Source organism: Halolactibacillus sp. JCM 19043, assembly GCF_001310395.1.
Taxonomy (GTDB): Bacteria; Bacillota; Bacilli; order Bacillales; family Amphibacillaceae; genus Halolactibacillus; species Halolactibacillus miurensis.
Genome location: NZ_BAXD01000008.1, coordinates 1 through 56,169 on the forward strand (window position 1 = coordinate 1; position 56,169 = coordinate 56,169).

Genomic DNA, 56,169 nt, shown 5'->3' on the forward strand with positions numbered 1-56,169 from the left:
TAATAAATTGTTGTTGATAATAAGAGACGCGTAGTAGCCTGATATATCAATTTGCATATAAAGCCCTTCACCTACATATTTTTCTTTTGCAGCATGCAGACCACCAAAACCATACGTATGATCTAACCCTGCGAGTTTATAAGTAAGACTTTCTTTTTCTAGCGCTTCATACGCCACACCTTTATTGTAGTAAGCTTCAATATCTTCATAAAACTGAACAACATTGACTGGTAATTCCCACTTGCTGATACGCTCATCATCATAAATAATATTTAAACGTTTCTCGTCACTTTTGGGCTTAGCTTTTAATACTTCAGCTGCTAGATTCGCCTGTGTTTTTCTAACAGATGCAGCCGGCAGATTAAATTCTTTTACAATCTGGAATTTAGCTGAAAAGTAGTGTTCACGTTCTTCAAATAGTTGCTTTGTTATAAGTACATCGTTTTGACAATAACTAATTGTTAGTTCGATTTCCTTTTGCGTTAGAGGTCGGTTAATTGAAGAATCAACTGGTGTTTCAACTATGCCTAAACCTAAATTGGCCTGTGCTTCTTTTAAAGAGAGGCTTTTTAACTCTTGCATAACATCTAACGTAATAGGGTTTTGTAATGATAGATTAAACTTTTTACCACTGATGATTTTTTGAGAGGTTTCATATGGATCTATATCACGTAAAACAGAAGCCACGATCTTATCATCATAGTAGTAATTGTTGTAACCAACTAAGTAACTTACACTGGACAGGAAATGCGTTAACGCATCCCTGTCATTGTGTATTTTAGTTACAGTCCCTTCATCATCTATAAAAACAACTAACCAATCATGTTTAAACACTTTAAAATTATAAAAGGTAAACATGTGTCATCACCCTAAAATGGTGCTTCTTGCAATGCTTCCCAATTTTGAAAAGTACCTTTTTTGTTTGTTTTTAATTCGATCATGCACTGATTACCTACACCGGACTTTAACGTTTCAACAAGTACTTCTTCATCTTCGAAATCTTCAATGCTTAGATCAACGTCTAAAACAGTCGCTGTTTTCATCGCTCGTTTTAAATTAAGTTGCATCATTTTCTCGTTTGAGAAAAAGATATTACCAAAGTACTTTCTATTCTCATAACCTTCATTTAAAATTTCAAATTCGTGAGACAACCATTCCGTACCGTTGTCGTTTGGACCTTGCCACTTCACATCAATAAGAATGGCATCATATAAACCATCGGGTAGATTTTCGAAATCGCCACCTACTGCATCTTTCTTTGGATCAAAACCTTGTTCTAAAATCTCTGCCGCCATATCTTTTAAGTTCATCATTTATTTCTCCTTTTTAGTTAAAGTTTTTAGTTAAAATTTTTAGTTATAGTTTATATTGTTATTCAATTTACTTAGTCACGGGTCTTGGTGGTCTACGCTTTGGTGTATCTTTTTTTGGCTGCTCTTTTTTCATCATTATTAGGTTCATCGCTCTTTTCATCTTTCTCTACTTGTTCAGCCTGTTCACGTTCTCTTTGTTTAACTTTTTGCTCGGCTTCTTGTTGCTTTTCTTGTTGTTCAACAATCGCTTTTGCATCTTTAACAGATGTCTTCTTGCTCTTGTCATAAGCACCAATCACGGTATCTAATAAACTACGAATGGTTTCATCATCAACTTTATCGCGAGTATAATTTTTACGCTTGCTTTCTACCTTTCGAATATAGTTTTTTCCGACCTTACGGCAAAGGATAGTGTAATCTGAATTACCATTGACAATGTTCATCCACTTCATTTTTAAACTTGGTACCTGTCTCGATACATCATTCTCTTCGATAGTGATACTTCGAGAAATGTAGATGATGTTAACTTTCTTTTTCATGCTTAATTCTTTCAGTCGCATAATGAACACACGGACCATCATCTCAATCATGCTATGGCCTTTACCCCAACCGATATCTCCAACCGATTTCACATTGTGTTCTTCAGTTATTTCTTGTTCGAAAAGTGTGATGATGTCATCAATTGTATCGATAACAATCGTTTCAAAAGTGTGTTTGGTTCCTTGGAGCTCATCAATGATATCTGAAATTAAATCACTAGCACTTTTGGTAATATCACCTTTACTGTTTCTTTGGTGACTAATATTGATCGAGGGTGTTTCAATCATTTCTGCGTTGCCGTCTGTGTTAAGATTCAGCGGATTCGGAAACTCTTCGGAAAAATATGTTTTACCATTCATCGTTTCACCAAAAATGACAAAGTTACGTGGCGTTTCTTTCGATACTTTCTTTTTATTTTCTGGTAGTAGACCCATAATTAATTTGCCTCCTTGACTTTAAATTCAATATTTTCATTTCTCATGAACTCTTCCAAAGCATCCAGTTGCGACTCAGTACCAATGACTTCGTATAACTCAAAGTATGTTGGTTCGTCTTCGTCCGCTTCTTCGACAAGTATTTCCGTTTCTTTTTGCTTCTCTGCTTTTAATGCTTCAATACGTTTTTCTTCTTTCTCTTTATCAATCTGCTTTTGAATTTCATCCTGAGCATCATCAAGAATTTGTGTTTTGATTTCTTTTACATCCTTGTGATCAAGTAAGTGTATATAAGCCGCGCTTGTTAAATTCACACCATAACGATTATTTGCAATCTCTACAGTGCTCTCAATAACATCTTTGTCCGCTTCTTCTTTTTCACGCTTCATCACTAAGTGATCGGCAACAGTTTTTAATTCTTCTTCCACAGATTTCAAACTTTTACTTTTAGCAAGATAAGTATCCTCAATGATTAATTCATCAGCGATTTTTTTATCTAGACCGGCATCTACAAAACGGTCAATAATTTCTTGTATGTCTTTCCGTTTCTCTTCTTTTCGATTGTTCTCAAATACGTCATGCTGTTCAACTAAAGGATTGATCACTTCATCAAATTTTTTGTTTAGTTCTTTGCACTGCTTTTCAAATGCTGTCACAGGAGCTGTTAACTGTTTCTTCGTTTTTAACCGGTATTGATCAACGGCCTTTTTCCCTTTACGAAGCTCAGTAATTGTTTTCTTGCATTCTGCAGCATCATCTTCAGTGAATGTTAAACCCTCATATCGTTTTAGGTTTTCTTCAAGTGCTGCTTCTAGCTCTTTATAGTTGAACTCAACTTTCGCCGGTTCGAATTGTATTGTTTTCACTTGCAATTCATTCATGCCTTCATCTCCTTTTACTGTTCTGTTATAAAAATCATGTTCACTTGCACCAGGATGTGACTTTAGATATTCGCACCCTTCCCAAAACTCTTTGATTGCAGTTAACATGTCTTTGATAAAATCATTATCGCGCGGCACCTGTTTGATTTTTAATCTTTCACTATCAAATTCAGCATCAAAATCTTTTGGCCTTTCGTAAAGCGCCAACCAACCTTCATTACAATTAAATTGGTACATGTACAATTGCATTTGTGCTTTGTAAGCTTCAATTGTGGGTGTCTTACCGTGTGTTTTTATCTCAAGTATCAATTGTTCATTTGAGTCATAACCATCTGTATTGCTTCGTAAATCGCCTTGAATGCGGGTATCTTCTTTAAATTCAGTTCCATGCACGAGGTTCACATATTCGCGTATCTGTGGCTCCATGATATTTCCGTATTCGGTATACTCATTGCCTTTAAATTCAGACTTAACTATCCCTGTTTTTTCAAGAGCCAGTTCGTACATTGACTTGAATTTGTTTAGTCCTAGAATTGTAGACACGTCTGAACCACCGATATATTTATGTCGGTTTTCTGTTACGTTTGGTCCTGCTTGTGTTGTGATACTCATACACCAAACTCCTTCCTGAACAAATCTTCCGTGAAGTCTTTCTTTTGCTTGAGTCGATCATAGATGTCTTTTTCTATCGTTCCTTTTGTGATGTAGCGATACACCGTCACCTTTTTTTCTTGGCCATTCCGGTAAGCTCGACCAAGCGCTTGTTCATAGTCTTGATAGCTGTACGTTGGTGTATAGAAAACAACCAAATTAGCATATTGAAGTTCTATCCCTGCGCTACCAGCCATATATTGTACAAGCGTTACGCTGTTATTTAATGCGTTCCAGGTATCCTTTTTTGGTAGATTAGTAGTTTGACCACTCACTTCGAAAATAGTTTTCTTCAATTTTTTCATTATCTTTTTAAGTTGTTCTTTTTCTTCCTGGTAATAGTAGAAGAAGATAATGTTTTCGCTTGTTCCTTCTGCCAACATTTCAGCATACTTCAGCTTGTCCGATTGATTGGCGTGGAACCTTAAACCATGTTGTAATTTGGGTAACGTATCAAACGCTTCTAATTCACCATTAATCTCAAGCACGCGATCTTTTTTTAGTTTTTTATACGCTGCGCTACTCTTGAATTGCACATCTTCAAAAATTAACGGTGGTAAATCTAACGCTTCATCTTTTGATAGTTTGATAGAAAATGACTCAAATCGTTTTTTTAATTCTTTTTCTTTATTCCAACCAATTACTCTTTCCATCTGCCTTCCACCGTACATGACAGGTTTACCAGCTCGATATAAAGGCTCTTTTATTGCGTATTCTTTTTCAAATTGCGTTTTATTCTTTTCATAGCCGAACATGATGAAGTAGTTGATTGTATCTCCCCAACCATTACTCGCAGGTGTAGCTGACAATAAAAGAAAATGCGTACTGTTCAAAGCCAAAAACTTACCCGCTTTTCCGCGTTGCGAAGTCGACATTTTAATATAATGACACTCGTCAAATACAACAAAGTAACCTTTGTATTCTTTCCAACGTTTAGCCAACACCCCATAAGACAACAAATCATAGTTGACTTCTATGCCATGCTTTTGGGACACGAGAGCCATATCGCGATCCCAACCACCCTCTTTAATTTTTTGTGGAGGGGCTACAATAAGTAATGGTTCACCTTTTGTATGTCTCAGATAGTGATAGATGGCCATGATCGTTTTCCCTGTACCTGTGTCAGCCGCAATGATGTAATCTTTATCTATGTTGTTAAGTAATTCTTTCTGGTAGTCATATAAGATTGTTTGTTTCAAAATAGCGCTTCGTCTCTTCAAGGGATCTACTAACAAAAGCTAATCCACCTGCCTCACTAATTGCATTAATATGATACTTTTGCAATTCACTTATTTTTCCGCCTTCAGGACGTTTTACTTCAATCGCTATAAACTTACCTTTTACACATGCAATAATGTCCGGTGTTCCCGCTTTAGAAAACATGGATCCATGCGTTTTTATATGCCAGGCACCAATACTATCTAAGTAGCGCTTGATCTGATTCTCAATTCGTTTCTCTGGACCTTGTGCCATTACGAACGACCACCAAAGATTAATTCGATATCTGACTTCTTGGCCTTTCTAGCATTAAGTTTCTGTGCTTGATCCTCATAATAGTAACCACTTAACTTTTGCGACGTGATTCTATTTCCTTCGACTAATTCAGCCACACCGACAAGATCAAGTTCTTTTTGCGGAACATTCAAATCATTAGATAGTGCTGATTTATCAAATTTTGTAGTTCTAGCTAACTTAACGGTAAGGATATATGAAACATTCTCTTTATAAGCAATGACATTGCCATGTTTTAAGATATGTTTGATAATCTTTTCGGTCTTCGTATCGATAGTCTCTTTCAATCGAGCACGCTGTGTTTTTAAATCTTCTATTTCTTGATATAAACCATTAATTTCGGATTGCTTTAAATGTGTTTGAACGTTAATATCCATTTCTAAATAATCCCCTTCCATTTTGTGATATACTAAGTGTGTGAATTTGTTTTGAGACTCGTGTTGGTAGCGCGAGTCTTATTCATTTCTACAGAAAATTAATGCGTCTTCACCTCCCTTCATAATTAAAACCAATCCTTACGGTTTTGAAGCATTTGATCAGTAATCTCATGGCCGTTAATTTGTCTTAATAGTCGTTTCATTTGGTCAGTGTTAATTTTCTTTTGGTTCAATTTTTGTATTTCTTTTAGATAGTGAGTAATCTTTAAACCACACAAACGCGCGTCGTTGTTTTTACCTTCCATTGCTAAATTTATTGCTTGTAGTGAGTTGCCATGGACCGCAGCAATTAACTCACTTAGTTCATTATGATCTGACTTTAGAAAATGTTTTTCTATGCACATTTTGTTCCGCCTTTCTAGCTAATAATTCATAAGCTCGTTTTGTTCTATCGTTTAGAGGTACCACATAACCATCAATGCTATCCCTTACCGTTCCGTCAGCCATAACATGCTTAATTTTAATCATTTATTTCCCCCTCCTTCTAAGTCCAACGCTCATTTGTAATAGTTTTATATAGTGACCAAATATCGGGGAACGCAATCTTAAATGCCTCGATACGCAAATGACCACGTCTTGGAATATCAAATGCCGATTCCATATCAGTTAACAATCCATCCAGCCTATCTCCTCTAATCTTTCTATTTTGACAAGCTTTAATCTCAGTAAAGCGCTCTTGTAACGCTTCTAAGTTCTTTTTATCCTCTTCACGCATGCTCATTACTCCCTTTACGTTTTATTTTTGTGTATAGTCCTGCATAAGCTGGCCAACCGATATCGTCTTTCTCTGTCAGAAGTGTTTCATAACTGGGTTTCTCGAATTTATTACAGTTAAAAACTTCAATGGTATAATCACGTGGAATATCTACAATGACGTTATCTGTTTTACGTTGTAATTTAAGTGTGCTTGATCCGTCAATAATTAGATGACCAACTTCGTAATGATCTGCTCTGTCAATTAAATCTTGATAACGATTCATAGTTACCAGCTCCTTTTAGTAATTAAGCTGTGCCTTCTAACCATCTTTCGATTCTGTCTATATCAAAAATGATTTTCGACCCAACGCGAACATGAGGAATCTTTTCTTCTTTTACCAACCTATAAATGAATGATTTGGATAATGGACAGCCTGTTTCTTCTAAATACTGAATTAAACCGTTTATATCTGCCCTTTTCATACAGCTAGCTCCCTTCTATATTTTTAGTATTTTACGAATATGCTTCACATGTTCTTGAGCTTTAGGACCAGTACGCTTACCGTTCAAAATATCTGATAAGTATGGTCCGGAAATACCTAGTAATTTTGCTAATTCAGCATGGTTCATCTTTCTCTTATATAACTCGTTGCGTACTCGAATACTTAAATCTTCTGACATTGGTTCTTCACTCCTTTCTTAAATCATCTAGAGATACTTCTAACGCATCCGCGATTTTGCAGAGCTTCTTAAAGGTCGGATTCGCTTCACTATTATTAACGATATTATTTAGCGTAGAATCATAAAGACCTGTCAGTTTAGATAATTGATAGATTGATAAATTTTGTTCTTCCAGTAGTTCTTTAATCCTTAACATTCATATACTCCCCTTTTACAACTCAATACATTGTGTTAAAATATTGTTAAATACTGTATAAGGAGGTGGAAATATGTCTGATTACTATTATTTCAATATCAATGTTGATAGAAATGGTAAGCATGAAGTCCATAGCGAGAATTGTTCTTACTTACCAAATACAGCTAATCGAAAGTACATTGGGTTAGTTAGTGATTGTAAACAAGCAATGATAAAAGCTAAAGCTGACAATCCTTCAAAAGAATTTGATGGCTGTTACTACTGTTGTAATGCTTGTCATACAGGATAACTCCCCCGCCTTTTGGCGGGTTTTTATTTAATAATTGCATCAGTGTAGTAAAGTTTTTTTATTAACTCAATCGTTTCATCAAGTTCTTTTTGCGATACTTGATTCTCCCTGATCTTTTCGATTAAAAAATTAACTATTTCTTTCTCTAATTGATCATTCATTTTATCCCCCCCCTCCTTTCACTTCTATAATTAGCTAATTAATTAGCGAATATTATTGACTTATACTAATATATATATTAGTATATAGACATAGCGAAATAAGACTTTCAAAAGCCTGATTCAATGCAGTTAATTAGCTCCCCAGCGTTTATATGCATGTTGTTAGGTTCTATTAAATTCACCTTTATTCGCTAACCAATTAGCTTACTTACACTTTACTAAAATATTTATTAGTTGTCAACAGTTTAACTAAAATATATTTTAGTTTGGTAGTAAGGACGAAAGGAAACGTTGATATGAGTACACTTGATCGTGTAAAAAAATTATGTAAGTCTAGAGGGATATCGGTTGCTAGGTTAGAGGAAGAATTAAGTATTCCTAAAAATACCATTTATCAATGGAAGAGAATTTCTCCTAGTTTGGATAAAATTCAAGCAATAGCAGATTACTTTAACGTATCTACTGACTATTTACTTGGTCGCACAGACAACAAGCACCTAGACGAACCTAATACTATCGCCGCTCACATGGATGACGATCTAACTGAAGAAGAAATAGCAGATATTAAAGAATATATCGAGTTTATTAAATCAAAGCGTAAGTGAGGTGTTCTGATGACGTATGAAGCATTATTGGGTAAACACCCTCATGTTACTATTCGAGAAGTATCCAACATGCCTAGAGGATTATCTGGCTTATATTATGATGATGTAGTTCTGTTGGATAAAAGTAAATCCAGTATTGAAAAGCACTCTATTTTGGCAGAGGAATTAGGGCACCATTACACAACAACAGGCAACATCATTGATCAAACAAAACTTAATAACAGAAGACAAGAAAGGCGAGCAAGATCATGGGGATATGAAAATATCGTAACACTAGATAAAATTGTGCAGGCCCATAAAAATTTGATACATAACAAATTTGAACTTGCGGAATATTTATCTATAACCGAGGATTTTCTTGAAGAGGCTATTGATAGGTTGATTGAGAAGCATGGGTTATTTGCAAAGCACCATCAATATACCATCTGTTTTGAACCGCTAGGAGTTTTCGAGTGGTTTGAATATAAAAATTTTTAACCGATAAACGAACAAACGTTCGTAAAAGAAGGAGGAATAACATGCCTAGTTACGAAAAAATCAGTAAAGGAAAGTACAAGCTTACTGTAGAACTCGGCTATGTAGGCAAAAAAAGAAAGCGCAAGAAGAGAACCGTTTCAGCTAAGAATGACACGGAAGCAAGAAAGCAATTAGTATTGTTTGAAGCAGAAGTATTATCTAATCAGCTAATTGATGAGTCTAAGATGACTGTCGAGGGATTTTATAATCAATGGTTAGAAAAGTATGCGAGCGACCACTACGGTGCTAGAACGCTACACGATACTAAAAAGATTATTACTAATCGATTGTTGCCTGATTATGGCGAAGCAAGGATAAAAGATATCAAGACAATTCACATGGTACACTTTTTTGACGATTTAAAGAAGAATGGGAAGCGTTTAGATGGCAAGCAAGGTAATTTATCATCAAGCAGTTTAAAGAACATCTACAAGGCTATAAACGCTTTATTTAAAGTTGCTGAAGAATGGGAGTTAATCGATAGTAATCCTTGTGAAAAAGTAAAGATGCCTACCGTAAAACATAAGAAGTCAGAAGTATTTAGTGTAGAAGAATCGAAGAAATTATTTAACTTGCTCAAGGATGAAAATTTAATATGGCAATTAATTGTGCAATTAGCTGCTGTTTCGGGTGCTCGCCAAGGTGAAATAGCTGCATTAGAAGGCAAACATTTAGATTTTAAAAATAACGTTATACTAATAGAGCAATCTCTCGTTAACAACGCATCAATCGGATTGCAATTAAAATCTACTAAAACAGAACGTACAAGAAAAATATCCATTCCGGACGATCTAATGAAGGCCCTGAAAAAATTACGCGCAACCAAATTAGAACAACAGATGGAAATGCAAAATCTTTGGGAGTGGCCAGATCATCTCTTTTTATTTTCCAATGAATTTGGTAAACCTATGAGGCCTGATTCGATTAGTCAGTGGTGGATAAGATTTACGAACAGCCAAAAATACAAGGCGTCTAAACTTAAAACAATACGATTTCACGATTTAAGACACACATCAGCTACTTTATTGATTGATAAGGGCGTTCATGCCAAAATCATTCAAGAGCGTTTAGGACACTCTAAAATAGGCACGACAATGGATATTTACGGGCACGTATTGCAAGATGCTGAAAAAAGTGCCGCTAATCATTTTAACGATTTATTCAAGAAAGCTTAAAAATGGTCCCCCGTTGGTCCCTAATACGAATTTAACCCCTTCTCAATAAAAATAAAAAAACCTCACAACCGTTGAGGCTGTAAGGCTTTCGTTAGCATCCCAGGAGAGATTCGAACTCCCGACCCACGGCTTAGAAGGCCGTTGCTCTATCCAGCTGAGCTACTGGGACATACTGGAGCGGGTGAAGGGAATCGAACCTCATCATCAGCTTGGAAGGCTGAGGTTTTACCACTAAACTACACCCGCGTGGATTAATTAATGTCAATTATTTCTCTAACAGACAAAATATATTATAGTTTTTTTGAGGGATAATGTCAATATCTTTTTGGGATTTTTGTATTTTAACTTGAAAGTACCATTTAAATAACCGAGGTAAAAAAATGATAAAGATTACTTTTAAGCTCATATTTTATGACAAAGGGCACGTTAGCCCTTGTCATTATAAAGTATATTGGGCCGCTAGATTTTTTACTTCTTTGCCGTTTAATTGATAAAAATTAATCTTATACGTGTGATCATCCCAAGACAAAATCGCATACGTTTCTTCTTGTCTCCCGCGCGGGAGACGAATACTTCCTGGATTGATGACGATTTGATCCCCCACCTTTGTCGCATGTGCTAAATGCGAGTGACCATGACAAACAATCGTCGCTTGTTGTTCTGATGCTTGATAGGTGATTGCGTCAAGTGTCATTTTCACATTATGATGGTGACCGTGCGCCACAAAAAAACGTGTCCCTTTAATCTCCACAGTTAAATCCTCAGGGTACTCAGGATCATAATCACAGTTACCCGTTACCTTTAAAAAATCAACCATAGCTGGATGAGCATAATCAAGTTCTGAGTCGCCACAGTGAATCATCGCATCGACTTTGTGTTTATATTGATCTTTTAATTGTTGAACTTCATCTTTAAATCCGTGACTATCACTTGTGATTAATACTGTAGGCATTTGATCATCTCCTTGTTACTGCTGTTCTAACCAATCAGCAAGTTTTTTTAATGCATTTCCTCGGTGACTGATGGCTGCTTTTTCTTTAGGGGTTAGCTCTGCCATGGATTTTGTTTCACCTTCCGGTTTAAAAATCGGATCATATCCAAAACCGTTTTCCCCACGTCTCTCATACAAAATCTTACCCTCACAATATCCATGCTTGACGATTGTCTCTTTCCCTGGCTCACTTACCGCAATCGCACAAACAAACCGAGCGGTACGGTCTTTTTCTTCTACACCTTTTAAATTTTCAAGCACTTTATCGATATTTTTCTCATCATCTTTTTCAAGTCCCGCATACCGCGCAGAATACACACCCGGCTCCTTGTTTAAAGCATCAACTTCAAGACCTGAGTCATCGCTAATCACCGGCATATTTAATAGTGTGGCAATCGCTTCTGATTTCAATGTGGCGTTTTCACTAAATGTCGTGCCTGTTTCTTCAACATCCTCAATCGAGTCTAAGTCTAACAGCGAGATGACTTTTATGCCTTTAGGTTCAAATAATACCTTAAAGTCATCCACTTTTCCTTGGTTTTTTGTCGCAATTAAAATTTTATCCATTGTTTAGCTCCTCAAATAACAGGTTTAAATTTAGCTATATACATTTCTTACGCATATCATACCATTTTTTATTTGTCGATATCAATGATGAAAAGCTTATAGCAATTACAAGGGAGTTAAAATACTTCTATCATATTTCTAGTTTAATAATGCTAGCTTGATCTAAATCCGCACACCTGGGAGTTGACACTCCAATTCTTTAAAAAAGCTCTTTAGTAGAATAGACTCATTGTCAAGGACATTTTACAGGGGTTAGAGAGATTTTATTTAAATTAAGTGTCAAACTTGAGATTTAATACAATTAATATGGTAAAATATATTTAAATACTAATTAATGACTAAGTGCGATCGATATGCTCACATAAAAAACTCAGATGATTCGCACCACTTTCAATTATATTTTGTGTTTGCACTTGATATTTAAGTAGTAGTATGATCAAAATTTATGAATAAACTTAATCATTTTTGCGTTTTATGCAACAAAACATAAAATTTTGTTGCATAATTCGCTGTCGCACCCTATATGGGTGCGTGGATTGAAATATTCATCTGTTTTTTGACGCCAGAGGTAGACTCCAGTAAAATAATTATATTGACATGATATATATTCAAATTAAATAGAGGTGGATAATCATGGTATTAGATAATAAATTAGGGCTATCAAATCAAGTAGCGCTCGCGAAAGCTGAGGAAAAAATAAGTAAACAAAAAGCAAAAGATTTATATGATACAGGGAAAATCAACGAGATGGAGATTGGTACCTTTAAAGGTCTATCAGATATTCATACATATTTATTTTCAGAGATTTATGATTTTGCCGGAAAAATTCGGCACGTGAATATCGCAAAAGGCAACTTTAGATTTGCGCCAGTAATGTATCTCGAGGCATCTATTAACCATATAGACGGCATGCCACAAAACACTTATGAAGACATTATCAAAAAATACGTCGAAATGAACATTGCTCATCCGTTTCGAGAAGGAAATGGCAGAAGCACGAGAATCTGGTTAGATTTAATTTTGAAAAAGGAATTAAATAAAGTGATCAATTGGAATTTGGTGGATAAAGAAAAATATTTATCAGCTATGGAACGCAGTCCTGTTAATGACTTAGAGATTAGATACTTACTGTTGGATGCTTTGACAGATAAAGTAGATGACCGAGAGCTTTACTTGAAAGGCATTGATGTCAGTTATTATTATGAGGGATATTCAGAATATACGACCGAAGATTTATAGTTGACGTACCCTTACCAAAATACGTAATCAAGCAATTAAAAACACCGCTAAATCAACAATCAAGTTGAATTAACGGTGTTTTTAATTTGTGTTGTCTTCCTATACTTCCTTGTTAATCAATTGCGCATAATCGCCAATCGCTTCTTTTTGATACTCAAACAGATCGTTGATTCCCTTTTCTGCTAGAGCTAACATATCAAGTAATTGTTGATGAGTGAAAGTAGATTCTTCTCCAGTACCTTGCACTTCCACAAACTCACCTTTACCTGTCATGACAATATTCATATCAACAGCCGCTTCAGCGTCTTCCACATATTCAAGGTCTAAAATACTTTCACCGTCCGGCATGACGCCAACAGAAATCGCCGCTAAATAATCGGTTAGTGGAATGGTTTCAAGGACGTTGTTGTCAACAAGTTTACCTAAAGCTAGGACCATGGCGACAAATGCACCCGTAATCGATGCTGTACGCGTCCCACCGTCTGCTTGAATCACATCACAATCGATCCAAATCGTGCGTTCACCTAATTTATCTAAGTCGACAACAGCTCTAAGGGCACGACCAATCAAGCGCTGGATTTCCATCGTACGGCCACTTAATTTCCCTTTAGCAGCCTCACGTATGTTTCTTTGTTGGGTTGCGCGTGGCAACATTTGATATTCTGCCGTAATCCAACCCTTCCCTTGATTACGCATAAATGGCGGAACGCGCTCTTCAATCGACGCATTACAAATGACTTTTGTATCTCCCACTGTGATAAGGACAGATCCCTCTGGGTGTTTAACAAAGTCTGTTTCAATCATAATATGTCGTAGTTCGTTGTTTAATCGGTTATTTGGTCTCAAAATTAGTTCCCCCTTTAATTATCTTCCTTATCGTAACACATTTTGGACTTAAAGCGCGCGTTTTATTCCGTTATCTTTTAGATTTGATTTGTCTGTCTTCTCTCTCATCAATCCTGTTTCATTGTATTGACAACTCAAGACACAATCAAAAACCAGATACAGCTAACACATCTTCTCTTGACATCACATCTAATACGTCCATCGATTGATCAACCGTCAGTTGCTCTACACCTTCAACTTTTAATTCAACTTGATTAATATCAACAAACTCTGTCAATGTTAATACCATGGTTTCTATAACATTTTTTGTAAGCGCGCCTTCAGATGTTAGCACGTCTTGAGAGAGTATAATAGAGACTAAGTCATCTGTTTGTGTCACACTTTCCACTTCCACTTTTTTACTCACGACATGTGACACATTCTCATACACACCAGGTCCGTCCAACAAAGACTCAACGACCTGTTCTTTCAAATTCGTTGTGTTTGGTAGATAGTTTGTTGTTGGGATAAAATAACAGGTGTTATCAATATAATATGGATAGTAGAGGGTCACAGGTGTGGTTGTGAGGTAATCAACCCCTTCAGTCTTTAACACATTAATACCATCTCCTCTACTGTAGCCATCTGCGATGACGGTCTGTTGTTTTGGTAACACATCAAGTGGTTCTCCTTCGACCCATAACTTAATCCGGTCAATATTATTAAAACTTGTCGCTGTATAGGTCAGCGCTTCTAACATATCGGTTTCCTTCTCACCATCATAATTTAAAAATTCCGCTGATAAATCGATGATCGCTGTTTCATCATCGGTAATATTAATCCCTCTTACCCTTGTATTTTCTGGTAAAACCGCTGTTAAGCCGGTTGGTAAAAATGGCTCAACTGGACCATTTGTCACTAAGTATTCAATGGCTTGTTTTAAGACGGCACGGTCTTCTTGCATGGGCAATAACATGTGTTTTGGTACCACATACCCATCGTTCGATAAAAAATAAAGGGCGCGATTTTCCGTCGGTTGTTCTTCGACATTTACCTCATAACTATCTTCTGGTAAGCTCACCGTTTCGTCTTCTTTATCACATCCCGATAACATCACTAGGCTTACCATCATCAACATAATTATACATCGTTTCATCACTATATCTCCTCCCGTCTCATACTCTTTATAGCTACTATATGAGAGGGATAGTCTATTTTAGACCGGAGACTTCATTTAAAACACAAAAAACTACTCACCTGAGTGAGTAGCTTTATTCCTTGTTATTCCGTTCTATCATCAATGACCACTTGTTCAATGTGCTCAATTGGTTGGTCCATCCATCGGTTCGCAATCTGCTTAAAGATTTCCTCCGAACCCGTTGTATAAAATTCATGCGTCAACGGTTCATGTGATTCATTATGCAACCCTTGATAACTTAAAATCGCACTCACCTCACGCGCTGTTTCTTCACCGGAAGAAATAATATTCACCTTATCTCCCATCACTTTTTGAATCGGATCGTGTAAGATCGGGTAATGCGTACAGCCTAAAATGAGTGTATCTAGTTGTTCATAAGCCTTCAGTGGTTCAAGGGCGTGTCTGACAATATCCTCACTCGCCTCCACAGAAAAACGCCCACTCTCAACAAGCGGGACAAATTGCGGACAACTGAGACCGTGAACCGTTAAATCCTCTGAAATGCTATAAAGTGCATCCGGATAAGCATCTGACTCTATCGTCCCAACGGTGCCAATGACACCGATGTCTTTTGTTTCTGTCACCTTAATGGCTGCTCTCGCTCCTGGTTGAATAACACCAAGGACGGGAATAGACAATGTTTCTTTTAATAAATCTAATGTAAAAGCCGTCGCCGTATTACAGGCAATAACTAAGAGTTTGATATCTTTTTTTAATAGAAAGTTCACCATCTGTTTGGTAAAGGTGATGACTTCTTCTTTCGGTCGTGGGCCGTATGGACAACGGACCGTATCGCCTAAATAGATCAATTGTTCTTTTGGTAATTGACGCATTAATTCTCGAGCCACAGTTAAACCACCAACACCCGAATCAATCACGCCGATTGGTCGATTCACTTCTACATCCCTCATTTTCCATCAGTTGTTTTGTTCTTTTTTGCCACTCCATTTTTTCAAGGAGTACACGCATCGTTTTATCGAGTTCACTCACATCTGTCGTCGACATATCATGTAAGACTTCTGCTAAATATTGTTGACGCTTTTCAATCACTTCTTGAATAATTTCTTTTCCTTTATCTAAGAGGTGGATTCTCACGACACGACGGTCCTTTGTATCACGCTTACGTTCAACTAACGTATTCTTTTCCATCCGATCAACTAAATCTGTTGTCGTACTAAAAGCCAAATTTATTTTATTTGATAGCTCACCAATCGTTAAATCGCCATCTTCTAACAGCCACTGCAAGGCAATAAACTGCGGGGTAGTAATACAATAGTTTTTTAAAATTTCACGACCTTTATACTTGATGATCCCGTTAATGTAGCGCATATTTTTTTCAATTCGCACAATCGCATCCATTGATTCCGCCTCCACCGATTGATCCCTTCTTTCTAAAAAAGATTCAAATAATCCTAAACTCCATCATAACATTTTTTAACGATTCACGGTTAAGTTATCATCAAATTTTAATATATAGAGACACAGCACGGTTTGAAGCTTTAAAAGTTATAAAATTATCGTTTTATAAGTAAACCTGTTAAGATAGAGTATGTAAGCCCTAACAGAAATATTGAAATCTAGGAGGAATACATATGAAAACATTACAATTTGGAACAAGCGACTTACACGCAAAAGAAATCGGCTTAGGTCTGATGCGCTTAAGTGAAAAATCACCAGAAGAAGCAGAAGCGATTATTCAAAATGCGCTAGATTTAGGTGTGAACTTCTTTGACCATGCTGATATTTATGGTGGTGGTAAGTCTGAAGAAGTCTTTAGAGAGGCCTTTAAACACGTCTCAGCTAATCGGGAAGATATTTTATTACAATCAAAATGCGGAATTAGAAAAGGATTCTTTGATTTTTCTAAAGAGCATATCTTAACGTCAACAGAAGGGATTTTAAAACGACTTGATACGGATTATTTAGATATTTTACTCTTACACCGTCCAGATGCGTTGGTTGAACCTGAAGAAGTGGCGGAAGCCTTTACTCAGTTAAAACAACAAGGTAAAGTTAAATATTTCGGTGTTAGTAACCATCACCCTATGCAAATCGAGTTATTGAAAAAGTATTTACAAGAGGATCTCATTGTTAACCAAGTGCAATTTTCTCTTATGCATACGCCAATGATTGATTTTGGACTGAACGTTAATATGGCGAATGATAATGGTCAAAACAGAGACCAAGCAATCATTGAGTATAGTCGCTTAAATAATATGACCCTTCAGGCATGGTCACCATTCCAATATGGCCTTATTAAAGGCACCTTCTTAAATAATCCTGATTTTCCTGAGATTAATCAAGCGTTGGATGACATGGCCAAAGCAAAAGGTATCTCTAACACCACCCTCGCAACAGCCTGGATTTTGCGTCACCCGGCTAATATCCAACCGATTGTTGGGACAATGAATACCGATCGATTAAAACAAATCACAGCCGCAAGTGAGATTGAGCTCACACGAGAAGAATGGTATCACCTCTACCAAAAAGCAGGCAACATGTTGCCATAACGCTCTTTAAAACAAAAGTGGCACCGAGTGGTGTCACTTTTGTTGTTAATTGATCGTTAATTCGTTTGTTTTCACCAGATAAACGAGGGCTTGTGTCCGGTCTTTCGCCCCAATCTTTAACATCACATTCGAAATATGATTTCTTACCGTCTTTTCCGTTATCGTCAAACTCTGGGCAATATCAGCGGTCGCATAGCCTTCTGATAATAATTGAAACACATCGCGCTCTCGCTTAGTTAAAACCCGTTTATATTGGTCTGTCATGATAAAGCTCCTCTCTTCACTTCGGCTATAACGCTTCACCTTAGTTATAAGATATGTCGAAACGTCATAATGGTGCTCTACTGACGGCAGTCATTAGTCCAGAACTTATCTTTTACTTTTATAAAAAATAAAAGAAAATGATTGCAGAACAATTAAAAAAACATGATAATAGCTACTAAGGGGCACGTTCGATGAAAAAAATAGAGCAGTTACAAACGATGTATGAAACGACCGGACTTCATCCAGGCTATGACCTATTACGCTACATGGCGTTACCTGACTTGCTTGGAAAAGACCAAGACACGGTCCTTTATATTTTAGGGAAAAACATGAGTCGGGCACTTGAGATTACCGCAATTAAAGATCTTATTGATGCTTTTAAGCTCATTGGTTTAGGCGACTTAGTCCATGTAAAAGAAAAGCGAAGTGAAGATTTGTTTACTTTAACCTCCCCACTTATTCAAGCGCGTAAAAAAGCCGCGATCAATCAGACCTATCATTTTGAATCAGGTCTCATTAGCGGTGCGATGGAAACGGTTCACGGGTTCCAATGTGAAGCCGAAGAAACAGTTAAAGCTAAGAAAGCACTCGTGGAATTTACAGTCAAACATTATCGTTAGAAAAATGAATTAAAAAACCGATGGTTGAACAAGTAGCTTGTTCATCTATCGGTTTTTTATATTTTTAGGTAACCTTATTCACTTGTTTCCTCCATACTTTCTATTTTATCTATAACATCCGAGTCATCTGCGTCATGTGTCTCATCTTTTTCTTGATTCAAATGATGGAGAATCGTCTCAGCTGTTGGTTTTGGAATCCCAAGCCGGGTCATCGTATCAAGATCCGCTTGTTTTATTTCCGTGATAGACTTGAAGTGAGACAACAGTAAGCGGCGGCGTTTTTCCCCGACACCAGGTATTTGATCGAGTTCTGAACGAATGGCATTTTTTCCGCGTAAACTGCGGTGAAACGTAATCGCAAATCGGTGAACTTCATCTTGAATACGTTGAATCAAATAAAAACTTTGCGATTTGCGTCCTAGATTAACCACCGTCGGTGGACTTCCATACAACAACTCACTCGTTTTATGTTTATCATCCTTCGCCAGTCCCGCAAGAGGTATATCTAACCCAAGTTCATTCTCAAGCACATCACGTGCCGCCGTCATTTGCCCTTTACTCCCGTCAACAAGGATCAGATCTGGAAGTGGTAAACCATCTTTTAGCACTCTTGTATAACGACGACGAATGACTTCACGCATTGTATCATAGTCATCTGGTCCTTTAACGTCACGAATCTTATATTTTCGATACTCTTTTTTATCCGGTTTACCGTCGATAAAACGACCATCGCACTAACGGGATCGGTCCCTTGGATATTCGAATTATCGAAGGCTTCAATCCGGTGTGGCGTGTCAATTTGAAGAATGTCCCCTAACGTTTCTACCGCTTTGATTGTCCGTTCTTCATTACGTTCAATCAGTTGGAATTTTTCTGATAGCGCAATTTCAGCATTTTTACCTGCCAAATCAATCAATTCTTTCTTTCTCCCGCGATATGGAATCGTCACATCAATCTTTAGTAATTCTTTTAACATCTCATACTCAATCGGTGCCGGCACAAGAATTTGTTTCGGCTTTAAGTGATTTTGATGTAAGTAGAACCGCCCAACAAAGGTCGTGAAGACATCTGTCGGTTCATCAAAGAACGGGAAAATAGAGACGTCCCGTTCGATGAGTTTCCCTTGACGTATAAAGAAGACTTGGACACACATCCAGCCTTTGTCATAGCTAAAGTTAAAAATATCACGGTCTGTTCGATCTTCTAACGTCATTTTTTGTTGTTCCATCACCGAATCGATGTGGGTAAGCTGATCACGCAATTCTTTCGCGCGCTCAAAGTTTAAATCTTCGCTCGCTTGATACATTTTTTCTTGGATGGTTTGTTTGATTTTTTGATGACCACCTTTTAAGAACCGAGAAATTTCTTGAGTAATGTCTTTATAAAAGTCACGACTAGGTGGGGTGTCGCTACAAGCGAGACATTGACCTAAATGATAATACAAACAATACTTTCCTGGTGGATTGTTGCACTTTCTAAGAGGGTACAATCGGTCTAATAATTTTTTCGTTTCTCTTGCGGCTAATACGTTGGGATAGGGCCAAAGTAACGGGCCTTATCCTTTAATACTTTTCTTGTGATAATGAGCCTAGGATGGCGTTCATTCGTAATTTTTAAATACGGATAGGATTTATCATCTTTTAATAAAATATTGTATTTCGGATCATATTTCTTTATTAAATTCATCTCTAAAATTAATGCTTCAATTTCTGACGATGTCACGATATATTCAAAATCAACAATCTCTTGAACGAGACGCTGCGTTTTTTGATCATTGGCGCCGGTGAAATAGCTCCGAACACGATTTTTTAACATTTTTGATTTACCGACATAAATCACGGTGCCATGCTTATCTTTCATCAAATAACAACCAGGCTCAGCCGGTAACACTTTCAACTTTTCTTCAATCTGACTCATTATCTCACCTCTTTTACAGTGCTTTTATTATAGCACGTGTGTTCTCTTTTAAAAACCAAGAAGCACACCCACGATTGTGAGCGTGCCTCTTTTATCGATGAATCTTGATCATGTATTATTCTTCTGCATTCTCATCAGATGATGATTCATTCGTTTCGGTATCGTCTGATGCTTTCGTTCCATCTGGTTCTGAGCCAGTCGATTCCTCTTCTGCTGCTGGTTGTTCCAAGAGTTCAAAGACACGAAATTCTAACTCTTCATTGACGGCCCCTTGGATTTCTGAACCTACACCGACAAATGGTAACAGATCACTAAGTGAGATATCTGCTTTATAAATCGCACCATCAATCATAAAGTAATACACGGTATTGCCTTCGACAACCACTTGGGCAATCTCTTCAACGCGTCCCGTTAATTCAGTTAATTCCTCGTCTGTTTCAATATCTTCTACAATACTGTCTGTATCAGTATCACCTGTCACTTGTCTAATTAAACCATCCACAGTTTCGGCGGTTTTAACTTTTTGGTAATCAACCGCATCCACTAAGGCATATGAACGGACAAGGCCTGAATCGTCTTTTAAAGATGAAATATAATAAGGTTTATTTTCAAGACTAATGAGCAGCGGGAAGGTTGAGGTAAAGCGCATTTGTTGCAAGCTACCTTCAGCTGATTCCATCGCAGAGAATTCATCTGCCGATGTAACGGGATAATATGATGCTTCTTTCGTGCGTAAATTAACCAAGTAAAAACCAATATTTGATGCGTCACGATTGACACTCGTCACGCCGGTATATAAATAAACATCGTCTTGCATCGGAATGTAGTTATAGCCGTTGGTGGTTTGTGTCACCCCTTGTTTTTGAAAGACACTGTTCCAAAAACCATTAACATACAACCCTCGGTAATTCAGTTGTTGAATAATAAGCTCGGCGGCATAAATCCGATCCACCCAATCCGGCATGTCTTGTAATGAATAGGCAGCCGTCTCACCTGTGACCGCATCAAGCACAATGACACCGTTCGGCTCTTGTTGGGTAAAGAGAAACTTATTTTCATATGTTGTTGCAATATAGTGTGGGTGTCCCTCATCGTCTACTTCAAATGATGGGGTTTGAAACATCTTGGTTGGATAGTTAAAGCGTAAGTACCGCTTCACATTACGATTAAATAACTCAGCATCGGAATATTTAATGCCATCTTCTACATCTTCAACTGTGACTTCACCTGAAACCATATCAACCGTTAAGTAATTCGGCAAGCCTTCTTCACGGTTGTTTAGCCACTGCATAAAGCCGGCATATTCCAGTGGGGTTACCCGGTACGGTTCATTCGCAATATTGATTTGCGTATACGTTTCTGCGGGTACAAATTGGGAGACAAGCACTGTTAAAGAGCCAATTCGACGGTCTCCTAAACGTTTAGCTGTATCACGGTCAAGCATCGGAATTTGATCCGTCGATAATGTTGGAAACTCTGTTTCAAAATCTTTTTCCTCTACTTCAATTAAAGCAGCATAGTCTTTCGCACGAAAGACTGGTCCATTAAATAATTGTAATATAAAACTAATCCCAATAAAAATCAGCACAAAACCAAAGGCATAATATTTTTTACTTAACTTTCTAAGGGCTTGTGGAGAAAAAACTGAATCAACTAAAATTTCAATAAACATAGCAACTAAGACTATCACAGCCAGGTAACTTCTAAAACCTGGCGACTGGATATTGAGTGGCGGAAGGACAAGATAATAACTGATCCCGATACCAAGTAAAAACAAGGCATACAGCATTATTTTAGCACGTGATTTTTTCATAAATGTGAGACTCCTTTTTTGAACATGATATGTAAAATGTTACTTATTTAGCATAGCACACGCGCGAATTAAAAACAAAAATAACCGTAAAAAAAAAAGGAGCCGCTCGGCTCCTTTTTTCATCTTATGCGTGGTGGTTGATACGTGCTTCTAATGCTTCTTTTGGTTGGAAACCAACAACTTGATCAACAACTTCGCCGTCTTTAAAGAATAGCAATGTTGGGATACTCATAACGCCGTATTGACCTGCGGTTTGTTGATTTTCATCAACGTTTAATTTTGCGATCGTTACTTTATCTGACATGTCATCAGACAGTTCTTCTAAAACAGGTCCGATCATTTTACAAGGCCCACACCATGGTGCCCAGAAGTCTACTAATACTAAACCTTTAGATGTTTGTTCTTTAAACGATTGATCTGTTACTTTTACAGTTGCCATTATATAATTCCTCCTAAAAAAATGTTCTCAATGATATCTACAATGCCAAGTATACCACCCAGGGGTTTTTTTTTGGCTAGCGTTCTGCTCACACTTACTTGAACTCAAAAATCGTGACGCCACTACCGCCTTCTTGCGCACTTCCAGCGGTCGCTGATTTAATATGACGATGACGTTTGGCAAATTCTTGCACACCTTTTCTTAAAGCACCGGTGCCTTTACCATGAATAATCGTCACCCGTGGATAACCTTGAAGTAAGGCATCATCAATATATTTTTCTAGTTGTTGCAGTGCATCTTCATAACGCTCTCCGCGTAAGTCTAGCTCTGGCTTTGTATCAGAGCCTTTATTTTTAACAGTTGCGACCGGACGCGTGACCGTTTCTTTTTTCGGTTGTAATTTTTCAAGCTGATTTTTCTTTACTTTCATTTTCATCATACCGACTTGTACTTGAAATTCTTTATTCGAAATCTTTTCAACAATCGTCCCGTTTTGATTGAGCGTGACTAAGTGAACATCATCCCCAACTTCTAACGTTTCATCTTTCACTTTCTTGTCCACTTGTTTTTGTTGCTTCTTCGTTAATGATGGTTTAGCTTCATCAAATAATTTACGTGCTTCAATCCATTCGTGTTCCTTTAATTCGTGCTGGGATTTCATCTCACGGATCGTTTGAACAACCGCTTCCGCTTCCGCGCGTGCTTTTTCAACCGCCTTTTCTGCTTTTTGTTCTGCTTTTTCAAGTAACCGGTCACGTTCTTGTTCAAATTCCTGCCACTTGCGTTCTAAGTCACGTTTTAGCTCAGCCGCTTCCTCGACATAAGCTTCTGCCTTTAAGTAATCATCTTCTGCTTGACGTCTTGCGGTATCAAGTGAAGCAATCATGTGATCCACACTCTTCGTATCTGTGCCAATCAACTCTTTTGCTGCGAGTATAAGTGACTCATCCAGTCCAAGACGACGAGAAATATCAAACGCATTACTACGACCTGGTACACCAATCAATAACCGGTAGGTTGGTCGTAATGTTTCAACGTTAAATTCCACCGAGGCGTTAATGACGCCGTCACGGTTATACCCATACGCCTTTAATTCAGGGTAGTGCGTTGTCGCAATGACGCGTGCTTGTTTTTTTACGACTTCATCTAAAATCGCCATCGCTAGCGCTGCCCCTTCTTGTGGGTCTGTGCCTGCCCCTAACTCATCAAATAACACTAACGTCTTGTCGTTAATATGCGCGAGAATATCAACGATATTCGTCATGTGTGATGAAAACGTACTTAAACTTTGTTCAATGGACTGCTCATCACCAATATCAGCAAAGACGTCTTCAAACACCGCGAGTTCACAGCCATCTTGGGCTGGTACTTGCAAGCCTGATTGGGCCATTAAGGTGAGTAAACCGACAAGTTTTAATGTGACCGTCTTACCACCGGTGTTCGGCCCGGTAATGACAATCGCATGATAATCTTCACCTAAGGTGATATCATTGGCGACCACTTCTTCATCCGTTAAGAGTGGATGACGGGCTTGTTTCATCTCGATAAAGCCACGATCATTCATTTTTGGCATCGCCGCATGCATTGCTTGTGATAATTTACCACGCGCAAAGATAAGATCTAAAGCACTTAACACGTCAATATTATGTCTTAAAGCGACGTGTTCTTCTGCGATTTTCAGTGACAATTCTTTTAAGATTTTCTCAATTTCGATTTGTTCTTTTGCTTTTGCTTCTGACAATTGATTATTCACATCAACCACGGCTTGTGGCTCCATAAATAATGTTTGGCCTGAGGCTGATTGGTCATGGACAATCCCACCGATGGCTTGACGATATTCTTGCTTGACAGGAAGCACATAACGGTCATTACGAATCGTCACAATCGCATCAGATAGCATATTCGACTTTGTTCGGGTCAACGCCTCTAAACGTTCTCTGATACGTGATTCACTCGTTCTAATTTTTGAACGAATCTGACGTAAGGCATCTGATGCCGCATCCATCACATGACCATGTTCATCAATACATGACTTAATTTCTCGCTCAAGCGGAGATAACGGCTCAAGTTCTTCCGTTAACGCACGAATAAGCGGCGCCTCAGGTTCTTCCATCTGATCCATGAAGCGTTTAATATTTTTCGTTCCATATAAAGTACTCTGCACTTGTAGACACTCAGCGGCACTCAAAATCCCGCCGATTTCTGCCCGCTTTACACTCGGACGAATATCACTAATCCCGCCAAAGGGTAGCGTTTGATTCAGCCGCAATACTTGGACAGCTTGATCGGTTTCTGCTTGTAAGTTTAAAACCGTCTCCAGGTCTGTCTTTGGCTTCGTTTGCTTGGCAAGTGTTTTACCAAGTGATGTATCTGCTTTGTCTATTAATCGATCAATAATTTTATTAAACTCTAATACACGATATATTCTTTCATTCATCGAATCACCTTATTCTTGTTTTTTCTTCCAGTATGCTTGTAGTTCTTCTAATGACCACGTATTGACGATCGATTCTTTTGTTAACCAGCCACTCTAGCGACACCGACGCCTTCTTTCATAAACTCAAGCGTCTCTTTACTATGAGCATCCGTATTGATCGTGATCTTCACACCTTGTTCTTGACACACGTTAATCCATTCACTATTTAAATCAAATCGTTTTGGATTAGCATTGAGCTCTAAGATGGTATGTGTCTCTTTCGCTTTTTGAATCAGTTGTTCCATATTTACTTTATACCCGTCTCGCTTACCGATCAGGCGTCCCGTTGGGTGAGCAATATGTTTTACGTAAGGATTCTCCATGGCGTTAAACAGACGCGTCATGATCTCTGCTTCTGTTTGGCTAAATGATGAGTGAATCGCCCCAATCACATAATCAAGTTCTTGTAAAAAATCATCATCAAAGTCAAGCGTGCCGTCCGGTAAAATATCCATCTCAACACCGGCTAAAATCGTGAGTTCTGGAAAGCGTTTTCTCAAGCGTTCAATCTCTTCGCGTTGCTCTCTTAACCGGATTTCATTTAAACCGTTCGCTACCCGTAAGAATTTTGAGTGATCAGTGATCGCTATATACTCGTAACCTTTGTCACTCGCAAATCTAGCCATTTCTTCAATCGACTGGGCCCCATCACTCCAAGTCGTGTGCATGTGTAAGTCGCCTTTTATATCTTCAAGTGTGACTAACGGATGAGTTTTTTTATAAGTCTCAATCTCGCCTTTCGCTTCTCGAACCTCAGGCGGAATCTCATGTAAGTCGAAATGTTGGAAGAAAGCTTTTTCTGAATCAAAGGTTACAACCTCACCTGTTTCAACATTTTCCACACCGTATTCACTGATTTTTTCCCCGCGCGCTTTGGCGAGTTGACGCATCATGACGTTATGATCCTTTGAACCCGTGAAGTGATGCAATGTCGTCGCAAAAGCTTTATTCTCAACCATACGAAAATCAACACTCACATCATATTTGTCTTCAATCACAACGGACACCTTCGTGTCACCACTTGCGATCACTTCTTTCACACCCGCTAACTCTAGCAACTGTTCTTTAACAACCTCTGGTTGTTCCGTTGCGATAATAAAATCTAAGTCTTTCACTGTCTCACGCATCCGGCGCATACTGCCAGCGATACTAAACCGTTTGACACCGTCCATTGACCCAAGGGCTGTTTCAATGTTTTGACGTACCCCGCGTACCGCATCAAAGGGTAAGCGTTCTGGTTGGGCGTTTAAGTTCAACAAACCCGCTAAGATTTTTTCTTCTGATTTTTTACCAAAGCCTTTTAAGTCAGCGACCTTGTGGGTTTCACATGCTGCCTGTAAATCAGCTATATTCTCAATCTTAAGCTCTTGATACAATTTGGCAAGCTTTTTACCACCAAGACCTTGAATATCGAGTAACGGAATTAAACCTTCTGGGACTTCTTGTTTTAAAAGGGTAAGTGTTTCTGATTCACCATTAGTTAAGTATTCCGTGATCACGCCTTGCGTACCTTTACCAATCCCTTTAATCGATGACCAGTCATCAATCTCACTTAGGGCTCGAGTATCCGTTTCAAGTGCTTGGGCTGCTTTGCGATAAGCAGAAATCTTAAATGGATTTTCTCCCTTTAACTCTAAGTAAATCGCAATCTCCTCAAGTAAATGAATAATATCTTTTTTATTAATCGCATCTGTATTCTTCATCACAATCTCCTCCTATTCGTAAGGAAAGACCCTTGCACAAAATACAAGGGTCTGTCATGTTCATCCATTAAAACCATAAATCCATGATCTGGTTTGAAAAGATCGGTGTCTGTTCAATCATAAACCGAGCAACATTTGATTCGGCAATGATGGCTTGTATTTGTTCTACTGGTAACAACGATAAAACAAAAACAATAATAAACAACACTAAGTACTGTTCGAAAAAGCCAAATACGGCCCCAAGTCCTTTATTCACGATATTAAGTAGTGGGAGTTCCGCAACGAAGTCAAGCATCGCCGTGATAATTGATAAAATAATTTTCGTCACAAAAAACAAGACAACAAAAGCAATCATATAGTAATAAGCTGCCTCCAAGTTAAACGTTGCTTCAAAGAAAGCCCACGTATCTCCTTCGAGTGGCGGATAAGGAATATACATCTCTAGCATGTCCCCAAACGATTTATAAAAACGCGAAGCAACGATAAACGCTATAAAGAAGCTAACGAAATGAAAGACTTGGACGATCAGACCTCGTTTCATTCCACGTAAAATACCAAAAATCAGTAACAACATTAAGATTAAATCCATCATTTTAGTTTTAGTCCTCTTTCTTATTCAATTTTTGTTCAAGGGCATCATAAGCCTCTTTTAACTTTAAGTAATCATTCATTGTATTCACGGCTGTTAACACAGCTAACCGTGTTGTATCTAAGCTTTTATTCGCTTGATAAATTTCACGCATTTTATCATCAACCACACTTGCGACCATGCGCATATGATGAATGTCTTCATCACCGACAAGTGTATAATTTTTACCATATATATCGACGTTGGCACGTGTTTTTTTCGCCTGGGTCACCTGTATACCCCCTTTAATAAAATCCTAATATTAATCTTAACATGAAGTGTGTGATTTAGGAAACTATTCTATCCCTATTTTCTCTGATATAATGACACCATACCAATGAAAGAGGAGTGCTTATGGGACATATTATCCTTCACGTATCTGATGATACACTAAAAGACATGACCAATGACTATCAACCTTATCAAACGAAGACACCGCAGCATGCGGTATTTCAAGCAAAGAAAAACGGTGTCACGATTACCGCCTATCGCTCAAAAAAAGTGATGTTTCAAGGGCAGAACCCTGAGTTAGAAGCCGATCGCTGGCAGTCAACAAAGACGCAAGCTTCAACGAAAAAGACAGTCAATCAACACGACTACATGCCTGATGAGTCACTGTATGGGCAAAACACGATTGGATCTGATGAGACCGGTACAGGTGATTACTTCGGGCCGATGACTGTATGTAGTTGTTATGTTACAAAAGACCAGATTGCTTTGCTGAAAGAACTCGGCGTGAAAGACTCTAAAAATTTGAACGATGAGACCATTCAGACATTAGCCAAAACGATTTTACAATTAGAGATTCCCTATTCCCTTGTGATTTTACATAATGAAAAATATAATCGCCTGCAGAAAAAAGGCTGGTCACAAGGCAAGATGAAAACGATGTTGCATCATACCGCCATCACGAAATTGCTTAAAAAAATAACGCCTATAAAACCTGACGGGATTATTATTGATCAATTTGCAACACCGAATGTCTACATCAAGCATTTACAATCTGAACGAAAAACATTACCTGTCGGTACGTACTTTGTCACAAAAGCAGAATCCCACGCGATCAGTGTGGCGTGCGCGTCGATTTTAGCACGCTACAGCTTTGTGAAAGAGATGGATAAACTAAGTAAAAAAGCCGGCTTCACGTTACCTAAAGGCGCTTCTAGTAAGGTTGACCAAGCCGCCAGTTATCTCGTTAAAAAACAAGGCTATGATAGCCTTAATCATTTTGCGAAAACTCACTTTAAAAACACAGAAAAAATAGCGGCTTACTTAAGAAAATAAGCCGCTATTTTTCTTAATAACTTTTATTTTTACGCGCGTAAAACAGCACCGTGTGTTGATTTGACTGCGGCTAATACTTTTTCGTAACTTGCTTCTACTTCGTCATCCGTTAATGTACGAGACGGGTCTAAGTAGCGTAAGTTAAACGCGAGTGACTTCTTACCAACTGGTAAATGCTCACCTTGATACACATCAAACACATGTAAGCTGTAAAGGTGTTCACCAGCCGCTTGTTTAATCGTCGCTAACACATCACCACTTGGCACCATCTCATCCATGACTAAGGCAATGTCACGTGACATTGACGGAAAACGTGGAATGTGATTAAAGTTCGGTTCAAGGTCCACATGGTCATACAGATACTCTAAATCTAAATCAAAGACATACACTGCTTTTAAATCATATGACTTGGCTAGCGTTGGGTGGACTTGACCGATAAACCCAATCGATTGATCGTTGTGATACACTTCTGCCGTTCGACCTGGATGCATACCATCAATCTCCGCTTGACGGAAGGTAACGTCAAGGCCTAAGCGATCAACCAATGTTTCTACAATCCCTTTGGCTACATAGAAATCAACCGCTTTATGTTCTTGTTGGAATGGGTGTGTCAGCCATTGACCGTTTAGAATACCCGCTAAGCGGTTTAATTCTTTTGGTTGTTTCGTGATTTCTTTTTCATCAGAAACAAATACGGTTCCGACTTCATAAAGGGCAAGATCTTTTTCTTTACGTGCTTGGTTATAACTCGCGACAGCTAATAGTTCGGGTAATAAGCTTAAACGTAATGTCGAGTGTTCTTCACTCATCGGCATCGCTAAGCGTACCGGGCTAACAGCTTGCGTTTTAATATCAGGTGCAACAAGGGTGGTGGCCCGTTCTGTTGTCGTTAGTGAATAAGTAATGGCTTCAGACAGACCAGCCCCTTCCATCACCTGTTTAATAAAGCGTTTTAAGGCTTGACGTTCGGTTAATTTACCAGCAAATTGGCCACCTTCTGGTAACGTATAATCTAAATGATCATACCCATAAATTCTTGCGACTTCTTCTAACATATCTTCAAAGATGGTAATGTCTTGACGACGTGTCGGTACGTGGACCGTGAAGGTTGACTTATCTTGATCATAAGTAAATTGTAATTTATCTAAAATGATCGCAATGTCTTGATCTGTGATGGTCGTACCTAGACGGTCATTGATACGTTCTGTCGTGATGACCACATCTTTTTCACTGTAATCAAGCGCATCATATTCACTTACCCCTACGCAGATTTTGGCGTCGGCATATTTTTCAAGTAAATGTAGCGCACGATATCCGGCACGCTTGACACGATTAGGATCCACGCCTTTTTCGAACCGGGTACTTGACTCACTACGTAAGCCGTGATCTTTCACTGCTTGACGTACACGTTTACCATCAAAGTAAGCCGCTTCAAGTAAGACCGTTGTTGTCGTCGCACTCACCTCTGATTCAAAACCACCCATCACACCCGCAAGAGCCTGCGGTGCTTGTCCGTTCGTGATGACTAAGTGCTGATCACTTAACGTACGGGTTTCTTCATCAAGTGTGACAAATGTTTTATTGTCTGCTGCACGTCTCACAACAATCTGATCTGATCCGAATTTATCCAAGTCAAATGCATGTAAAGGTTGACCATATTCAAGTAGCACATAATTTGTGATATCAACAACATTATTAATTGGACGAATGCCTGCTGCCATCAAGTAATTACGCATCCATAGTGGCGCTGATTTAATCGTCACATTTTTTGCGACAAAGGCCCCGTAGTAAGGGTTATCATCTGTCGCTTCAACTTTTACTGAAACGCGTTCGGTCGCTTGTTCATCTGTCGTCGTATACGTCTCATCTGGCAGGATCACTTCTTCATTTAAAATCGCTGCCACTTCATAAGCAACCCCAAGCATACTTAGGGCATCTGAGCGGTTAGGTGTTAAACCTAATTCTAAAATCGCATCATCCAAATTTAAGTACTCTGTCACGTCACGTCCTACTTGGACTGACTCGGTAAAGACAAAAATACCGTCCGCTAAGTCTTTTGGCACATATTGTTCCTTGATGCCAAGTTCTTGCAAGGAACAAATCATACCGTTAGACTCTACCCCGCGTAGTTTTGCTTGTTTAATTTTAAAGTTACCTGGAAGAACGGCACCAACTTTAGCAACAACCACATGTTGTCCCTCTGCTACGTTGGGGGCACCACAGACGATTTGGAGAACCTCATCACCGACATTAACCTTCGTGACATTTAATTTATCCGCATCAGGATGCTTCTGACATGATTCAACATAACCAACAACAACATGGTCTAATTGTTCTGAAACATATTCAATACCTTCTACCTCAATACCTGTTTTTGTAATCTTATCTGCGAGTGATTCAGGTGTTTCCCTACCTAAATCGACATATTGTTTTAACCAATTTAATGATACTAACACAGCTTTTCCTCCTCGTTCATTATGCTTGATGATATTGCGCTAAGAATCGTTGATCGTTTGTGTAGAAGTGACGAATATCATCAACGCCATACTTCAACATCGCAATCCGCTCTGGTCCCATACCAAACGCAAAGCCACTATAAATCTCAGGGTCATAACCTGCCATCTTTAGCACGTCTGGGTGAACCATGCCTCCACCTAAGATTTCAATCCAGCCTGTCTGTTTACATACAGAACAACCTTTTCCGTGACAGACTTTACATGAAATATCCATCTCAACCGATGGTTCAGTGAACGGGAAGAAACTTGGACGCAAACGAATCTCACGTTCTTCTCCGAAGAATTGTTTCGCAAATTGATTGAGGACACCTTTTAAATCACTCATGCGCACATTCTTATCGACATAAAGGCCTTCGACTTGCGTGAACTGGTGGGAGTGTGTGGCATCATCGGTATCACGACGGTACACTTTCCCAGGACAAATCATTTTTACGGGTTTATTGCCTTTATATTCCCCCATTGTTCGCGCTTGTACAGGTGACGTGTGCGTGCGCATCAATAATTCTTCTGTTACGTAAAAAGAATCTTGCATGTCACGTGCGGGATGATCTTTTGGTAAATTCAGTGCCTCAAAGTTATAATAATCTGTTTCAACTTCAGGCCCTTCTTTTACTTCAAAGCCCATCCCGATAAATAAGTCTTCAATCTCTGTCACAATCGATGTCAATAAATGTGGACCACCAAGCGTAACAGGACGACCTGGTAACGTCACATCAATCGCTTCTGCTTTTAATTGTTCATTGAGTGCTTCCTCTTCAAATACCTGTTTCTTTGCTTCGAGCGCTTCGGTAATGGCGGCTCTCACTGTGTTAGCCAATTCACCAACAACAGGACGCTCCTCAGCGGAAAGTTTCCCCATGCCTCGTAATACTTCTGTGATGGGCCCTTTTTTCCCTAAATAGCCAACACGCACAGCTTCAAGTGCTTTTAAATCGTCTGCTTCATTAATTTTTGTGAGTGCTTCTTCTCTTAATGCTTGTAATTTGTCTTGCATCTTTATATCCTCCCTTTCATCGTTTCCTTTTTTGACAATATAAAAAGCCCCTCCAAAAAGGGACGAGGCTATCAGTCGCGGTACCACCCTTGTTGATAAAGTTCACACTTTACCCACTTTTATTTGTTAACGAACGGTGTTGTCCGGTATCATTTTACTTTTAATCGCTTAAAAAGGTCCCATGAACAGCTCCCGAGTGAATTCAGTTCTACGCTTCACGTGTTTTGCTTCCAGTCTAGACAAAACATCCCTCATCATGAAGCCGTGTAAAACTTACTTGGCTCGTTCTTCGCTTTTTATATCGTCATGATTAATTTTCATACATATACTCTTTAGTATAGTGAAAAAACCGTGGGCTTGCAATGGTTGAAATGAAAATTCAGCCTTTCTTTAACACTTTTCTAAAAAATAACTAGAAATCATGAGGGCATTTAACATTATCACTGAAAATAATACAATAAAATTCCAGCGGCCACGCCGACATTTAAGGATTCAGCACGACCATTAATTGAAATTTTCACCTTCAGATCGCTTAGTTCTTGTATGTCTGATGCAACTCCACTGCCCTCATTACCGACAATCACTGCACAACTGTCCGGAACTGTCACTTCCTCAAGTGGCACGGCTTCTTCTAAGGTCGATGCGATGAGACGAACGCCACGAGCTTGTAAGTCAGGAAGCAGCGTTTGTAAATCGGCCTTTACTACTGGTAAATGAAAGAGTGATCCTTGGGTTGCTCTAATCACTTTATCGTTAAATAGATCAACTGTCCCTTTCCCTAATATAACGCCGTCATAATTAAAAGCGTCAGCTGTGCGAATCATCGTCCCTACATTTCCAGGGTCTTGCACGTTATCTAACACGAGTATTTTTTTAAATTGATCGGTTTGATAAGTTCTTATGTTCACCACCGCTATAATACCTTGTGGGATGGTGTGTCAGCGAGCGCTTTAAAGACTTGATCTGTGACCACTGTTTTCGGATAATTTGCGATCCATGCCTCATATTGTCTGTCCTCACGCACAATCAATTGTTCTATATCCCAGTCACTTCCGAGTGCTTCTTCAACGAGATGATCGCCTTCAAGTAGAAATTGATCCGTCTGTTCGCGGTATTTTTTCTTATGCAATTTCATCCATTGTTTAATTGTGTCATTTTTTGTTGATGTAATCATCGTGTCACCCTTTATCTTCGTTCAATTTTAAAATATCTCCTCTATCATACATAACTTGGCTAACTTTGGTCAAACTATATTTATCAACCAAAAAAGGAGTACAATAATGAACTTAAATATTCGTGTCGCACTTAAAGAAAAATTACAAAATGTCACCCCACAAGAGTTAGAACAAACCATTTCTGACGCCATTAACTCAAATGAGGAACAACTCTTACCTGGCCTTGGATATTTATTCGAGCTTCACTGGCAACAGTCAACCCAAGAACATAAGGACGCTTTACTCAAAGAACTTTCAACATCGCTTCAAGCATAAGCTGGCCAAACGGCCGGCTTTTATCTTTGTTAAAGTCTTTACTTTTTATCACGCTCACGCTAAAATGTATATGAGCTATGTAAAAATTAACAGTCCAATTTAAGATACACCTAAGGGGTGAGCAAGATAGATATTCAACTCATGCAAGCGATGATGAAATTACAATCAACCAGTCAATTTAGTCAAACAGACACAACTCAACCACCCACTCTTGACTTTTCTAGTATCATCAGTCAAATAGATACGTCTGATCATACACGCATCCGTGATCTCGTTGAAAATCAGTCATCCATGGAACAATGGATGATGCCATCACCGATCAAGATTAACTACTCTGATGAGTCCATGAACACCATTATTAGTGAGGCCAGTGCGAAATATGGTGTCAGTGAACAATTGATTCGGGCAGTGATTCAAACAGAATCAAACTTTAATCCGGATGCTGTGAGTCATGCCGGGGCGGCTGGATTAATGCAACTCATGCCGAAAACGGCTGAAGGTTTAGGGGTGACCGACCGATTTGATCCTTATCAAAACGTGATGGGTGGGACAAAATATTTAAAAGAAATGTTACATCGATATGATGGCAATGAAACCCTCGCCCTTGCCGCTTACAATGCTGGTCCAGGTAATGTTGACCGATATGGCGGTGTGCCACCATTTACTGAAACAACCCGTTATGTCGAAAAAGTGACGCGTTTACTTGGGTAGCTACCCTTTTAAAATACTTTATGATAAACAACAAAAATATATATAAAAAGAAAAGGATGGCCAGCTGGCCATCCTTTTCTTTTTATATGATGATCGTCATTTACACGCCTATGTTAGTTGTCTTACTCTTTAACCAAACGTGATTGTCTTCACTGTCTCTTCATCTAATTGTTTAATCACTTCCACAATTAATTTCACCGCGTTATCTAAATCATCTTGATGGATGATCGCCGCATGTGAGTGAATATAACGCGTCGCCACACCAATCGATAACGTTGGTACGCCGTTAGCGGTTAAATGAATCGAACCACTATCAGTGCCGCCCATCGCAATCGTGGCGTATTGATAAGGAATGTCGTGTTGATCTGCTGTTTCAACGACTAAGTCGCGCACCCCTTTATGTGAAATCATCGAGGCATCATAAATAATAATCTGTGGACCCTCACCAATCTTACTATCAGCTTCATTCGCTGAGATACCTGGTGTATCTCCTGCGATACCTGTATCAACCGCAAAGGCGATATCTGGTTGAATCGTATTGGCTGCTGTCTTTGCGCCTCGCAACCCAACTTCTTCTTGAACGGTACCAACACCGTAAACAACATTTGGATGATCGGTATCTTTTAATGCTTTTAATACTTCAATCGCAATCGCACAACCGACGCGGTTATCCCATGCTTTAGCGAGTAATAATTTTTTGTTTTTCATCGGTTGGAATTCAAAATAAGGTACGACCGAGTCACCTGGCTTTACCCCAAACGCTTTAGCTTCTTCTTTACTTGACGCACCGATATCAATAAACATATCTTTAATATCATACGGTTTTTTCCGCGCATCAGCCGACATAATATGCGGCGGTTTTGACCCAATAATGCCTGTGACATCCCCGTTTGATGTCATAATGGTCACACGCTGAGCAAGCATCACTTGTGACCACCAACCGCCAATCGTTTGGAAGTAGACAAAACCTTTTTCATCAATACGTGTCACCATCATGCCAATTTCATCTAAGTGACCGGCGACCATCACTTTCGGTCCGCCTTCTTTCCCGACTTTCTTCGCAATTAAGCTACCGATGCGGTCTGTTGATACTTCTGTCGCAAAGGGACGAATATAGCGGTCCATAACGTCACGCGCTTCTTTTTCATTACCTGAAATCCCTTTTGCTTCTGTTAGTTCTTTCAACATCATTAGTTTTTCATCCATTTACATGACCTCCCAAAGTTGATGGATAGATCCATCATTCTTTTTTATTCTGATTAATAATCACTATCTTGACGCTTAAAGTTAACATCATTTTTCTCATGATAAGCCGTTAAGATGTCCTCATCACTAAAGCCAAGCTGACGCGCTAACTTTAAATACAATTCAAAGACAATCAAATAAGTCTCTTCATCTTGTTGATCTTTAAAGTAATCAATCGCTCGGTACATTTGATTAAAGAGTGCGGTCGTCGTGGTCTCTTGTTCAAACGGTTCGGCTTTTTCAGGTGTTAAACCTTTGACTAAACCGAGTGAGAGTAAAAAGTGAATCCCATCAACATACTCTTCGAGTATGACTTGTTTTGGACTCGGTTCTTTCACACTCCAAAATTTAAAGCAACGCGTTTCGTTGGCTAATTCACCAATTTCTACAAATAATGCTAAAATCTTTTCTTCAAATAAATCACGCGACGTTAAGTCATGCTTTTGTTCAATATAATCGTCTAATTCTTTTTGACGTGTAAAAAGTTGTGTCAGTTCCATTTTGACGTCCTTTCTTCATATGTAGTCTTATTCATTTTAAAAGGTCCAATCGAAATACGCAAATATAAAGACAATGATGAGAAGTTCAATCATCGAAAGAATTGGTAACCCAAACTTGAATAAGCGATGTTTTGTTTTATGCCTGAACAGTTGCATCCCGAAATAAGTACCCGGTGAACCAAAAAGGATCGCAGTAAGCCACAATTGTTTTTCTGGTAGACGCCACTGATCTTTCATTGCTTTTCGTTTATCTATTCCCATTTGAACAAAGCCAATGAGATTAATTAATATAAGATAACTGATAAATAGTGTCATTGTACTATCCCCGCATTCATTTGTTGCATAACGAAAAGAGCTGTCTTCTATATAAGAAAACAACTCTTTGATCATGTGTTAATTATTTGTTTAATGCTGCTTTAGCTTGCTCAGTTAACTGTGCAAAAGCTTTTTCATCAGAAATAGCAAGTTCTGCTAACATTTTACGGTTAACTTCGATACCAGCTAATTTAAGACCGTGCATTAGACGGCTGTATGAAAGATCGTTCAAACGTGCTGCAGCGTTGATACGTGCAATCCATAATTTACGGAAGTCACGTTTCTTTTGCTTACGGTCACGGTATGCATACTGACCTGATTTCCAAACTTGTTGCTTTGCTACTTTAAATAGGGCATGTTTTGAACCATAGTACCCTTTTGCTAATTTTAATATGCGTTTACGACGCTTGCGTGTGACTGTTCCACCTTTAACACGTGCCATAATAATTCCCTCCTATATATCTTACCGAAATCTAATAATTTGTTATCTTGGTAACATTTGATCAATACGTTTTTGATCGCCTGCAGACACAAGGCCACCTTTACGTAACTTACGTTTTTGCTTCGTTGATTTGTTTGCAGCTAAGTGACTGATATATGCACTTCCGCGCTTTAATTTTCCTGAAGCAGTTCTTTTGAAACGTTTTTGAGTGCCTTTATGTGTTTTCATTTTTGGCATGAGTAGTTCCTCCTTAAAAGCATATAAATTAAAGCTTATTTTTCATTGATTGGCGCAAGCATTAAGAACATGCTACGGCCTTCCATTTTAGCTTTTTGCTCAACTGTTGATAAATCTTTACATTCTTCAGCCATTTGCTCAAGAACTTTACGACCTAAGTCTTTGTGTGTAATCGCACGGCCACGGAAACGGATCGAGACTTTTACTTTATCTCCCTTTTCCAAGAACTTACGTGCATTACGAAGTTTTGTGTTAAAATCATGTTCTTCAATACCCGGGCTAAGACGGATTTCTTTGACGTTAATGATTTTTTGTTTCTTACGTGCTTCTTTCTCTTTCTTTTGTTGCTCAAAACGATATTTACCGTAATCCATGATACGGCATACTGGCGGCTTGGCATTTGGTGCGACAAGAACTAAATCTAAATTACGTGTTGCAGCAATATCAAGCGCCTCATTACGAGACTTAACACCTAGTTGATCGCCATTAGAATCAATAAGACGAACTTCACGTGCGCGAATATTCTCATTGACATTCATATCTTTGCTAATAATCATCCACCTCCGAAATTTTTTAAAAGCGGCATGAACTATGACCGGTTCTTGTTAGAACCTGACCTTCCAATAGTCATTGACAAGTGTATAAAAACTTAGCCATTAAAGACAATAAAAAAAGTGTCGGTACTTGTAAGCACCCACACATATCCTGTCATCTTCAAAAATTCAGAATGTGATAACCTGGCAACTACAATCATTGTGTCGATCAGGCGAGAAGCGGGTGCCTCTACTTGTCTAAAGATCATATTCAATTTCACTTTTCCTATCATAGCATCTCTTTACTACCTTGTCAACGAAAATCGCTGTATTTTTATTTAAATATGTGGGCCAACAAGGGGCAGTCATGGAAAGCGTCGTATTAAAACTGCCCTCTACTTATTAGCATCCTATCAGTTACAGGTCGCAAACACACGCATTTATCCTACTAACGCATCGGGTGGAAATCTTTAATTGTTTCTAGAATGCGATCAATTTCCACAAGCAGATCCTCTGTTAACGGTTTGTGAAGCGCTTCGACATTTTCATCAATTTGTTCGGTTCGGCTGGCACCGATAATCGCTGAAGCAACATTATCTTGTCTAAGAATCCAGCGCAACGCCAGCTGCGCCATCGTAAAGTCATTCGCCGCAGCAATTTTACCAAGTGACTCCACCGCTTGTAACACACGGTCATCAAAATAACTGTTAATCACAAAGTTTGTCTCATCATTGGCTGCTCTTGAAGCTTTTGGTGGTGCTTCGTTCGGTTTATATTTACCCGTTAGTACCCCTTGGGCAAGTGGTGAAAAGACAATTTGTCCGATGCCATTACGATGAGAGGTGTCGATGACATCTTCTTCGATATAGCGCTCAATCATGTTATAAATCGGTTGATTTGAAATGAGGGGATGTAATCGGTAATCCCGATTGATCGTTTGCGCCCGTTCTAAGTCAATGCTCGAAAATTCACTTACTCCTTTATAGAGTATTTTCCCTGCGCGTACTAAGTCATCTAAGGCCATCATCGTCTCCTCTAGGGGCACATGTGGGTCTGGCCGGTGACATTGATACAAATCAATATAGTCAAGATCTAAACGCTTCAAACTTTGATCACACTGTTCAATAATGTGCTTACGCGATAACCCGCGGTAATTAACACCTTCTCCCATTGGGAAAAATACTTTCGTTGCGACGACGTAACTAGAGCGTTGGTACTTCTGTAGCGCTTTTCCGAGTACCCGTTCGGCCTCTCCTTGTTCATAAGCGTTGGCGGTATCAAAAAAATTAATACCGTGTTCATAGGCGCGGTCAATACAGGCCTCGGCCGTTTCATTACCGACAGCTTTTCCATACGTCAACCAGCTGCCGAGCGCCAACTCACTGACTTGTAAACCACTCTTACCTAGATAGCGATACTGCATAAATAGTCCTCCTTATGTCAAACCGTAGTTTATTCAATTGTCCTTACTCTTTTAATTCGACACACAGGTTAAAGATTCCTGCATTAAAAAAGTAGCGTCAACTTTGATTTAAGTTAACGCTACTTGTTAGAGTGTTAGAGACGAACGTCATTTAAAAGACGTTATTATGATTCTTTACGTGATTTTTTCTCAATATCTTGTTTCATTAAGGCAATAAAATCATCTTGCGAGACAGTCACTTGATCTTGTTCTCCGTAACGACGGACATTGACCGCATTGTCTTCCATTTCTTTATCACCGACAACGAGCGCAAATGGAATCTTTTCTGTTTGCGCCTCACGAATTTTATAGCCAAGTTTTTCTTCACGCATATCGAGTTCCACGCGGAAACCTTCTAATCTGAGACGATCTTCTAACTTTTTCACATAATCCTGGTGAACATCATTTGATACCGGAATAATGCGCGCTTGAACAGGTGCTAACCAGGTTGGGAAGGCACCTTTATATTCCTCAATTAAGAAAGCCACAAAGCGTTCCATCGTTGAGACAACTCCGCGGTGAATAACAACAGGACGGTGATCTTTACCGTCTTCACCAACATACGTTAAATCGAATTGTTCTGGTAAGTGGAAGTCTAATTGCACCGTTGATAACGTCTCTTCTTTACCTAAAGCCGTTTTCACTTGAACATCAAGCTTAGGACCGTAGAAGGCCGCTTCACCTTCAGCCTCAACATAATCAAGGTTCATATCTTCCATTGTTTCTTTTAATAGCGCTTGTGCTTTTTCCCACATCTCATCGTTATCCACATATTTTTCTGTGTTATCTTTATCTCGATAAGATAGGCGGAAAGAATAATCTTCAAAGCCAAAGTCACGGTACACGTGTTGGATCAGTTCTACCACGCGAATAAATTCATCTTTCAATTGATCCGGACACGCAAAGATATGCGCATCATTCAGTGTCATCGCACGCACACGTTGCAGACCTGCAAGGGCACCAGACATTTCATGACGGTGCATCATACCAAGTTCTGCGATACGTACTGGTAAGTGACGGTAGCTGTATAATTGGTTTTTATATACCATCATGTGATGCGGACAGTTCATTGGACGAAGGACTAAATCTTCATTGTCCATTTCAAGTGTCGGGAACATATCATCTTTGTAGTGATCCCAGTGACCACTTGTTTTATAAAGCTCCACACTTCCTAAGACAGGGGTATAGACGTGATCATAACCGAGACGTTCTTCTAAGTCGACAATATAACGTTCAACCATACGACGAATGGTTGCGCCTTTTGGTAACCATAGCGGCAGGCCTTGACCCACTTTTTGCGACACAGTAAAGAGATCGAGTTCTTTACCAAGTTTACGGTGGTCACGCTCTTTACGCTCTTCAAGGACATGTAAATGATGCTTTAAGTCTTCTTTCTTAAAGAAGGCTGTCCCGTAAATGCGTTGGAGCATCTTATTGTTGCTGTCTCCACGCCAGTAAGCGCCTGAGATACTTAATAATTTAAAGACTTTTAATTTGCTTGTTTGTGGCACGTGGACACCGCGACAAAGGTCAAAGAATTCACCTTGTTCATAAATCGTCACTGTCTCATCTGCCGGGATCGCTTCTAATAGTTCAAGCTTTAAGTCATCACCAATCGCTTTAAAGCGATCATACGCTTCTTGACGTGACACTTCAATGCGGTGGATTTCAATATTTTCATCGACAATGCGTTGCATTTCTTTTTCAATTTTCGGTAAGTCTTCTGGAGTTAATTGATGGGCCATATCGATATCATAGTAAAAACCTTCTTCAATCGTTGGTCCGACACCGAGTTTAACCTCATCGCCGAATAAGCGTTTCACTGCTTGTGCCATAAGGTGAGCTGTTGAGTGACGTAAGATTTCTAACCCTTCAGCGTCACGTGACGTGATAATCGCCATTTCACCGTCGTGCGGCAATGGACGACGTAAATCAAGTAAGTCACCGTCTAACTTGATGGCGACAGCTTGCTTTCTTAAGCCTGGTGAAATGGACTGTGCAACGTCTTCACCTGTTGTTCCTTGGTCAAAAAGTTTTTCGTTTCCATCTGGAAAAATTAATTTGATTTGTTCTGCCATATATTTCACTCCTTAAAATAGTCAGTTAATCACAAAGGCCAATATAAAAACGCCTATCCCTTTGCGATTACCGCAAAGGGACAAGCGTTATGCTCGTGGTTCCACCCTCATTCCCAAACAACTCTGTTTGGCTCATTCAAACTCATGTAACGGTGAGTACCGCCAGCTTCCTAATTAAGTCACTCGTTCAGAAGTGGAGTTCAGAGGTGGTAATTTTGTGGGTGTGTATAGAAAACTTTCAGCACATGGTTTTCCTCTCTAGTTACACAGCGACCAAAAATATTGTCCTCATCAAAACTTTTACTTTTTAATTATGATTTGTATTATAGTCTTGTCTATTAAAAAAATCAAGAGGTGAAAAACATTTAACTTTCCCGTCGATTATTCGCATGGATTAAAATAGGCGTACTCACTTGTTTAATTCGTTCAATAATCCGACCGGCTTTTAACTCTTCAATGTCACCACGTGATGTTTGTGCTAAATGTGACTCCAATTGCGTTAAATTATAGTTTGAACTAAAGAAAACAGGTAGTCGTTCCATCATCCGGTACTGAAGAATGGAGCCGAGCACTTCATCTCTAAACCAACTAGAAAGTGATTCTGCCCCAATATCATCAATCATTAGTACTGGCACCTGTTTAAACGTTTCGATTTTTTCAGACGTTGAATCGTCTTTAAACGATGACTTTATCTCTCTGACGAACTCAGGCATATAAATTAACATCGTTTCAATCCCACGATCAGCAAATTCATTCGCAAGAGCGCCTAAAAAATATGTTTTACCTACACCAAAAGGACCATGGAAGTAAAACCCGCGTTCGGGTAGCCCCTCATCGATTTGATGCACGTACTTAAGTAAGGATTTGATTGCCTCGTGACGGTCAGCATTTTGGCTATCAATCGATTCAATCCGCGCAGCTAAAATGTCTTTTGGCATATACAAACTTTTAATTTTAGCTTGCCGACGCTTTTGTTCTTCTTCAATCCGCGTATATTTACACTTTTCATAGGTGAGGTGGAACGTGTCACCTTCTACATTTAGAATCGGTTTATACCCTGGTAAAACATTATTAACACAGCCATGATCCGAACAATTGTCACAATCTCTATTTTGTGAATAGTATTCATATAATGTCATTAATTGCCGGTCAATCGCCTTGTCATCAATGGCCTCGTTTGCTTCAATGACAGCTTTTATCTCGGGATCTTGTAAGATTTCGCGTTTCATTTTTTGATATGTTTCTTGGAAGGATTGATTCTTTTTCATCCACTTTTTCAACGAAACATTAATCGGTTCCATCGTGTCACCACCTCAATTTCATTTACCTACAGATTTTTTAAATCATGATTTACTGCTTCTTTTTCTTTGCTTGAAATGATTTTAACAGCGCATCAATTTCTTGACCATCATCTGATGCTGGTTGGTCAGTGCCTGATGGTTGTTGATTCGTCTTATTAGGTTCAGTCTTTTGTTTTTTAAACCATTCCGGCACGACAGCCTCACGGCCGGATCTTTTCCTCGGATAACTCTTTTTAAAATCTTTTGATTGATACTTCGTATGTTCTTCTTTTGCGAGCGCCATCGCTTGGGTGACTGTTTTAATTTGTTTTCTCGCCCAATGGCTCGCAATCTTTTCCATATAGGCACGTGATAACTTCATATCTGATTTTAACATAACGTAGTGAATCAAAACATTCATCACTCCTGGTGAGAGTGCTTGTTTTTCCATAATATCCGCGATCATTTTGATGTCTTGCGTGGATGCAGCAGCTTCACCTGATAAGTCTTCAATTAATTCTTTAGGACTGAGTGTCTCCATTTGTTCAATAAACCGTGCTTTTTTTGATTGAGGCGCAGTCGTTGGCGAATCATCTACTTCACTTTTTTTCAATCGCTCGCGTTGGGTAATAACTTGTTGTTTCGATGGTTGGACATCAATCGCATCTAAACACGCTTCTTTAAAGGCTTCTTTATCAAGACGATGCTCAGAATCAATCGACCACTGTAATAACTTATCCACTTCAGAGTTAGATAAATTATAAAGCACTGCCATCTGATTAATAAAGCGTTGATTATCTCTGGATAAAATCACGTCATCATTCAGCATACGCGACTGTAAATTTTGACTCAACCAATCAAAATCAATGACGGTATCAGTAATCCAGTCTTGTCTTTTCGGTTGATGTTTAATTTTAGCCGTCTCTTCCGTTTGATCCATTTCGATATCAACAGGTTGATGTAAAAACACATCAGAAAAGGTATGTGTAATAGGTTCACCTGAGGGCGTAAAGGCTGTTCGTTCGAGTATTTTTGATTTTAATGACTGAAATTTTTGCTTACCAATTTGATGATACAACATTTGACTCAAAACATCATCACTCATAAACAACGGGGGTCATTGGTGATTTCAAATGAAAATCATAGAGCGTTTGTTGATCATCTTCATAACGATAGGTTTCCAGTAAGCCAATCGCTTCAATTTTCGTACGTGCGTCGTAAATAGTTGTCAGCGATTGATTTAATAATTGCATCAGATAGTGATGCGAATGTCGATCGTGGAAAGCAATTTGATGATAGAGCGTCATATATAAACTGAGTGCTTCAATACCAATGATAGGCTGATACAACTGATACAACGCTTGATACTGTTCATCCGATAAGTCAAACATTTTTGTCGTCCGGTAGCCATCAGCGGGCAACACTTTTCCAATTGAATGATGCATCGCGCTCTTCCTTTCTTTGTTTAAATGAAAAATGAGCCGAGCGGCTCATTTAATGTTAAATGATGTATCGCCAAACCTTATTTGTCATCAGACGCTGGGTTGGCCACACCTTTTTTATCTTCATGAATTAATTCTTTAAGCTCATCCAAAAAAACATTAATATCTTTAAATTGTCGATACACAGAGGCAAACCGCACATAAGCAACTTCATCGATCTGACTGAGTCCTTCCATCACGAGTTCACCAATATCATTACTGTCTACTTCTGATTGTCCACGACTTCTTAACGAGCGTTCAACATTAAGTGCTAAGTCTTCCAATTGTTCCAAAGCTACCGGGCGTTTCTCACAGGCTTTCATAAGTCCCCGCACCAATTTTTCACGACTAAAAGTTTCACGGACACCTTCTTTTTTAACAACGATTAAAGGCATCTCTTCAATTCGTTCAAAGGTCGTAAATCGATGCGCACAAGCTTCGCATTCGCGTCGACGTCTAATCGCTTGATTATCTTCAATTGGTCGTGAATCTAATACCCGTGTATGTTTGTCATGGCAGTTAGGACACCGCATCGTTTAACAACCTCCTTCTAAAGATCTCTTATTTTTCTTGATTATAGTTTAATCAGTCAACGAGTTCCATTTCTTGTTTCAAATCATCATAAAGTTTCGTAATCAAATTATGGCTAAAACCTAAATCAAACAGGCCACCTTCAGTCGTCACTGAAAAATCTACCGATGTACGGAATGGCTTTACCATAATAATGGTCGCCACAACAAAGGCACGACGTTTCCCTTTATAATTGACCGTAATTTCTCCACGTTCTTGTGAAGATGCTTTAACTTCACAATTTGGATTCTTTTTAAAATACGCCATAACCGCGTCAAAGCCACGGTCTTTCGTTGTTTTAAAATACTTGCTTTCTAACTTTTTATCCCAATGTTTTTCAGCTGTTTCGGAATGGTTGTTAAAATACTTATTAAACGTTTCTTTAAATCCCATATTTACACCTCATCATTTACTTTTTCTTATCTTCTTATACATATGTCTTTTATTTTAACATGTTTAGCATGAGAAAACGATAACAATGTTTGTATTTCCATGTTCTTTACACAAAACAACAGAAAAGTTTGTCAAGATGCAAAAACTCCTCTCAGTAATCACATACTAAGAGGAGTGGCTATTAAAGTGCTTCTGATTTCGGTACGCGGATTGGTCCAAGACCTCTTGGTACTTCTACACGTTCTAAACGTTTTGATTCTAAGCTTTCAGCGATATAATCACAAGCGACGTTCGGGTCAATAATATCCCCACACGTATAGACATCGATACTTGCATATCCGTGTTCTGGGAAACTGTGGATCGTTAAATGTGATTCAGATATAATGACCACACCACTGACACCTTGCGGGGCAAATTTATGAAACGCCACTTCGCGAATCTCCGCACCTGATTTAAGTGCCGCATCAACAAAGATTTGTTCAATCTTTCCCATATCATTTAAAATATCAATATTACAATCCCACATTTCAGCAATAACGTGTCTTCCCATTGTGTCCATTATAAACACTCCCCCTATTTCTTTTTTGTAAAATGTAAGCCTAATTGCCACGGGGGAAAGTTAGTCCAAAGAGGTCCTAACCCTTTAAGCAATCAACTGCACATTTTCATATTGTTGTACATCATATCAAAATGCACGCGCAGGAAAAGTATATATCGAAACGTGTCATTACGCAACTGTTTTTTTGAAAATTATTTATTAATTTTTCGCACAGGCTGCTACTTACTGACACTTAGCTTCCCACCTGTTATTCGTTCACTGATTTTCCCCACACGACATATAGTTATCGTACAACGCGTCACATTGTAGATAAGTCTCTTCCACTGAACGATTGTTGTCAATGACATCGGTTGCTAATTGTTTTTTCTTCTCAATTGACCCCTGGGCTTTTATTCGTTTTTTTGCCTCTTGTTCTGAGAGATCATTTCTTTTCATTAATCGCTGGAGTTGCTTGGCTTGAGTTGTATAAACGACAAGCACACGGTCGACTAAATCTGTTAAGTCACCTTCAAACAGTAACGGAATATCTAAGATAATGATGGGCTCACCTTGCTCAATATAGTGATCACGTCGCGTGATGATTTCTTCAATAATAGCTGGGTGCATTAAGTTATCGAGTGTTTGCCTCAATGTCTCATCATTAAAAATCAGCTGCGAAAGCAAGGCGCGGTCAAGCGAGCCATCTTTTTGTATAATCATCTCACCAAATGTCTCTTTCAGACGGCTAAGCATGGGACGTCCAGGTTCAACAATCTCACGCGCAATCTGATCGGCATCAATCACAGGGACTTGTTTTATTTTAAACCAATCGACGACGGTACTTTTTCCGGTCGCAATACTGCCTGTTAGACCTATTACACAAGACATATGTTCACTCCTCCGGCTGTTTGATTACTTGGCATATCGGGCAGTAATGCGTCCCACGTCCGGATACCTTTGTTTTTTCAATCGGCGTGTCACAAACCGGACAAGGCTTTTCTGTTTGTCCATAGACATTCAGCGTTTGTTGAAACATACCCATATTGCCATCGGCACTCGTATAACTTCTAATGGTTGTCCCGCCTTGTTCAACCGCTTCATTTATGACTGCTTGCGCTTCTATTAAGATTAGCTCAACATCTTCACGACTTAACGCCTGCCCCTTTGTCATCGGATGAATGCTTGAGCGAAACAGTGTTTCATCTACATAAATATTACCTAAACCGGCAAGTAATTGTTGATCAAGTAAAATATTTTTAATCGCGCGGGTTGACTTGGTGATTTTAGGATACAAAGTATCGACCTCGACTTGGTCTAAATATAAGTCGACCCCTACTTGTTTCATCGGTAACTGTTCAAGTGCTTCACCTTTACGGAAGACATGCATCGTACCAAATTTACGTACATCGTTATAGTGTAAGCTCGTCCCATCAGTAAAGGTGAAAATCACATGGGTATGTTTATTCTCCGGATCGTTATCGGGACGCGTGGCAAACTTTCCTTCCATTCGTAAGTGAGACACCATTTCAACATCATCTAAGATAAATAATAAGAATTTCCCACGACGTTTAATATCACGAATTGTTTGCCCTTTTAGCATCATTTCAAATGCGTGAACATCATCTGGTTTTTTAATCATTTTAGCGAAGCGAACATCAACGGATTCAATCGTTTTATCCGTGATTAACGTCTTTAACGTTCGCCTTACCGTTTCAACTTCTGGTAACTCTGGCATTGATCATTCTCCGTTCTTATTTTGCATCATACCATGTTGGTCCATGCGCATAATCGACTTTGAGTGGCACTAATAATTCGACTGTCTGTTCCATGACCTCTGGTACAATTTTTTTCAATCGCGCTATTTCTTCTTTTGGTGCTTCTAAAATTAGCTCATCATGTACTTGCAGCAATACATTTGCACGTAAATCTTCTGATTTTAAACGTGCGGCCAAGTCAATCATGGCCTTCTTAATTATATCAGCAGCACTTCCTTGAATCGGTGTATTCATAGCGGTACGTTCAGCAAAACTGCGCTGGTTAAAGTTACGACTCGTAATATCCGGTAAATAGCGACGACGATGCATAAGCGTCGTCACATAACCTTGTTGTTTGGCTTCTTTTACAATCTCATCCATATATTCTTTCACACCAGGATAACTTTCAAAATAACGATCAATAAAAGCTTGGGCTTCTTTACGGGTAATGCCTAAGTTTTGTGATAGGCCGTAATCACTAATACCGTAGACAATACCAAAATTGACCGCTTTTGCTTGGCGGCGCATTAAACTATCCACCGCGTCTTCTTCGACATGAAAGACGTCCATCGCCGTTTGGGTATGAATGTCGCGGTCATCTTTAAAGGCTTGAATTAATTTCTCATCCCCCGCAATATGCGCAAGGACGCGTAACTCAATTTGCGAGTAATCACACGCGAATATTTCCCAATCCTTCTCACTTGGAACGAAGGCTTGACGAATTTTTCTACCTTCTTCTAATCTGATCGGAATATTTTGCAAGTTAGGGTCTGTCGATGATAGACGGCCTGTTTGGGTTAAAGCTTGGTTAAAGCGCGTATGCACTTTGCCGTCCTCATGAATAACTTTAAGCAATCCTTCTAAATAAGTTGATTGCAGCTTCTGAAGCTGACGATACAGTAATATATCTTCAATGATTGGATGTTTTGTTTTTAGCTGTTCCAACACATCCGCTGCGGTTGAATAGCCTGTTTTTGTCTTCTTGACCACAGGTAGTTCTAGTTTTTCAAATAAAACGACACCGAGCTGTTTGGGTGAATTTAAGTTAAATGATTCACCCGCTGTTTCATAAATGTTTTGTTCAAGGGTCTGAATCCGTTCAGCCAAGTCTTTCTGCATCGTTTGTAACTTCTCCCTGTCAACCATCACTCCGAGCTGTTCCATATCGGCTAATATGTGACTTAATGGCAGTTCAAGCGTTTCTAATAAATCCATTTGTTCATTTGTCACGAGGCCTTCTTCAATCGTTGATTTAAGCGCATAAACGACGTGGGCTTTCCTAACAATGTGATCGCGTAGCGCGTCTTCGTTAGGAACGGCGAGTTTTTTCCCTTTACCGTAAACATCATCGTCTTCCCTTACCCCAATCGAATCATAACGCGCCGCAATCGACGGAATATCATGATTATTTTCAGATGGATTTACTAAATAAGACCCTAACAACAAATCAAAGACAATGCCTTTAACGTCAATACCTAAACGTTTAAACGTGACTAATACTTTTTTTGCATCGAACGTATATTTTTTCATCGACGCATCTTTAAGATACGCATGAAAAGCGGTATCTTGTTCAACAACGTCCTTACTTAAAAAATAATGGTGGTCTTGATTACTCATACCTATACCGAGTATATCATCCGTATGATATTGTTCTGTTAGATAATCAACTACTAAGCTCTCTTCTCCCGTTAGGTTAAGTGTACTAAAATCATCAACGACTTCGACTGTCATATCTTTTAATGTTTCTGTTTCTTCGATTTGATCGGAATCAATCATTGACATCAGCGATTTAAACTCGAGTTGTTTAAATAAATCGCGCAGTTGTTTCATATCATAACCAGTATACGTCGTGTTTTCTAGTTTAACCTCTATCGGCGACTCACAATTAATCGTCGCCAGTTCATAAGACATAAACGCATCTTCTTTATGTGTGGCTAACTTTTCTTTTAATTTCTTACCACTGACATCATCAAGTGCGTCATATACTTTTGTTAAGGTCTCAAATTGCTTTAATAATTTAATGGCTGTTTTTTCACCAACACCAGGAACGCCTGGTATATTATCTGAAGCGTCTCCCATCAATGCTTTCATATCGACAATCTGCGCTGGTGTTATTTCTAATTTTTCGTAAAGATAGTTTGGTGTATAGCTCTCTGTCTCACTGATCCCTTTTTTCGTTAAGTGCACGGAGGTTTTCTCTGATACGAGTTGTAACATATCTTTATCACCCGTGATCACAGCTACATCGAAGCCTTTATCTTCTGCTTGTTTTGATAATGTGCCGATAATATCATCTGCTTCATAATTCTCTAACTCATAATGCGTAAGCTTAAAGGCATCAAGCAACTCACGGGTCATATTGAATTGTTCGGATAATTCAGGGGGTGTTTTTTGTCTACCCCCTTTATATTCTTTATACGTTTCGTGACGGAAGGTCGTTTTACCCGCATCAAAGGCAACTAAGGCATGCGTAGGCGCTTCTCGCTCCAAAATGGTTAACAACATCTTCGTAAAACCAAAGACGGCATTAGTATGCACCCCTTGCTTATTTGAAAGTAATGGCAAAGCGAAAAATGCCCGGTACAAGACACTGTTCCCATCAATCAAGACTAATTTTTTATCTGACATTCATGTCAACTCCTCATCTTCAATATGTCTAATTCTATTTATTATGCCCTATACTGGCGGTGACGATTAACTTTCATTGGCAATCATTGATTGAAACTACTCTTATCTTATCATGTTTTGATCATTTTCAAAAATAATACTCTCTTTATAGACAGCAAAAAGAACAGACACTTATGCCTGTTCTTTCGGTAACATAATCGTAAATGTAGAGCCTTCATCAACCACACTATCAACAAAAATCTGACCATGGTGAGCTTCAACAATATGCTTCGTGATCGATAAACCTAATCCCGTCCCCCCGGTATTTCGACTTCTTGCTTTATCGACGCGATAAAAACGTTCAAAAATACGCGGTAACACTTCTGGCTCAATGCCAATACCGTTATCTATCACTTGAATTTTAATATAACCCGACGATTCAAAAGCAGAAACCGTTACCTTTCCATCGCTGGGTGTATAGTTAATAGCGTTGTAAATGAGGTTTAGTACGACCTGCTTTAATCGGTCATAGTCTGCTGATAACATGAGCCCATGGTCACCTTCTATCATCAAGGTGATGCTTTTTTCTTTTGCTTGTACCTTTGCCATTTCAACGGATTCTTTAATTAAAGCATCCACACTAATCGTCTGGTAGTTCAAATGAAAATCGGCTTTTTCTAATTTAGATAAATCAAGTAGGTCCTGTATGAGCAATTGTAATCGGTGGCTCTCTTTATGAATAATCGAGAGAAAACGTTGTTCGAGTTGTGGGTCTAATTCATCTTCTAGCATCGTTTCAGCAAAACCTTTAATCGACGTGATGGGTGTTCTTAGTTCATGCGAAACATTGGCTACGAAGTCTTTTCGCATTTGTTCTAAGCGTTTAAATTCTGTCACATCATGAAAAACAAGGACAGCCCCGCGCAAGTCGTGTTTCTGGTTAAAGTAAGGCGCGCCAATCACTTCTAAATGGTACGTCGTTAAATCTTTAGTGAGGGTCATTTCATTTTTAATGGGTTGTTCATATAAAAAGACTTCTTGAACCGTTTCGTGGATTTGATTTTGGGTGAGGACCTCGTAGTATAATGACTCGGTATAGCGGTCCCTTGTTAAACCAAACAAATCAACAAAGCGTTTATTGACTAAATGCACATACCTTGTTGGTCAATCAGCATCACCCCGCTGGCCATATTTTCAATGACACTATTTAGTTGACGGGCATGCATTTTTTCTTGACGATTCAAATCTTTGTAAATGACGGGCGAGTTCATTAATAGCCCCTTGAAGTCGTCCTGTATCCGCATGAAAATCTTCGTGCACTCTGACTTTATAATTACCACTCACGAGTGACTCAATCGTATCGATGAGATGTTTTACGGGGCGTACATAATTTTTGTACACTTGATAAAATAATAAGATAATCGCAAAATAAGCACCTGTTAATAAAAAGAAGACAATGTATTGCGAACTACCTGAGACAAGCGGGACGATCGTAAACACAAGCGTGAAAAACAACAGACTAACCGACAGGACTTGAATAAAAAACAGCCGCCGATTAGGTGTCATATCTTCGGCTCCTCCATCTTATAACCAAGCCCGCGGATTGTTTTGATATAAATCGGTTGTTTCGTATCAGGTTCGATTTTTTCTCGTAAATGACTAACATGAACATCAACAATCCGGGTATCACCCGCAAAATCGTAGTTCCATACTGCGGTCAGTAATTGATCACGTGAGAGCACTTTCCCTTTGTGTTTAGCTAAATAAAACAGTAGTTCGAACTCTTTTCTAGTGAAAGTTAAAGCTTCACCGCTAAGGGTCGCTTCGTATTGCTCTGGGTAAATCGTTAAATCACCAATAGCTAAGTGCAGCGCCTCTTCTTCTTTCGGCTTATTAGTCCGACGCAAAATGCTTTAATCCGCGCCACCACTTCTTTTGGGCTAAACGGTTTGGTTAAATAATCGTCCGCTCCAAGTTCCAAGCCTAAGATTTTATCAAACTCATCATCTTTCGCCGTCAGCATCAAGATGGGGCTATCTACTTTTTCTTGACGCAATGCTTTGGTGACATCGGTCCCTTCCATTCCTGGTAACATTAAATCAAGAACAATTAATGCATAGTCATGTTTAATCGCCTTAGCTAGTGCCTCTGTACCTGAATAAGCGACATCGGTACTAAAGCCCGCTTTCTCTATATGGTATTGTAATAAGGTGACAATCGATTCTTCATCATCGACAATTAAGATTTTTTACCCAACCTTTATACCCCCTTCATGTTTCGTTCATATTTATCATAGCCGTTTTATTCGATAATTGAAAGTCAGACTATTAAAACTATACGTAAAATTTCCTTTACAAAGTAAAGTTTTTGTAAAGATTACTTTTCGTGATGAAGATAAGATCCACGCGAACAGGTGAAGAAAAAACGTAAGAGTAAAAAAATAAAAGCCACAGTAATGTACTGCGACTTCGGTTGAAGTTATTGTTTTAAGAATTCTTGTTCTTTATGTGTTTTTAACACGTGTAACATCGATTGATACGCCGTAGTTTTTAGTTCATCTGTCACATCTTCGTATGATTCTGATATAGCCCATGACTTCGTTTCATCTTCTAAGACGGCAAAACCTTCAATGTAAGCTTGATTATCGGCTTCTGGGACGTCGCTATATAAGAGATTTTCTAGATAGAATGGCATCACTTCTTTTTTTGGATCAACAAAAAGTTAGGAACACCATTCTCGCTAAGTATTTGACTATACTTATCTTCAGATAACACATCAAAGTGTTCCTTTGTGAAAAGATACGCATCAACATTGCTACCAGTGAGGTCACTAAACGTCACTGTTTCAAACGTCACGTCCGCTTCTTCAAGATCAAAGTCAGGTAAGCTATTATCTGACAAAACACCAATCGTTAAAGGTACACCCTGATAACTTAATGTAACTTTTGCGTTACCTTCTGAACCGTTACTTAATACCGCAAACGATGTGATGCCAATGAATACGATCATCGCCATAATCCCTATCCATTTTTTCTTCATTCTATGGCCTCCTAGATATATGGTTGCTTTTTTATCTTATCACTTATATTATAACTCATTAACACATAAATAACAAAAAAAGGTTATTTTATAACCTAGATTTCATCGGCGTTTACCAACACAGTGTCAACAACCTATTGAAGTCATAAAAGTAATCGATTATTCTTTAGAACATAGAAAAACGGATAACGATGTGTTATCGTTATCCGCTTAGCGACGTTATTATTTATTCATGTTAGAAATTAACGCATCCGCAAATTCACTTGTTTTCACTTCAGTTGCCCCGTCCATCAGACGCGCAAAATCATACGTCACGACTTTAGAACCAATCGTGTGATCCATTGCTTTCGTGATTAAGTCAGCTGCTTCATTCCAACCTAAGTGTTCTAGCATCAGGACACCAGAGAGAATAACAGACGATGGATTTACTTTATCTAAACCAGCATATTTAGGTGCTGTTCCGTGTGTCGCTTCAAAAATTGCATGGCCAGTTTCGTAATTAATATTCGCCCCTGGCGCAATACCAATACCACCCACTTGAGCCGCAAGAGCATCTGAAATGTAATCCCCATTTAAGTTCATCGTCGCCACAACATCAAATTCTTTTGGACGTGTGAGAATCTGTTGTAAGAAAATATCGGCAATCGCGTCTTTGACGATAATTTTACCTGCTGCCTCAGCTTCTGCTTGCGCTTTGTCAGCTGCCTCTTTTCCTTCTGCTTCAACGATGTTATCATACGTTGCCCACGTGAAGACTTGGTCTTTGAATTCTGTATCAGCTAATTCATAACCCCAGTTTTTAAAGGCCCCTTCTGTGAACTTCATGATATTTCCTTTATGCACGAGGGTCACGCTCTTACGACCTTCTTTAATCGCATAATCAATCGCTGCACGCACAAGACGTTTTGTTCCTTCTTCAGATACTGGTTTCACACCAATACCAGATGTTTCTGGGAAGCGAATATTTGTCACACCCATTTCATTTTGTAAGAAATCAATGACTTTCTTCACCTCATCAGAACCTTTCGCCCACTCAATACCCGCATAAATATCTTCCGTATTTTCACGGAAGATGACCATATCCGTGTCTTCTGGACGTTTAACTGGTGATGGTACGCCATCAAAGTAACGGACTGGACGTAAGCATGTGAATAAATCTAGTTTTTGACGTAAAGCAACGTTTAACGAACGAATCCCGCCACCAATCGGCGTTGTAAGTGGACCTTTAATCGCAATTTTATATTCACGAATAGCATCGAGTGTTGCTTCTGGTAACCACTCACCTGTTTCGTTAAAGGCTTTTTCTCCCGCAAGTACTTCTTTCCAGACGATTGATTTTTCGCCATGATAAGCTTTATTTACAGCTGCCTCAAGTACACGACTGGCTGCATTCCAAATATCAGGACCGGTTCCGTCTCCTTCAATAAATGGAATAATAGCATGGTTGGGTGTAATGACCTTCCCTTGTTCTACGGTAATTTTTTCACCTTGTGTCATTTAGATTTCCTCCTTGAGTTTTGTATATAGGTAAACGTTAATTAACGTTTATTCACGGGTTTAAATGTTTGATTCATCGGACCAACATACTCTGCCCTTGGGCGTATGAGTCGATTATTAGCATATTGTTCAAGCATATGGGCAATCCATCCAGATGTTCGACTCATCGCAAAAATCGGCGTAAATAAGTCATGTGGAACACCTAAAGCGTGATACATCGACGCCGAATAAAAGTCCACATTAGCCGGTAAACCTTTTGTTTCTTTGACATAGCTTTCAATTTTTTCTGACATCTCATACCAATGCGGCATGCCATTTTGTTTGGTAATTTCTTTTGACATGTCTTTTAGGTGTTTGGCCCGTGGGTCACCCTCTTTATACACCCGGTGTCCCATACCCATAATTTTTTCTTTATTCGCGATTTTTTCTTTTACATAAGGAATCGCATTTTCAGCTGTTTCAATCTCCATCAGCATCTTGATGACTTGTTCATTTGCACCGCCGTGTAACGGTCCTTTTAACGCACTAATAGCGGCCGTTAAACCTGAATACAAATCAGATAAGGTCGCAACGCACACACGTGCTGTGAAAGTTGAGGCATTGAGTTCATGGTCAGCATGGAGGACAAGCGCTTTATTAAACGCTTTGCTTTCAAGTGGGTCCACATCTTTCCCGTGTAACATGTACAAGAAGTTCTCAGCGTAGCTTAAGTCTTGTTTCGGTTGAACGAGCGAATCCTTATTTCTTAGCCGATGAAACGTTGTAATAATCATCGCCATTTTCGCTTGTAAAAGAACAGCTCGGTCAAAATTAGCCTCCCGATCTTCATGGTCATGCTCAGAATCATATAGACTCAGCATTGAAACGGCTGTTCGTAGAACATCCATCGGGTGGGCGTTTTCCACATGCATATGTTTTAACTGTTCAATAAACGACGGACTGAGTGTCATCTCATTAAACAACTGGGTTTTAAAATTATGTAACTCTTCGTCATTGGGTAAGTGTTTATGCCATAGTAAATAAACGACTTCTTCAAATGATGCCTGTTCTGCCAGGTCATCAATACTGTAGCCTACATAGCTTAAATTTCCTTCTTCGATTGACGTAATATCTGTTTCTGCCACAATAATACCTTCTAAACCTTTTGATGTTGACATCCCTCTTCCTCCCCTGTTGTATTCAGAATAATTTTATAACGTGATCAACGATGTTCATAATCATATAAGCGATACCAGCACCAATAAGCGGTCCAACAGCTACCCCTTGTAAGAAAACAACCGCCAAGATTGTCCCCATCACTAAAGCTGTCGTTAAATGTGGATCATTCGCAAGTAAATCAAGTCCCCCACGGGCAACAATCGATACGAACAATCCTGCTCCTAGCGCAATCCAACCGTAATAATTTTTAACACTTTCAATCAAATCAGAAAAACCAATTTCGCCTGTCGCAATCGGAATCAATACCGATAAGGTAATAATCGTGACACCGATACTCATGCCACGTTCTTGAATGATTGGAAATAGTTTTGTGTCTAACTTAAATAACTGTATCCCTAAAAGGACATACACGGAAATAATAATTGCTTGGTTTTTGCCAAAGTAACCAAGCAAGAGTAAGATGATTAAAAATAATGTGGATTGATTAAACATAGCTTTTTCAAACCGCTCCCTGTTCACCATTTGTTCTTAATTAGTATCAATCAATAACATAATCAGATACATTCACCGAATAATCTTAACATACATCGCATAAAAAATATAGTCATCTGGTATTAATTTAAGCAAATATAGCGAAATATCAGAATCTTCACCGGCTAAATATTCATTTTTTATACAGTGTATCCAGAGAGTTATTCTCTGGATACACTTTTAAAAACGGCGATAGGTGATGATTTGACCATTCCTCATCATCTGTTCAATTTGGCGC

General features: G+C 38.9%; 67 protein-coding genes, 2 tRNA genes, 4 pseudogenes and 3 other annotated features (1 of these 76 only partly in view). Of the genes and pseudogenes, 10 read left to right on the forward strand and 63 right to left on the reverse strand.

Annotated features, from left to right (window positions below; all coding sequences use genetic code 11):
• The 14 genes and pseudogenes from JCM19043_RS05980 to JCM19043_RS06035 form a co-directional block, all read right to left on the reverse strand.
• Positions 1-858: pseudogene (locus tag JCM19043_RS05980) on the reverse strand (DNA polymerase B); the annotation flags it as partial.
• A gap of 11 nt (positions 859-869) precedes the next feature.
• Positions 870-1,310, reverse strand: a complete 441-nt coding sequence (locus JCM19043_RS05985; protein ID WP_062320858.1) for a DUF669 domain-containing protein — start codon at positions 1,308-1,310, stop codon at positions 870-872.
• A gap of 95 nt (positions 1,311-1,405) precedes the next feature.
• On the reverse strand, positions 1,406-2,287 hold the full coding sequence (locus JCM19043_RS05990; RefSeq protein WP_062320861.1) for an AAA family ATPase: 882 nt from the start codon (positions 2,285-2,287) through the stop codon (positions 1,406-1,408).
• A gap of 2 nt (positions 2,288-2,289) precedes the next feature.
• Complete coding sequence (locus JCM19043_RS05995; protein ID WP_062320863.1) at positions 2,290-3,780, reverse strand: DUF1351 domain-containing protein; 1,491 nt, start codon at positions 3,778-3,780, stop codon at positions 2,290-2,292.
• Positions 3,777-5,018, reverse strand: coding sequence for a DEAD/DEAH box helicase (locus tag JCM19043_RS06000; protein WP_231631423.1), 1,242 nt, complete (start codon positions 5,016-5,018; stop codon positions 3,777-3,779). Before JCM19043_RS06000 ends, JCM19043_RS05995 begins: the two co-directional genes overlap by 4 nt.
• Entirely contained in the window at positions 4,996-5,292 is a 297-nt protein-coding gene (locus JCM19043_RS06005) for a VRR-NUC domain-containing protein (RefSeq protein WP_062320865.1), read from the reverse strand. The genes JCM19043_RS06000 and JCM19043_RS06005 overlap by 23 nt, the downstream gene beginning before the upstream one ends.
• The gene (locus JCM19043_RS06010) at positions 5,292-5,708 is read right to left on the reverse strand and encodes a hypothetical protein (protein ID WP_062320868.1); all 417 of its coding nucleotides are present in this window, start codon (positions 5,706-5,708) and stop codon (positions 5,292-5,294) included. The genes JCM19043_RS06005 and JCM19043_RS06010 overlap by 1 nt, the downstream gene beginning before the upstream one ends.
• Positions 5,709-5,833: 125 nt before the next feature.
• Positions 5,834-6,112 (reverse strand): hypothetical protein, encoded by a 279-nt coding sequence (locus tag JCM19043_RS06015; RefSeq protein ID WP_062320870.1) that lies wholly within the window; start codon positions 6,110-6,112, stop codon positions 5,834-5,836.
• Positions 6,075-6,236: a BOW99_gp33 family protein gene (locus tag JCM19043_RS16760; RefSeq protein WP_197274756.1), complete on the reverse strand. Its 162-nt coding sequence runs from the start codon at positions 6,234-6,236 to the stop codon at positions 6,075-6,077. The genes JCM19043_RS06015 and JCM19043_RS16760 overlap by 38 nt, the downstream gene beginning before the upstream one ends.
• A gap of 16 nt (positions 6,237-6,252) precedes the next feature.
• Positions 6,253-6,483, reverse strand: coding sequence for a hypothetical protein (locus tag JCM19043_RS06020; protein ID WP_062320872.1), 231 nt, complete (start codon positions 6,481-6,483; stop codon positions 6,253-6,255).
• Positions 6,476-6,748 carry a hypothetical protein gene (locus JCM19043_RS06025; protein ID WP_062320874.1) on the reverse strand — a complete coding sequence of 91 codons (273 nt, stop codon included), beginning with the start codon at positions 6,746-6,748 and terminating at the stop codon, positions 6,476-6,478. Before JCM19043_RS06025 ends, JCM19043_RS06020 begins: the two co-directional genes overlap by 8 nt.
• A gap of 22 nt (positions 6,749-6,770) precedes the next feature.
• Positions 6,771-6,947 (reverse strand): helix-turn-helix domain-containing protein, encoded by a 177-nt coding sequence (locus JCM19043_RS15960; RefSeq protein WP_082394446.1) that lies wholly within the window; start codon positions 6,945-6,947, stop codon positions 6,771-6,773.
• Positions 6,948-6,962: 15 nt separating this feature from the next.
• Positions 6,963-7,145, reverse strand: coding sequence for a helix-turn-helix transcriptional regulator (locus tag JCM19043_RS06030; RefSeq protein ID WP_062320876.1), 183 nt, complete (start codon positions 7,143-7,145; stop codon positions 6,963-6,965).
• Positions 7,146-7,152: 7 nt separating this feature from the next.
• Positions 7,153-7,341, reverse strand: a complete 189-nt coding sequence (locus tag JCM19043_RS06035) for a helix-turn-helix domain-containing protein (protein WP_062320878.1) — start codon at positions 7,339-7,341, stop codon at positions 7,153-7,155.
• Positions 7,342-7,414: 73 nt separating this feature from the next.
• Between JCM19043_RS06035 and JCM19043_RS06040 the strand changes: the two genes are divergently transcribed.
• Entirely contained in the window at positions 7,415-7,630 is a 216-nt protein-coding gene (locus JCM19043_RS06040) for a hypothetical protein (RefSeq protein WP_062320880.1), read from the forward strand.
• A gap of 23 nt (positions 7,631-7,653) precedes the next feature.
• Here the strand turns inward: JCM19043_RS06040 and JCM19043_RS16320 are convergent, their stop codons facing one another.
• On the reverse strand, positions 7,654-7,791 hold the full coding sequence (locus JCM19043_RS16320) for a hypothetical protein (RefSeq protein WP_156321349.1): 138 nt from the start codon (positions 7,789-7,791) through the stop codon (positions 7,654-7,656).
• 296 nt (positions 7,792-8,087) lie between these two features.
• Between JCM19043_RS16320 and JCM19043_RS06045 the strand changes: the two genes are divergently transcribed.
• From JCM19043_RS06045 to JCM19043_RS06055, 3 genes are read left to right on the forward strand one after another with little or no spacing between them, the layout of a single operon-like run.
• Positions 8,088-8,396 carry a helix-turn-helix domain-containing protein gene (locus tag JCM19043_RS06045; RefSeq protein WP_062320882.1) on the forward strand — a complete coding sequence of 103 codons (309 nt, stop codon included), beginning with the start codon at positions 8,088-8,090 and terminating at the stop codon, positions 8,394-8,396.
• Positions 8,397-8,405: 9 nt separating this feature from the next.
• Positions 8,406-8,873 (forward strand): ImmA/IrrE family metallo-endopeptidase, encoded by a 468-nt coding sequence (locus tag JCM19043_RS06050; RefSeq protein ID WP_062320884.1) that lies wholly within the window; start codon positions 8,406-8,408, stop codon positions 8,871-8,873.
• Positions 8,874-8,914: 41 nt separating this feature from the next.
• A complete protein-coding gene (locus tag JCM19043_RS06055) occupies positions 8,915-10,087 on the forward strand; it encodes a site-specific integrase (protein ID WP_062320886.1) in 1,173 nt (390 codons plus the stop codon).
• Between the two features lie 95 nt (positions 10,088-10,182).
• On the opposite strand, the gene JCM19043_RS06060 is transcribed toward JCM19043_RS06055, so the two are convergent.
• The 4 genes from JCM19043_RS06060 to JCM19043_RS06075 form a co-directional block, all read right to left on the reverse strand.
• Positions 10,183-10,256, reverse strand: a tRNA-Arg gene (locus JCM19043_RS06060).
• Between the two features lie 4 nt (positions 10,257-10,260).
• Positions 10,261-10,333, reverse strand: a tRNA-Gly gene (locus tag JCM19043_RS06065).
• A gap of 193 nt (positions 10,334-10,526) precedes the next feature.
• Positions 10,527-11,039: a metallophosphoesterase gene (locus JCM19043_RS06070; protein ID WP_062320888.1), complete on the reverse strand. Its 513-nt coding sequence runs from the start codon at positions 11,037-11,039 to the stop codon at positions 10,527-10,529.
• A gap of 15 nt (positions 11,040-11,054) precedes the next feature.
• A complete protein-coding gene (locus JCM19043_RS06075) occupies positions 11,055-11,645 on the reverse strand; it encodes an XTP/dITP diphosphatase (protein WP_062320890.1) in 591 nt (196 codons plus the stop codon).
• A gap of 633 nt (positions 11,646-12,278) precedes the next feature.
• On the opposite strand from JCM19043_RS06075, the gene fic reads away from it, so the two are divergent.
• Positions 12,279-12,884 (forward strand): protein adenylyltransferase Fic, encoded by a 606-nt coding sequence (gene fic / locus JCM19043_RS06080; protein ID WP_062320892.1) that lies wholly within the window; start codon positions 12,279-12,281, stop codon positions 12,882-12,884.
• 99 nt (positions 12,885-12,983) lie between these two features.
• Here fic and rph read toward each other — a convergent pair whose 3' ends face one another.
• From rph to JCM19043_RS06100, 4 genes are all read right to left on the reverse strand, one after another.
• Complete coding sequence (gene rph, locus JCM19043_RS06085; RefSeq protein WP_062320894.1) at positions 12,984-13,730, reverse strand: ribonuclease PH; 747 nt, start codon at positions 13,728-13,730, stop codon at positions 12,984-12,986.
• Between the two features lie 145 nt (positions 13,731-13,875).
• On the reverse strand, positions 13,876-14,865 hold the full coding sequence (locus tag JCM19043_RS06090) for a GerMN domain-containing protein (protein WP_062320895.1): 990 nt from the start codon (positions 14,863-14,865) through the stop codon (positions 13,876-13,878).
• A 125-nt stretch (positions 14,866-14,990) separates the two neighbouring features.
• Entirely contained in the window at positions 14,991-15,803 is an 813-nt protein-coding gene (racE, locus tag JCM19043_RS06095) for a glutamate racemase (RefSeq protein WP_062320897.1), read from the reverse strand.
• Positions 15,778-16,266 carry a MarR family winged helix-turn-helix transcriptional regulator gene (locus JCM19043_RS06100; RefSeq protein ID WP_062320899.1) on the reverse strand — a complete coding sequence of 163 codons (489 nt, stop codon included), beginning with the start codon at positions 16,264-16,266 and terminating at the stop codon, positions 15,778-15,780. Before JCM19043_RS06100 ends, racE begins: the two co-directional genes overlap by 26 nt.
• Positions 16,267-16,499: 233 nt before the next feature.
• Between JCM19043_RS06100 and JCM19043_RS06105 the strand changes: the two genes are divergently transcribed.
• Complete coding sequence (locus JCM19043_RS06105; RefSeq protein WP_062320901.1) at positions 16,500-17,417, forward strand: aldo/keto reductase family oxidoreductase; 918 nt, start codon at positions 16,500-16,502, stop codon at positions 17,415-17,417.
• 45 nt (positions 17,418-17,462) lie between these two features.
• Here the strand turns inward: JCM19043_RS06105 and JCM19043_RS06110 are convergent, their stop codons facing one another.
• Entirely contained in the window at positions 17,463-17,681 is a 219-nt protein-coding gene (locus JCM19043_RS06110) for a helix-turn-helix transcriptional regulator (RefSeq protein ID WP_062320903.1), read from the reverse strand.
• Between the two features lie 191 nt (positions 17,682-17,872).
• On the opposite strand from JCM19043_RS06110, the gene JCM19043_RS06115 reads away from it, so the two are divergent.
• The gene (locus JCM19043_RS06115) at positions 17,873-18,301 is read left to right on the forward strand and encodes a DUF2507 domain-containing protein (RefSeq protein WP_062320906.1); all 429 of its coding nucleotides are present in this window, start codon (positions 17,873-17,875) and stop codon (positions 18,299-18,301) included.
• Positions 18,302-18,375: 74 nt separating this feature from the next.
• Here JCM19043_RS06115 and JCM19043_RS18690 read toward each other — a convergent pair whose 3' ends face one another.
• From JCM19043_RS18690 to zapA, 9 genes and pseudogenes are all read right to left on the reverse strand, one after another.
• Complete coding sequence (locus JCM19043_RS18690; RefSeq protein WP_369813792.1) at positions 18,376-18,732, reverse strand: helix-hairpin-helix domain-containing protein; 357 nt, start codon at positions 18,730-18,732, stop codon at positions 18,376-18,378.
• Positions 18,715-19,607 (reverse strand): annotated as a pseudogene (locus JCM19043_RS18695) (UvrB/UvrC motif-containing protein); the annotation flags it as partial. The pseudogene JCM19043_RS18695 and the gene JCM19043_RS18690, both read right to left, overlap by 18 nt.
• A gap of 215 nt (positions 19,608-19,822) precedes the next feature.
• Complete coding sequence (locus JCM19043_RS18700; RefSeq protein WP_369813785.1) at positions 19,823-20,218, reverse strand: GIY-YIG nuclease family protein; 396 nt, start codon at positions 20,216-20,218, stop codon at positions 19,823-19,825.
• 115 nt (positions 20,219-20,333) lie between these two features.
• Positions 20,334-22,031, reverse strand: coding sequence for a hypothetical protein (locus JCM19043_RS06125; protein ID WP_089855188.1), 1,698 nt, complete (start codon positions 22,029-22,031; stop codon positions 20,334-20,336).
• A gap of 124 nt (positions 22,032-22,155) precedes the next feature.
• Positions 22,156-22,470 carry a thioredoxin gene (gene trxA / locus JCM19043_RS06130; RefSeq protein ID WP_062320908.1) on the reverse strand — a complete coding sequence of 105 codons (315 nt, stop codon included), beginning with the start codon at positions 22,468-22,470 and terminating at the stop codon, positions 22,156-22,158.
• Positions 22,471-22,564: 94 nt separating this feature from the next.
• Complete coding sequence (locus JCM19043_RS06135; RefSeq protein WP_062320910.1) at positions 22,565-24,907, reverse strand: endonuclease MutS2; 2,343 nt, start codon at positions 24,905-24,907, stop codon at positions 22,565-22,567.
• Between the two features lie 9 nt (positions 24,908-24,916).
• A pseudogene (polX, locus tag JCM19043_RS06140) lies at positions 24,917-26,649 on the reverse strand (DNA polymerase/3'-5' exonuclease PolX).
• Between the two features lie 67 nt (positions 26,650-26,716).
• Positions 26,717-27,241, reverse strand: a complete 525-nt coding sequence (locus JCM19043_RS06145) for a CvpA family protein (RefSeq protein ID WP_062320911.1) — start codon at positions 27,239-27,241, stop codon at positions 26,717-26,719.
• Between the two features lie 7 nt (positions 27,242-27,248).
• The gene (gene zapA, locus JCM19043_RS06150) at positions 27,249-27,509 is read right to left on the reverse strand and encodes a cell division protein ZapA (protein ID WP_062320913.1); all 261 of its coding nucleotides are present in this window, start codon (positions 27,507-27,509) and stop codon (positions 27,249-27,251) included.
• Positions 27,510-27,631: 122 nt separating this feature from the next.
• On the opposite strand from zapA, the gene rnhC reads away from it, so the two are divergent.
• The gene (gene rnhC, locus JCM19043_RS06155; RefSeq protein WP_062320915.1) at positions 27,632-28,561 is read left to right on the forward strand and encodes a ribonuclease HIII; all 930 of its coding nucleotides are present in this window, start codon (positions 27,632-27,634) and stop codon (positions 28,559-28,561) included.
• A 29-nt stretch (positions 28,562-28,590) separates the two neighbouring features.
• Here the strand turns inward: rnhC and pheT are convergent, their stop codons facing one another.
• From pheT to JCM19043_RS18710, 4 genes are all read right to left on the reverse strand, one after another.
• Positions 28,591-31,017, reverse strand: a complete 2,427-nt coding sequence (gene pheT, locus JCM19043_RS06160) for a phenylalanine--tRNA ligase subunit beta (protein ID WP_062320918.1) — start codon at positions 31,015-31,017, stop codon at positions 28,591-28,593.
• 19 nt (positions 31,018-31,036) lie between these two features.
• Positions 31,037-32,071 carry a phenylalanine--tRNA ligase subunit alpha gene (gene pheS / locus JCM19043_RS06165; RefSeq protein WP_062320920.1) on the reverse strand — a complete coding sequence of 345 codons (1,035 nt, stop codon included), beginning with the start codon at positions 32,069-32,071 and terminating at the stop codon, positions 31,037-31,039.
• Positions 32,072-32,126: 55 nt separating this feature from the next.
• Positions 32,127-32,370 (reverse strand) — a binding site (T-box leader).
• Positions 32,371-32,511: 141 nt separating this feature from the next.
• Positions 32,512-32,982, reverse strand: a complete 471-nt coding sequence (locus JCM19043_RS18705) for a TrmH family RNA methyltransferase (protein ID WP_369813787.1) — start codon at positions 32,980-32,982, stop codon at positions 32,512-32,514.
• Between the two features lie 2 nt (positions 32,983-32,984).
• Complete coding sequence (locus JCM19043_RS18710; RefSeq protein ID WP_369813788.1) at positions 32,985-33,245, reverse strand: RNA methyltransferase substrate-binding domain-containing protein; 261 nt, start codon at positions 33,243-33,245, stop codon at positions 32,985-32,987.
• Between the two features lie 106 nt (positions 33,246-33,351).
• Between JCM19043_RS18710 and sspI the strand changes: the two genes are divergently transcribed.
• Positions 33,352-33,561 (forward strand): small acid-soluble spore protein SspI, encoded by a 210-nt coding sequence (gene sspI, locus JCM19043_RS06175; protein ID WP_062320922.1) that lies wholly within the window; start codon positions 33,352-33,354, stop codon positions 33,559-33,561.
• A 126-nt stretch (positions 33,562-33,687) separates the two neighbouring features.
• Positions 33,688-34,272 carry a lytic transglycosylase domain-containing protein gene (locus JCM19043_RS18370; RefSeq protein ID WP_062321019.1) on the forward strand — a complete coding sequence of 195 codons (585 nt, stop codon included), beginning with the start codon at positions 33,688-33,690 and terminating at the stop codon, positions 34,270-34,272.
• A gap of 129 nt (positions 34,273-34,401) precedes the next feature.
• Here JCM19043_RS18370 and JCM19043_RS06185 read toward each other — a convergent pair whose 3' ends face one another.
• From JCM19043_RS06185 to JCM19043_RS06305, 26 genes and pseudogenes are all read right to left on the reverse strand, one after another.
• A complete protein-coding gene (locus JCM19043_RS06185) occupies positions 34,402-35,478 on the reverse strand; it encodes a M42 family metallopeptidase (RefSeq protein ID WP_062320924.1) in 1,077 nt (358 codons plus the stop codon).
• A gap of 53 nt (positions 35,479-35,531) precedes the next feature.
• The gene (locus tag JCM19043_RS06190; protein ID WP_062320926.1) at positions 35,532-36,017 is read right to left on the reverse strand and encodes a dUTP diphosphatase; all 486 of its coding nucleotides are present in this window, start codon (positions 36,015-36,017) and stop codon (positions 35,532-35,534) included.
• A 36-nt stretch (positions 36,018-36,053) separates the two neighbouring features.
• Entirely contained in the window at positions 36,054-36,332 is a 279-nt protein-coding gene (locus JCM19043_RS06195; RefSeq protein ID WP_062320928.1) for a DUF1294 domain-containing protein, read from the reverse strand.
• An 82-nt stretch (positions 36,333-36,414) separates the two neighbouring features.
• Positions 36,415-36,774 carry a 50S ribosomal protein L20 gene (gene rplT, locus JCM19043_RS06200; protein ID WP_062320929.1) on the reverse strand — a complete coding sequence of 120 codons (360 nt, stop codon included), beginning with the start codon at positions 36,772-36,774 and terminating at the stop codon, positions 36,415-36,417.
• A 42-nt stretch (positions 36,775-36,816) separates the two neighbouring features.
• Entirely contained in the window at positions 36,817-37,011 is a 195-nt protein-coding gene (gene rpmI / locus JCM19043_RS06205) for a 50S ribosomal protein L35 (RefSeq protein ID WP_062320931.1), read from the reverse strand.
• A gap of 35 nt (positions 37,012-37,046) precedes the next feature.
• A complete protein-coding gene (gene infC / locus JCM19043_RS06210) occupies positions 37,047-37,550 on the reverse strand; it encodes a translation initiation factor IF-3 (RefSeq protein WP_062321021.1) in 504 nt (167 codons plus the stop codon).
• A 123-nt stretch (positions 37,551-37,673) separates the two neighbouring features.
• Positions 37,674-37,806 (reverse strand) — a sequence feature (ribosomal protein L20 leader region).
• A gap of 186 nt (positions 37,807-37,992) precedes the next feature.
• A complete protein-coding gene (locus JCM19043_RS06215) occupies positions 37,993-38,967 on the reverse strand; it encodes an aldo/keto reductase family protein (protein WP_062320933.1) in 975 nt (324 codons plus the stop codon).
• 164 nt (positions 38,968-39,131) lie between these two features.
• Entirely contained in the window at positions 39,132-41,084 is a 1,953-nt protein-coding gene (gene thrS / locus JCM19043_RS06220; protein ID WP_062320935.1) for a threonine--tRNA ligase, read from the reverse strand.
• A gap of 73 nt (positions 41,085-41,157) precedes the next feature.
• Positions 41,158-41,388: a binding site (T-box leader), on the reverse strand.
• 61 nt (positions 41,389-41,449) lie between these two features.
• Positions 41,450-42,385, reverse strand: a complete 936-nt coding sequence (gene dnaI / locus JCM19043_RS06225) for a primosomal protein DnaI (RefSeq protein WP_062320937.1) — start codon at positions 42,383-42,385, stop codon at positions 41,450-41,452.
• A 49-nt stretch (positions 42,386-42,434) separates the two neighbouring features.
• Positions 42,435-43,445 carry a DnaD domain protein gene (locus JCM19043_RS06230; RefSeq protein WP_231631424.1) on the reverse strand — a complete coding sequence of 337 codons (1,011 nt, stop codon included), beginning with the start codon at positions 43,443-43,445 and terminating at the stop codon, positions 42,435-42,437.
• Positions 43,446-43,461: 16 nt separating this feature from the next.
• On the reverse strand, positions 43,462-43,809 hold the full coding sequence (locus JCM19043_RS06235; RefSeq protein WP_062320941.1) for a hypothetical protein: 348 nt from the start codon (positions 43,807-43,809) through the stop codon (positions 43,462-43,464).
• A gap of 77 nt (positions 43,810-43,886) precedes the next feature.
• Positions 43,887-44,378 (reverse strand): transcriptional regulator NrdR, encoded by a 492-nt coding sequence (nrdR, locus tag JCM19043_RS06240; protein WP_062320943.1) that lies wholly within the window; start codon positions 44,376-44,378, stop codon positions 43,887-43,889.
• Positions 44,379-44,430: 52 nt separating this feature from the next.
• The gene (locus JCM19043_RS06245; RefSeq protein WP_062320946.1) at positions 44,431-44,808 is read right to left on the reverse strand and encodes a hypothetical protein; all 378 of its coding nucleotides are present in this window, start codon (positions 44,806-44,808) and stop codon (positions 44,431-44,433) included.
• Positions 44,809-44,989: 181 nt separating this feature from the next.
• On the reverse strand, positions 44,990-45,367 hold the full coding sequence (speD, locus tag JCM19043_RS06250) for an adenosylmethionine decarboxylase (RefSeq protein WP_062320947.1): 378 nt from the start codon (positions 45,365-45,367) through the stop codon (positions 44,990-44,992).
• A 255-nt stretch (positions 45,368-45,622) separates the two neighbouring features.
• Positions 45,623-46,234, reverse strand: coding sequence for a dephospho-CoA kinase (coaE, locus tag JCM19043_RS06255; protein WP_062320949.1), 612 nt, complete (start codon positions 46,232-46,234; stop codon positions 45,623-45,625).
• A 4-nt stretch (positions 46,235-46,238) separates the two neighbouring features.
• A complete protein-coding gene (gene mutM, locus JCM19043_RS06260; protein ID WP_062320952.1) occupies positions 46,239-47,081 on the reverse strand; it encodes a DNA-formamidopyrimidine glycosylase in 843 nt (280 codons plus the stop codon).
• A 16-nt stretch (positions 47,082-47,097) separates the two neighbouring features.
• Positions 47,098-49,728 (reverse strand): DNA polymerase I, encoded by a 2,631-nt coding sequence (gene polA, locus JCM19043_RS06265; RefSeq protein ID WP_062320954.1) that lies wholly within the window; start codon positions 49,726-49,728, stop codon positions 47,098-47,100.
• 171 nt (positions 49,729-49,899) lie between these two features.
• A complete protein-coding gene (gene pnpS / locus JCM19043_RS06270; RefSeq protein ID WP_231631425.1) occupies positions 49,900-50,859 on the reverse strand; it encodes a two-component system histidine kinase PnpS in 960 nt (319 codons plus the stop codon).
• 51 nt (positions 50,860-50,910) lie between these two features.
• Complete coding sequence (locus JCM19043_RS17410; protein WP_231631426.1) at positions 50,911-51,273, reverse strand: HAMP domain-containing protein; 363 nt, start codon at positions 51,271-51,273, stop codon at positions 50,911-50,913.
• Positions 51,270-51,952: pseudogene (locus JCM19043_RS06275) on the reverse strand (response regulator transcription factor). Before JCM19043_RS06275 ends, JCM19043_RS17410 begins: the two are co-directional and overlap by 4 nt.
• A gap of 233 nt (positions 51,953-52,185) precedes the next feature.
• A complete protein-coding gene (locus tag JCM19043_RS06280) occupies positions 52,186-52,401 on the reverse strand; it encodes a hypothetical protein (RefSeq protein WP_062320956.1) in 216 nt (71 codons plus the stop codon).
• Positions 52,401-52,745: a hypothetical protein gene (locus JCM19043_RS06285; RefSeq protein ID WP_062320959.1), complete on the reverse strand. Its 345-nt coding sequence runs from the start codon at positions 52,743-52,745 to the stop codon at positions 52,401-52,403. Before JCM19043_RS06285 ends, JCM19043_RS06280 begins: the two co-directional genes overlap by 1 nt.
• Positions 52,746-52,967: 222 nt before the next feature.
• On the reverse strand, positions 52,968-54,242 hold the full coding sequence (gene icd, locus JCM19043_RS06290; protein ID WP_062320961.1) for an NADP-dependent isocitrate dehydrogenase: 1,275 nt from the start codon (positions 54,240-54,242) through the stop codon (positions 52,968-52,970).
• Between the two features lie 41 nt (positions 54,243-54,283).
• Positions 54,284-55,399 (reverse strand): citrate synthase, encoded by a 1,116-nt coding sequence (citZ, locus tag JCM19043_RS06295; protein ID WP_062320963.1) that lies wholly within the window; start codon positions 55,397-55,399, stop codon positions 54,284-54,286.
• A 22-nt stretch (positions 55,400-55,421) separates the two neighbouring features.
• The gene (locus JCM19043_RS06300; RefSeq protein ID WP_062320965.1) at positions 55,422-55,892 is read right to left on the reverse strand and encodes a DUF441 domain-containing protein; all 471 of its coding nucleotides are present in this window, start codon (positions 55,890-55,892) and stop codon (positions 55,422-55,424) included.
• Positions 55,893-56,111: 219 nt separating this feature from the next.
• Positions 56,112-56,169, reverse strand: the 3' end of a protein-coding gene (locus JCM19043_RS06305) for an FxsA family protein (protein ID WP_062320967.1). The gene runs 338 nt beyond the window's last position; only the last 58 of its 396 coding nucleotides appear in the window; its start codon lies beyond the right edge, outside the window; its stop codon occupies positions 56,112-56,114.

Bases quoted from the DNA above. Each gene is read 5' to 3' on its own strand.
- JCM19043_RS05985 (WP_062320858.1), bottom strand. From the start codon at position 1,310: ATGAACTTAAAAGATATGGCGGCAGAGATTTTAGAACAAGGTTTTGAT.
- JCM19043_RS05990 (WP_062320861.1), bottom strand. From the start codon at position 2,287: ATGGGTCTACTACCAGAAAATAAAAAGAAAGTATCGAAAGAAACGCCA.
- JCM19043_RS05995 (WP_062320863.1), bottom strand. From the start codon at position 3,780: ATGAGTATCACAACACAAGCAGGACCAAACGTAACAGAAAACCGACAT.
- JCM19043_RS06005 (WP_062320865.1), bottom strand. From the start codon at position 5,292: ATGGCACAAGGTCCAGAGAAACGAATTGAGAATCAGATCAAGCGCTAC.
- JCM19043_RS06010 (WP_062320868.1), bottom strand. From the start codon at position 5,708: ATGGATATTAACGTTCAAACACATTTAAAGCAATCCGAAATTAATGGT.
- JCM19043_RS06015 (WP_062320870.1), bottom strand. From the start codon at position 6,112: ATGTGCATAGAAAAACATTTTCTAAAGTCAGATCATAATGAACTAAGT.
- JCM19043_RS16760 (WP_197274756.1), bottom strand. From the start codon at position 6,236: ATGATTAAAATTAAGCATGTTATGGCTGACGGAACGGTAAGGGATAGC.
- JCM19043_RS06020 (WP_062320872.1), bottom strand. From the start codon at position 6,483: ATGCGTGAAGAGGATAAAAAGAACTTAGAAGCGTTACAAGAGCGCTTT.
- JCM19043_RS06025 (WP_062320874.1), bottom strand. From the start codon at position 6,748: ATGAATCGTTATCAAGATTTAATTGACAGAGCAGATCATTACGAAGTT.
- JCM19043_RS15960 (WP_082394446.1), bottom strand. From the start codon at position 6,947: ATGAAAAGGGCAGATATAAACGGTTTAATTCAGTATTTAGAAGAAACA.
- JCM19043_RS06030 (WP_062320876.1), bottom strand. From the start codon at position 7,145: ATGTCAGAAGATTTAAGTATTCGAGTACGCAACGAGTTATATAAGAGA.
- JCM19043_RS06035 (WP_062320878.1), bottom strand. From the start codon at position 7,341: ATGTTAAGGATTAAAGAACTACTGGAAGAACAAAATTTATCAATCTAT.
- JCM19043_RS06040 (WP_062320880.1), top strand. From the start codon at position 7,415: ATGTCTGATTACTATTATTTCAATATCAATGTTGATAGAAATGGTAAG.
- JCM19043_RS16320 (WP_156321349.1), bottom strand. From the start codon at position 7,791: ATGAATGATCAATTAGAGAAAGAAATAGTTAATTTTTTAATCGAAAAG.
- JCM19043_RS06045 (WP_062320882.1), top strand. From the start codon at position 8,088: ATGAGTACACTTGATCGTGTAAAAAAATTATGTAAGTCTAGAGGGATA.
- JCM19043_RS06050 (WP_062320884.1), top strand. From the start codon at position 8,406: ATGACGTATGAAGCATTATTGGGTAAACACCCTCATGTTACTATTCGA.
- JCM19043_RS06055 (WP_062320886.1), top strand. From the start codon at position 8,915: ATGCCTAGTTACGAAAAAATCAGTAAAGGAAAGTACAAGCTTACTGTA.
- JCM19043_RS06070 (WP_062320888.1), bottom strand. From the start codon at position 11,039: ATGCCTACAGTATTAATCACAAGTGATAGTCACGGATTTAAAGATGAA.
- JCM19043_RS06075 (WP_062320890.1), bottom strand. From the start codon at position 11,645: ATGGATAAAATTTTAATTGCGACAAAAAACCAAGGAAAAGTGGATGAC.
- fic (WP_062320892.1), top strand. From the start codon at position 12,279: ATGGTATTAGATAATAAATTAGGGCTATCAAATCAAGTAGCGCTCGCG.
- JCM19043_RS06090 (WP_062320895.1), bottom strand. From the start codon at position 14,865: ATGAAACGATGTATAATTATGTTGATGATGGTAAGCCTAGTGATGTTA.
- JCM19043_RS06100 (WP_062320899.1), bottom strand. From the start codon at position 16,266: ATGGATGCGATTGTGCGAATTGAAAAAAATATGCGCTACATTAACGGG.
- JCM19043_RS06105 (WP_062320901.1), top strand. From the start codon at position 16,500: ATGAAAACATTACAATTTGGAACAAGCGACTTACACGCAAAAGAAATC.
- JCM19043_RS06110 (WP_062320903.1), bottom strand. From the start codon at position 17,681: ATGACAGACCAATATAAACGGGTTTTAACTAAGCGAGAGCGCGATGTG.
- JCM19043_RS06115 (WP_062320906.1), top strand. From the start codon at position 17,873: ATGAAAAAAATAGAGCAGTTACAAACGATGTATGAAACGACCGGACTT.
- JCM19043_RS18700 (WP_369813785.1), bottom strand. From the start codon at position 20,218: ATGAGTCAGATTGAAGAAAAGTTGAAAGTGTTACCGGCTGAGCCTGGT.
- JCM19043_RS06125 (WP_089855188.1), bottom strand. From the start codon at position 22,031: ATGAAAAAATCACGTGCTAAAATAATGCTGTATGCCTTGTTTTTACTT.
- trxA (WP_062320908.1), bottom strand. From the start codon at position 22,470: ATGGCAACTGTAAAAGTAACAGATCAATCGTTTAAAGAACAAACATCT.
- JCM19043_RS06135 (WP_062320910.1), bottom strand. From the start codon at position 24,907: ATGAATGAAAGAATATATCGTGTATTAGAGTTTAATAAAATTATTGAT.
- JCM19043_RS06145 (WP_062320911.1), bottom strand. From the start codon at position 27,241: ATGATGGATTTAATCTTAATGTTGTTACTGATTTTTGGTATTTTACGT.
- rnhC (WP_062320915.1), top strand. From the start codon at position 27,632: ATGGGACATATTATCCTTCACGTATCTGATGATACACTAAAAGACATG.
- pheS (WP_062320920.1), bottom strand. From the start codon at position 32,071: ATGCAAGACAAATTACAAGCATTAAGAGAAGAAGCACTCACAAAAATT.
- JCM19043_RS18710 (WP_369813788.1), bottom strand. From the start codon at position 33,245: ATGATTACATCAACAAAAAATGACACAATTAAACAATGGATGAAATTG.
- sspI (WP_062320922.1), top strand. From the start codon at position 33,352: ATGAACTTAAATATTCGTGTCGCACTTAAAGAAAAATTACAAAATGTC.
- JCM19043_RS06185 (WP_062320924.1), bottom strand. From the start codon at position 35,478: ATGGATGAAAAACTAATGATGTTGAAAGAACTAACAGAAGCAAAAGGG.
- JCM19043_RS06190 (WP_062320926.1), bottom strand. From the start codon at position 36,017: ATGGAACTGACACAACTTTTTACACGTCAAAAAGAATTAGACGATTAT.
- JCM19043_RS06195 (WP_062320928.1), bottom strand. From the start codon at position 36,332: ATGACACTATTTATCAGTTATCTTATATTAATTAATCTCATTGGCTTT.
- rplT (WP_062320929.1), bottom strand. From the start codon at position 36,774: ATGGCACGTGTTAAAGGTGGAACAGTCACACGCAAGCGTCGTAAACGC.
- rpmI (WP_062320931.1), bottom strand. From the start codon at position 37,011: ATGCCAAAAATGAAAACACATAAAGGCACTCAAAAACGTTTCAAAAGA.
- infC (WP_062321021.1), bottom strand. From the start codon at position 37,550: ATGAATGTCAATGAGAATATTCGCGCACGTGAAGTTCGTCTTATTGAT.
- JCM19043_RS06215 (WP_062320933.1), bottom strand. From the start codon at position 38,967: ATGCAGTATCGCTATCTAGGTAAGAGTGGTTTACAAGTCAGTGAGTTG.
- thrS (WP_062320935.1), bottom strand. From the start codon at position 41,084: ATGGCAGAACAAATCAAATTAATTTTTCCAGATGGAAACGAAAAACTT.
- dnaI (WP_062320937.1), bottom strand. From the start codon at position 42,385: ATGGAACCGATTAATGTTTCGTTGAAAAAGTGGATGAAAAAGAATCAA.
- JCM19043_RS06230 (WP_231631424.1), bottom strand. From the start codon at position 43,445: ATGTTGTATCATCAAATTGGTAAGCAAAAATTTCAGTCATTAAAATCA.
- JCM19043_RS06235 (WP_062320941.1), bottom strand. From the start codon at position 43,809: ATGCATCATTCAATTGGAAAAGTGTTGCCCGCTGATGGCTACCGGACG.
- nrdR (WP_062320943.1), bottom strand. From the start codon at position 44,378: ATGCGGTGTCCTAACTGCCATGACAAACATACACGGGTATTAGATTCA.
- JCM19043_RS06245 (WP_062320946.1), bottom strand. From the start codon at position 44,808: ATGGGATTTAAAGAAACGTTTAATAAGTATTTTAACAACCATTCCGAA.
- speD (WP_062320947.1), bottom strand. From the start codon at position 45,367: ATGGACACAATGGGAAGACACGTTATTGCTGAAATGTGGGATTGTAAT.
- coaE (WP_062320949.1), bottom strand. From the start codon at position 46,234: ATGTCTTGTGTAATAGGTCTAACAGGCAGTATTGCGACCGGAAAAAGT.
- mutM (WP_062320952.1), bottom strand. From the start codon at position 47,081: ATGCCAGAGTTACCAGAAGTTGAAACGGTAAGGCGAACGTTAAAGACG.
- polA (WP_062320954.1), bottom strand. From the start codon at position 49,728: ATGTCAGATAAAAAATTAGTCTTGATTGATGGGAACAGTGTCTTGTAC.
- JCM19043_RS17410 (WP_231631426.1), bottom strand. From the start codon at position 51,273: ATGACACCTAATCGGCGGCTGTTTTTTATTCAAGTCCTGTCGGTTAGT.
- JCM19043_RS06280 (WP_062320956.1), bottom strand. From the start codon at position 52,401: ATGCCATTCTATCTAGAAAATCTCTTATATAGCGACGTCCCAGAAGCC.
- JCM19043_RS06285 (WP_062320959.1), bottom strand. From the start codon at position 52,745: ATGAAGAAAAAATGGATAGGGATTATGGCGATGATCGTATTCATTGGC.
- icd (WP_062320961.1), bottom strand. From the start codon at position 54,242: ATGACACAAGGTGAAAAAATTACCGTAGAACAAGGGAAGGTCATTACA.
- citZ (WP_062320963.1), bottom strand. From the start codon at position 55,399: ATGTCAACATCAAAAGGTTTAGAAGGTATTATTGTGGCAGAAACAGAT.
- JCM19043_RS06300 (WP_062320965.1), bottom strand. From the start codon at position 55,892: ATGTTTAATCAATCCACATTATTTTTAATCATCTTACTCTTGCTTGGT.